Source organism: Pedobacter nutrimenti, assembly GCF_003208655.1.
In the GTDB taxonomy this organism is placed as follows: Bacteria; Bacteroidota; Bacteroidia; order Sphingobacteriales; family Sphingobacteriaceae; genus Pedobacter; species Pedobacter nutrimenti.
Genome location: NZ_QKLU01000001.1, coordinates 862,861 through 920,531, shown reverse-complemented (window position 1 = coordinate 920,531; position 57,671 = coordinate 862,861). Strand labels below are relative to the sequence as shown.

The following is a 57,671-nucleotide window of genomic DNA, read 5'->3' as shown; positions in this document are numbered from 1 at the left end:
GGATCAGCACAGCGCTGAACTGTACAAGTGCCTACCGTTATTGTAAAGCGTATCAAATTCCCTTTTTTTTGTTCTATCTGCATAAATCACTAATGGCAGTGAATGCTCTTAAGGAATTTAAACATCGAATAGAACAAGATCAAGTCTGTGAATACGAATGCATATCCGGATCGGTAACCGTTTTGAGAAGGGACGAGACTTTTGGTTTTGCCTATTTCGGTTATGACCCGGATTTTAAAGTATTCTGTAAAGAAGTAAAAGAAGCAATCGCGCAGGAAAAGGTCGCCAGGGGTTTACAAAGCAAAGCTGACCGAAAGGATGTGATTCATTTTTCTGTTTTAACAGGAATTGAATTTACTGCCTTGCAACATGCTCAAAAACAATCGGCCGACAGCATCCCTAAAATTGTATTTGGCAAAGTGAAAGCGCAAAATGGACAGGTGCTTATGCCTCTTTCTATCCATGTTCATCATGCTTTGTGCGATGGTGTTCACGTTTCGAAATTGATCAGCTCTTTTCAGCAGCACCTGGAATTGTTTTAAGCGGGGCGGGGGCAGAGGGTTCCATTTCTATAATGCACCTTTCATTTTTTATAATTTCAATGGATTCGGCGATCTCAAATTCATTTTTCATTCTTTTCTCTTCCATGCGCAGGTATTTTTTCAATTCCTTTTTATGGAAAGCCTGAAAAAACCTCCTGATCTCTTCGTCAGATTTAAGAATAAGCCCGGGAACCTGAACCGTACTGCGGTGTTCGTCCATGGCAACCATGGTGAAATAACTGGTATTGGTATGTTTGACCTCTTTGGTTTTTACATTTTCAGAGATCACCCTGATCCCGACAACCAGTGAAGTATTACTGACGTAATTTACAGAAGCCATCAGTGAAATCAGCTCCCCAACTTCTACCGGGGCAAGAAAATCAATGGCATCGACAGAAGCTGTAACACAATAGGCCCCGGCATGTTTTGCTGCACATACATAGGCGACTTTGTCCATTAAGCCCATAATGATGCCTCCATGGATCTTACCGCCAAAATTGGCATAAGAAGGGATCATCAGCTCTGTGAGGGTGGTTTGAGATTCAGCAACGGTTTTATAGTTTTCCATGTTTAAAAGTAGTCATGAGAAATTATAAAATAAATGTTTTATACAAGAAATTTACCTTTTGCTACCCGAGGTTAATTTTACTTTTTCCGAATTTGGTATATTACATAAGGGGGTTGGTCTAAAAAAATTGGCCTTTTGGGCCTAATCCTGGATATTTAGCGGTTATGAAGGAAACGTCGAATGATCAGAGTTTGTTCCTGAGATTTTTAATGAGCCCAAAGACACGATTGGTCCGGCACCTAAGCCTTATTTTGGTTCTTACACTTTTAAGCCTGCTTTCAGGTGGGGAGCCTGAGCAAAAATATTACGGAAATATCACCATCTATGTCACTGCAGCACTGTTTCTTTGGTTCATCACACCTTTTTATCTGAACATGTACCTGCTGGTTCCCCGCTTGCTGTTCAAAGGAAAACTTTTGGCCTATATGTTTACAGTAATCCTGCTGATACTGGGCAGTTTTTTACTGTTGATTACCGGAGATGAATTTTTACAGAAATACAGGATCAATCCCGTTCAGATTGAAAGGAATATGGTCCAGGCCTTTTTAGGCTTTTTATTGGTTTTTGCTATCGTGATGGCCGCCTCTACTGCAGTTAAACTATTTCAGCGCTGGGTTAAGGACAGCCAGACCCTGGCAGAGGTCAAACAACAGGCCCTCAGGGCAGAGCTTTCCCAGCTTAAAGGGCAGGTCAATCCGCATTTTCTGTTCAATACCCTAAACAATGCCCATGTGCTCACACAAACCAATCCGGATAAGGCTTCTGCAGTACTGATCAGTTTGAGCCGGATGCTCCGCTACCAGTTGTATGACGGGGACAGGGAGCTTGTTCCCTTGCGCAACGACCTTAATTTTTTGGAAGACTTTCTGGAACTGGAAAAGATACGCAGGGAAGGGTTTGATTATGAAATTAACCTTTCCGGTTCCCTGATGGGCATCATGATTCCCCATTTTCTGTTTATTCCATTTGTAGAAAATGCAGTTAAGCATAGTTACGATATTCACCAGCCTTCCTTCGTAAAATTATGGTTGAGCGTAAACAATTCCTTTTTATGCTTTAGCTGCAGCAATTCAGTGCCAGAGCATCCCCTTAAACAGGAACGTAGTAACGGAGGGATCGGTTTAGCCAATATCCGTCGCAGACTGGAACTTTTGTATGCAGAAGATTTTATTCTTGAACTGGATGCCGGTCATTTAAATTACCTGGTGAACATGAAAATTCCTTTACCATCCTAATGATGAACATCAAGAATTCAGATTTGATAAAAGAAAATAACCCAAATAAGATGAAATGTATCGTAGTCGATGATGAACCCTTAGCCAGGGAAGGCATGCACAGGCTTATTGCAAAGGAAAAAGGATTGGAACTGCTGAGCAGTTTTAACAATGCGCTGGACGCGATATCCTATCTGCATCAAACCGAAGTTGATCTGGTTTTTCTGGACATCCGTATGCCAGGTACCAGCGGTCTTGAATTTGCAGGAAGTATATCCGGAAAAACCCTGGTTATTTTTACAACTGCTTACGAACAATATGCGATAAAAAGCTATGATTTGGATGCAGTGGATTACCTTTTAAAGCCCATACAGCAGGAACGTTTTGAAAAAGCAGTACAGAAAGCGGCCCTGATGCATGAGCTGCTTCAGTCTAAGGAAGCCCCCTCTGAATTGGGGGATTCTACGGAAGATTATTTATTTATAAAAGCGGAACGCAGATTTTATAAAGTATATTATAATGACATCTGCTATGTGGAGGGTTTAAAAGATTATGTAATCCTGCACATTGGGGAGGAAAAGCTCATCACAGCGGTCAATCTGAAAGGCATGCACAGCCGCTTGCCGGAAAGGCTTTTTATGAGGGTGGGGAAGTCTTATCTGGTCAATACATCAAGAATTACCTCTTTCGATTTACACACCCTGTACCTGGGCACCAAAGAAGTTCCTTTAGGAGAGGCTTACAGAAAAGCCTTCTTCAGTAATTTCGCGAAAAAAGAAATTTAAAGGAAAAGTAGGGGGAAAACATGGCTTTTGTAGAATTTTTGAAGGCTTTGGTATAATCTTTTCAAAAAGCATATACCCGTCCTATAGTTTTGAGGGTATATTCTTATCTATCGATCAGGTACCCTATGATGAAGCGAGTTTTTTTAGTAATAAATCTTATTTTTTGGATTAGCATAAGCAGTAGAGCACAGCAGAAAGACTACAACAAATCCGGACCATCTATTCCGGGAATAGATTTCGGAACTAAACTAGGTGCTGTAGGAACAAAAATAAACCACAATGATTTTTATGGGACAATCCGTTACAGCTATCAGGCGGGTGTATACCTCAGTTTTGAAGCACTGCCTCTGTTTAGTTTTCAGACAGAGTTTTTATACAACCGTGTCCGGGTAGATAATTTAAATGATTACCCAGGGCTGGATGCAGGTCTGAAAGGCATGGGCTACTGGTCTATTCCGTTTCTGTTGCAGTTAAAACCGGTTAATTTTATCCGTATTGGACTTGGCCCGCAATGGAACTTCCAGAGCAATAGGGATAAATATAAATTGCAGAACGGACAGGATGCTTTTAAAAATTATGTTTCCCTTGCCTTGGATGCGCAATTAAAACTAAGCTCAAAAACCAGAATATATTTCAGGTATAATAAAGGCCTTCAGAGCTTTGAAAACCTGACCACACGTGATGCACCCAGAATGAACAGGCTTGAATTTGGTTTAATGCAATCTCTGATTCTTAATTGACAGAAGAAGGTATTACCGCTCTTTACATTAATAAACTCTATCTTTCTTAAGGGCAGCAGAACATTCTGCTGCCCTTTGTTTTAATCAGGCTAATCTGCTATAGACATGGACACATAAAAGGTGGTGCCCGAAGCTGTGCTTTCAAACCAGATCTTGCCGCCCTGAAGTTCTATATACTCTTTACAGAGCATAAGGCCAAGGCCCGTTCCTTTTTCATTGAAGGTGCCATAGGCTGACTCGGTTTTAAGACCAAAAATATTTGCTTGTTTTTCGGGCGCTATGCCTACGCCGTTGTCTTTAATGAACAAGATACATTGCCCGTCATTGACCGTGGTTCCAAGGGTAATCTCCCCGCCGGGCCTGGTAAATTTAACGGCGTTGTTGAGCAGGTTTCTCACCACCAGGTCAAGGATGTTGGGGTCAGTGGCAACAGCAGTTTTATCCTGTATTGCCGGGTAAATGGAAATGCTTTTTTTTGATGCAATCTGGTTAAACATTTGCAGGGTAGGGGCCAATTGTTTTTTCAGGTTAAGGACCTGAAGCTGCAAGGGGCCGCTTTGAAATTGACTTCTTGCCCATTGTAATAAATTTTGAAGCAGAAACTGGGCGTCGGACATGGAAAGTGCCAATTGCTGCTCAATAGTCGCTTTTTCTTCTGCACTTAGTTCAACTTGCTGCAGCAGGTCCAGGTATTGCTTTACAGAGGCAAGTGGCGTGGTGAGGTCATGTGAAATTACAGAGAAAAGCTTGTCTTTTTCTTTGTTTAATATTTCAAGCTTATGGGCTTTTTCATCTGCCAGAGACTTTTGGAGCAAATAATTTTTTCTTAACTGGACCGTACAGATGTAGATCAGTGTAATCACCATCAGATAGGTGAAAAGCTGGTCAGTAAACAGCTCTTCCCGGTTTTTATACTGTTGTAAAATGAGTTGGGGATGATAATATTCTAAGCCGGTAATCAGGATCACCACCAAAAGATTAATAAAAAACCAAAACAGCCATTGTTTTCTTGGGATCACCAATAAAACCAGAAATAAGGAAACCACAAAAAGAAGCAGCATGCTGCCTGTAATTCCAGAATTGAAAAAATAAGCGAGCGCACAAGCAATATTAATTTCTATGGCAGATAGAATTACAGCAAGGGTTAACCTTTTTTTTAAGCGGCTTAAAAAAAACATGCCCAGTTGCAATACACAGATGGTTCCGGAAATAAAGCCGGCGCTATGCAGTGTTGTTAAAAAAAAATTAAAAAGGGTTTCTAAAGACAGGGCCACAATGGCTACAAAAGAAATTGTGTGGAAAATCCTGCTTTCAAAAGAAAACTCTTCAGGTTTGCCTGTAATGTACTGCCAGTACCGCTGACTTTTTGAGCGCATAAACGTTGACATTTTTTATCTGATTTAAATGCTCAAAAAGATCCAGAAAAAAAGGAAGTCCGGTTAAACTGAGTCCTGATATTCAGGGTTTGGAAAAGAAGCTCAGAGAAATGAATAGGGCCGGGTGCAGTTGTAAAATAGAATTGCATATTTGGATTTCTGGGGACCCAAATTTAAGAATTTAATGTAATGTTACTCTATCAATACGGTATATTATGTGATTCCCATAAAAATGTTTCAAAACGCTATAGAATGATTTTACTATTTGAGCGCCAGATAGCCTAAAAGCAACCATAAAAGCCCTTTTAAAAGAAAAAACAAAAAGCCCCAAAGGCCTATTTTTTTTAGCCATTTCAGAAAGGTACTGTTTCGTGCAGACGATGGATCCTTTTTCATTTTTTAGATTTTAATCAGATTGAAATTTGATTATTTAACTCAATTGGAACGTCTTTTGGAATAAAGAAGTGTTTTAATGTTCGTGGATTGGTATAAATATCTGAATCTATTTCGAAAATTTCATAGATACTTTTGCTGCTGAGGACTTCTGCAGGGCTCCCGTCATACCATTTTCTTCCCTTTTTAAGCATCAGGATCCGGTCTGCATATTGAGCGGCCAGATTGATGTCATGTAAAATGCCAAGCACCATAAAGCCCCTTTTGGCGAGTTGTCTTGCTATAGCCAATGTTTGCTGCTGATATTGGACATCAAGGGCCGCTACAGGCTCGTCCAGCAAAAGCAAGGCACCGGGAATGTCCCAGATCTGGGCAAGTGTCCTTGCCAGCTGGACCCGCTGTTGTTCGCCGCCAGATAAACTCAGGTAAGAACGTGTTCTCAGGCTGGTGATACCACACAATTGCAGTACTTCATCTATGATATTCAGGTCCGTTTGGCCCGGGTTGTTTTTATAATGGGGATATCTGCCCATCATCACAATTTCTTCAGCAGAAAAGGCCATCGTTACTATATTCTGTTGGTTTAATACCGCTCTTTTGAGCGCCAGCTCCTGTGGGGGATAATCAGAAATTTCTTTTTGATATAGTTTAATGTGGCCGCAGGAGCTTTTCTTTTCTCCGCTAAGCATGCGCAACAAGGTCGATTTTCCTGCGCCATTTGCGCCCAAAACCAATAATAATTCTCCAGGACGCATACTGAAAGAGATGTCCTTAACCAAGGTATTTTGACCTATCTTATAACTTATTCCTTCTGCTGTTAACATTTTATAATACAAGTTTTTTTTTGTCCTTAACCAGAATATACAGAAACAGCGGCGTACCCAATAATGCGGTAATGACACCGATTGGAAGTTCTACCGGGGCAAGCAGGGTTCTGCACAGCATATCTGCCAGGGTGAGCATCAATGCACCACACAGCGCCGAGGCCGGGAGTACCTGTTTGTTATCTACCCCAATGAGCAGCCTGACGGTATGCGGTACCAGTAAACCAACAAAACTGATGATTCCGGAAACGGCCACAGACGCACCTACTGCCATGGTGGAGAGGATCACTATATTTCTTTTTACCTTATTGATTTTAAGGCCGAGCTGACTGGCCTGTAATTCGCCCAGGGCAAAAGTGTTTAAAGCTTTGCCCATCGGGGGGAGTAAAAGCAAGGGGATCATCACAAAAGGGCTAATGGCCAGGACGGTTTCCCAGGTTGCACCTGCAAGACTGCCCAGCATCCAGAAAGTAATGTTTCTCAGCTGATGGTCATCGGCTGCGAAAGTAACCAACCCGGTCAGAGCACCCGCAAGTGCATTAATGGCAATACCGGCAAGCAGCATGGTTGCCACATTGGATTTGCCCTCATTTCTGGAAAGCTGGTAAACGATTAATGAGGCAATGCCTGCGCCTGCAAAAGCCCCGAAAACGAGTAAATAATAACCCAGTAGATTACTTAAAGCTGCAAACAGGGAAAGTTCCAGGACAATGATCAATACGGCCATTAAAGAAGCGCCCGCTGAAATACCGATCAGGCTGGGCTCTGCAAGCGGGTTCCTGAAAATACCCTGTATGGCTGCACCTGAAATGCCGAGTGCGGCCCCAACAAGTAAACCCAGCAATACCCTTGGAATTCTGACAATATTCAACACGCCTTCATATTGCGCAGAAACAGGCCACTGTGAAAAAAGGCCAAATTTCTTACCCAGAATGACCAAAACTTCTTTTAGCGGGATCCCTACAGCTCCAACACAGAGGGACAGCACTGCAGATGAAATTAGTAAGCCGCTGAGCATCAGGTATAAAAATACTCTTTGTTTTACCATTTGCTGTTGAGCTGTGTGATGGCCAAAGGAAGTCTGGTTGAAAAGCCAATGAGTAATTCACCATCCATTTCTACAATTCTTTTATTTTTCCCCGCATTGGTTAATCCTACCCCGGGCATTTTTAAAATACTGTTTATACCGCCAAGGCTTTTGTAGCCAAAGTCGAACATTAAAATAAGGTCGGGATTGGCACTCACCAGTGATTCAGTGGTATAGGCTTTGAATTTGGAAAAACCCTGCGCAGCATTTTTACCGCCGGCAAGTCTGATGATCGCGTCCATGCTGGTCTGGGCGCCAGCAACCATCATAGCACCAGTACCCCTGGCATATATGAAGAGTACTTTCGGATTTTTGGGGTTCTTTTTAACTTGTTCCAGGGCTTTATTTAAATTTTGCTCTGTTAATTTAGCCAGTTCTTCCCCTTTGTTTTTAGCCTCCAGTGCTGCGGCTACTTCCCTGATAAATTTTAAAGCACCTTTTGCAGAATACTCCTGTGAAATAACCAGCAGTTTAATGCCCGAAGACTTTAACTGGAATTCAAGTGCTTTACTGATCATACCCTCAGGGGCCAGCACAAGGTCAGGAGCAAAGGAAAGAATCCCTTCTGCGGAAATTTCCCGGTTTTTGCTCACCCGGGGAATCTTACCAACATAAGCCGGGTAGGTACTAGTGACATCCACGGCTACAATGTTAGCACCATATCCAAGTGCATCTACGGTTTCGGTCAGGGCTGCACTTAAAGTTACGATCCGCTTTGGAGTTACAGCAAAAAGCCCGTTATAAAGGAAAATCAATAGAAAAGTAAGTGTCGTTTTTATCATTGATGAGCTGAATTAGGAGATGAATGATTTACAAAGGAAGGCTTAATTAAAATGATTCCAAATAATTTTTTAAACATTTCCCTTATCGGTATTCGGATAGGAAAAGGGACTTTTCAGTCTGAAGGACTTTTTGTGATAAAATTCAGTTGTTTGATATATAGGCTGTTAATGGGTGCTTTTTTTTCTTTGATCTGTTTTTGATTTTGTAATCGTCCCACTAAATAATCCCGAATTCGTTAAAACAATCCCGAAATGGTTAAAAAAAATCCTTTTCGCGTTGCTTGATTATTAACAAATGTAAGCATATTTGTGCTCTTATTTAGACTGATTAAAAATAACTGTATTAATGCTTAACTCTACTTCTCAAAAAATCTGTTTCATTCTGCTGCTCGGTTTATCGGCTGCATCTGCTTTGGCGGCTGAGCTCAAAGGGGGCTTGAGCGGGGTAGTGACAGATGAAGAAGGAAAGCCGCTGTCAGGAATTGCACTTACCCTGGATCCGGATCATAAAAGAGCCCTGACCGATGCAAAAGGTTTATTTAACCTGAAACAACTTTATGCAGGCGTGTATACATTAACCGTTACAGCCATTGGCTTTGAGCGCCTGGAGCAAAGTATAGAAATAGAAGCAGGCAAACAGGCCCGGATCAGTATCCGTTTAAAAAGAAGCAATAAAGCATTGGAGGAGGTGAATGTAAAAGGGATGCACCACAATCCGGATAATTTGATCGACATGACCAAAACGGCTATGCCAAGTTATGTGATTACCCGGGCCGAAATAGACATGATGGGCAGCCGGAGACTGGACGAGGTGCTCAAAGAACAAACTGGTCTGGCCATAGTAAACGATATTGGCTCGGGGAACAGGGCAGTAGGCTTGCAAATGCAGGGATTTGACAGTGGCTATACCATGATTATGATTGACGGACAGCCCATGGTTGGCCGCAACAACGGGAACTTTGATCTTTCAAGAATTACGGTCTCCAATATCGAAAAAATAGAAATCATAAAAGGGGCTTCTTCCTGTTTGTTTGGGAGTGATGCCCTTGCCGGGGTGATTAATATTGTAACCCGTAAAAATATTACCCGTCCTCAGGGAATGGCGGCGTTGCGCTATGGCAGTTTTAAAATGCTCGACGCTACCCTTGAAGGAGAAAGCCCCTTTGCGGGAAAAAAAGGATCTGTCTATGTTTCAGGAAATTATTACCGTACCGATGGATTTAACGCCAATCCTTACCTGGAAGAAGGTAAAACGGCTCCGCCCTTTGACAGTTACGCTTTTCAGGGTAGGGGCCGTTACATTCTCAATGGAAAAAGTACGCTCAACTTTAATGGCAGGTTTGTAACCAGGCATTCTGTCAACGATATTTCCTATGGTGTTAAACCAAGCAGAGATGTTCTGGATGAAAAGGACCTCAATACCTCTTTGTCTGTTCACCATCAGTTTAACAATGGGATAAAGCTCAAAGGCCAGTACTATCTGACCCGTTATCAGACCAGTCAGCAGATCACAGAAAAGAACAGCGGGGAAATCCTGCCGGGCAATCAATTTAAGCAATACCTCCACAGGGCAGAATTACAAGCCGCCGGACGTGCTAATGAACAAATAGAACTAACAGCAGGTACAGGGGCCGCCTATGAATTATTGGACAATACCGCCTACAGAGGAAGAAAAGACATGAGTAATTACTTTGCTTACGGTCAGGCAGATTGGCAGCTCGCAGCTCAACTATCTCTTAATGCTGGAGCGAGATACGATTACCACAATAAATATGGTTCAAGATTAAACCCGAGCGTCGGACTTCGATACCAGCCGCTAAAAAATTTAACTTTTCGTGCCGCAGTTGCAGCCGGATTTAAAACGCCAAATTTCCAGCAGTTGTACCTGGTCTTTACGAACATCCAGACTGGTTATACGGTACTTGGAGCAGAAGAGTTCTGGAGGGAAATTCAGGTACTTAAAGATGCAGGGCAAATCACAAGCGTTTTTCCAATTGCCAAGCGCATCGGGAACCTGAAGCCCGAGCGCTCTGTATCTTATAGTACAGGGTTTGTCTATAGCCCTGTCGCTAGGGTAAGCCTGGATGTAAATGTATTTTACAATGATCTGCAGAATTTCATCAATTACGAACAGGTTGCTGTCAAAACAAACGGACAACAGGTGTTTTCTTATATGAATATCGCCAAAGCCTATACGGCCGGAACAGAAATCGGCCTGAGCTGGAAAACTACAAAATCCCTGCAGCTGTCGGCGGGTTATCAATTGCTTTATGCGGTGGACAAGGGGGTAGTAGATTCTATTAAAGCCGGTACAGGTTTGTATGCGCAAGTTTATGATACAGACCTCAACAAACCCAGACGTGCAACCCGTAAAGATTATATCGGGATGAACAACCGGTCCAGGCATATGGCTAATGTTAAACTGAGCTACAGTCATGAAGCCTCTGGTTTTTCCGGCTCTTTCAGGGTGAATTACAGGGGGAGGTACGGGTTTATGGAAGCCAACCAGGCCAATAATTTCCTGGACCCCTATGACACTTTTGTACGTGGTTTTTTTCTGTTCAATGTCGCAGTACAAAAGACCTTTTACAACAAGCACCTCCAGTTACAGTTCACCGCAGATAACCTGCTCGACTACAGGGATCAGCTCATGCCCGCGCAGCAGGGAAGAGCGGTTATTGCAGGAATCAGTTGGCGATTTTTTAAAGACTAATGCAGACAATGGCCCCTTAGGCCCCCATTAAATAATATTTAAACAAATAAAGACAACATTATGCTCAGCACAAACCTAAAAGAAGAAACAAAAACGGCTCACCTTGACCTTGAAAAACAAGTTGTTCAAAAACTCAAAGCCATTAGGACTAATGCAGATTATGCCGATTTCCTGAAATATTTTTATACCTATTTCAGTCAGGTGGAACAAGCGATAAAACCCTATATCACTACTTCCGTTTTACCCGATTATCCCGACCGCCGGAATTCGGTTTATCTGAAAAATGATATTGAAGCCCTTGGCGGAACGGTTACGGATGTTCCTCGCGTAAATGTACCATTGATTGAAAATCACATTCAGGCCCTTGGCGCATTATACGTTATGGAAGGTTCTATTATGGGTGGAAGTATCATTATCAAAATGCTCGAAAAAGGCGGAATTACTGAAGGGATTTCTTTTTTCTCCGGTTACGGTAATCAAACAGGTTATAAATGGGGAGTTTTTACCGAAGCGATGAACCATCAGGTGGTTGGACCCGAGCAGGAGGCCATTGCCATAAAAACCGCAAATGAGACCTTCTCAAAATTTGCAGAAGTTTTCGATGAAGTAAATGCACTTAAATCATGAGAATTTTAAAAACGACAGGGCTATTTCTTTGGCTGTGCCTGTTGCTTGCCTCCTGCACAAAAAAAGACATCAAACCTGAACTGGAAGATGGTAAAAGTACAGTTCAAAAGGACATTCCGGGAGATGTGGGAAACACAGTTGGCAGTGGCAAACCCTTTGAACCCTTTTATTTCAGTTTCAAAACCGGAGCAAAGGTGCAAAGCAGCCGAAAGGTGAGTACAGACTGGGACATCGCCTTTGCAAAGGAATATAATTCTTATGTGTCCATCAACAATGGCGCTAGCCCCGAGAGCTTTGGTTTTGGTGCAGCAGGAAAAGGGGCAATGATCGTCGTTAACCAGGCCTACGACCAGATCAGGGAAGCCCCTTCTGATGAAGAATTTAATAAAAATGGCATTACTGCTGCGGGATGGGATTCCGGGAGTGGCAACGGCTGGTATTTTTATGAGTTAAAGACCCACATTGCTGTACCAGTCAAAAACAGAAGTTATGTGCTTCGCACAGCAGACGGAAAGTATGCTAAACTCCAAATGATCAGCATGTATAAAGGAGCACCGGCTGTGGTGAGTGACCTGAACTGGCCGGCACCTTACTTTACTTTCCGTTACTATGTACAACAGGATGGTTCAAGAAACCTGTCCACAAAAGACCAATGACCAATTGACCTCTAAAACTACAAATGATGAATACCTTAAGTTGTTTTAAAAGAAATACTTATTTGTTGCTAACAGGCCTGTGCCTGCTGCTGACAACAGCTTGTTCAAAAAATGACAATGCCGGTCCGGAAAAAACAGAAGGGGAAAAACCTGCACAGGGCTCAGTTCCTTTCTATAAACTGCAGCGGGTGGAGAATTTTTCGGTAGAAACAGACGATAAAAATCCGACCCAGGCAAAAACCGCTGCTTATTATAGTCTGGAGAACAAAGCCGAAGTAATGGCTTTGTATGCCAAAACAGCAAGATGGGACGTGGCTTTCAATGGCCTTTACAATAGTTTTCTATCTGGAAATAATGGCCAGGATGCAAGCAATCTTGGTTATGGCGCGAGTGGGGCTGGTGGGATTATGATTGTGGAAAAGCCTTTTGAACAAGTGACCTCCATTCCTTCGGATGCCGAATTTAAAACAAAGGGTACCCTGGTCGGAACTGATAATCTTGGTGATTTTGGTGAAGGGACGGGTTGGTACCTCTATGATTTTGCAGGAACCAAAAGAGGGGATGGCAGCTATAACAAACAGCATGTGGCCTATGCCCTGCCAGAAATCAGGACCATCATCCTTCGAACAGCGGCAGGAAATTATGCGAAAATAAAAATGATTAGTTGTTATAAAGATGCTTTTACCGCTGACCGGTGGTTCAGGGAAACCCCACATATGTTTTTCACTTTCGAGTATGTGCTCGCACCCAAAGGCAGTACGAAATTTGAAATTAAATAAGACGAATACTTTAAAAATATGAGCCCTAAATTTTTACATACGCTATCTGTACTGCTGCTGCTGGCCGGGATCAGCTCCTGCAAAAAAACTGTTGAGCCGCCTGCGCAACCAAACAGTAAAATTATTGAATATAAAGTACCCGTAGCTGATGGAGAAATCAGCGGAGTTATTGATGAAGGAGATAAAACCATTACGGTCTATGTTCCTTTTTACTACCAGTTGGATGTTATTGATCCGAAAATTAAACTGGCAGACGGTGCCAGTCTGAAGGAAAAAATAGTGCCGGTTGATGTACTGGACGAAAAAACCATTTATACCGTAACCGGAGCTGATAAAAGCACATCTACTTATAGACTGATCATTAAACTCCAGCAGCTCGGACCATTGGTTATTGAAGAAATTTCAACAGCGACCACCACCACCAAATGGGGGATCGGTTTTTACAATGTCCGTTTGCGGGGAAATTTTAACACCAATGACGCCACTAAGGTAAAGGCATTTCTGGTCGGTTCGGACAATAAGGAGTATGCCCTGGTGAACAGTCCTAATGGCGCTCCGGGTATTCAAACCACCATGGGGGCTACCGATAAAATTTACGCTTTGTTTTATCTCCAGGTCCCTCAAACCATTGAACCGGGAATTTATAAGTTGAAAGTTAAAATACAGTCGCTTACTGCCGTTGCAAAATACCCTATTGAAGTGTTTTATGATACCCCTCAAATCAACTATGTAGGGGCAGAGGCCCGGGCCGGTGAAAGCTTTAATGTCATTACCACAGGCCCTGTATTTTACAATTTCAAAGAATTTAGTATTACGGTAAACGGGCAAAAAGTAAGCCTGCCTATTGAGTCTTATACCCGGACCAAAGCAACCATCAGGATACCAGACAATGTGCCTGCGGGTGTGTATAACCCGACAGCAACATTTGAAGGCTGGGCGCCAATTTTCCAGTACTGGACACTAACTGTAAAAGCAAAATAATCATCATCTATCGCAAAAAACAATCCGGGAGGTTCTCCCAATATATGATCCCTATTAATTATTTATTTAAAAACTGATGTACTGAATATCCAAGAAAATTCAGTCATCCAAAAACTAAAAACATGAAAAGAAACATTCTAAAAATAACGTTAGGCGTAGCAATGATCGCCGTTTTAGCAACAGCTTGTAAAAAAGAAAATGGAACACCTGACTCTGCAGGTGTAAACCTGAGCGGTGCTAAAGCTGTTATTCCTGTAAACGGAACCCAGGCTGGTACTTTTACCAATACCTCTGCTTCTCCAACAGCCTGGACAGCAGTAGGCTATGACCTGCATAATAACGTAACAGCTACCCCTGGTGTACAGGTGCAATTTGACAGCAACTTTAATGGCAACATTACCAAGTTGTCTGGCTATTACCTGGGTTATTATGATTCTCCTTCAGTAACTGATGTAACAGGCATCAGCTTGTCTGACCTTTCTTCAGTTTCACTGACCACCATCAGTACTTTGGGCAGTAATTCTGCAACCGTTGTGGGATGGTATGACTACAACAGAACAACACGTGCCATTACCCCGGTGGCAAAACGTTATGCGATTGTGGCCGATGCAAGCACCATCGCAGATGCTGCAAGACTATATGTGGTTCAATTGGATGGTGTAACTGCAACCGGTACAACAGGCCCATTTACTTCAACAGTAAATTTCCATACCAAACGCCTGAAATAAAAATTGGGGCGATCTCTTCAAATTCCGCCCCAATTTTAGTACCGTGCTTTGTGTAAAATCCATATAAAAGGATGACCAGCCCGGATTGTTTTTAAAAAAAATACAGCTCTAAAAGAACTGCAGCCGTTGTTGTCCGGCTTTAAAGGGCACAAGTTAATAAAAAAAAATAAAATCAGTATTTCATATAAAATAGATGACAGTCCTCTCCTTGATTAACCGGTTTAAAACTGGTTTTGCAAAATTTACCCTGCTTATCCTAACGGTGATTGTGCTGGGCGGTTGTAAAAAGGAATACCAGCAGCTTCCTTATGCCGATATCGTTAGTTTTTCTATCACGGACGCCCAGGGCGGAACCTTAAAGGGGGCTTTGGAAAATAATGAGATTATCGTGTACTGGCCACCGGAACAGGCCGTTCCCGAATACATCAGCCCCCAAATCAAAATTGCTGAAGGCGCAAGCATCAGTCCGGCATCCGGAAGTAAAGTGGCATTTAAAGCAGGTACCAGCTATACAGTCACTGCGCAAAATGGAAAAACCAGTCTGTATAAAATCCGACCGGTTATCAATTCCATTATTCCTTATATCAAGTCCATTGATGGTTTTCAAACCCTTAATCAAAAAACCTTTTTGCTTAATGGGGGGAACCTTATTGTTACCGGTGATTATTTTAATACAGAAAAGGACAAAACAAAATTGTTTTTAGTGAGCAAGGACGACAAAGAAGTCGAAGTCAAAGGCCTTTCTGTTACGCCACTTGAAGTGAGAGTTTTGGGGATCGTCACCTCAACAGGTACCTATAAAGCCATTAAACTGCAAAGTGGTGACCGTACATTGCTCAGCAATAAGGATTTTGTCTTGATTGATGATCCTAAACCCTTTATTCCTATAGATGTTTTTAAAGTTCCTCAAACCTTAAAGCGGGGTGACAGGATCACCATTAGCGGGGGAAAGAACCTTACGGCAGTGAATAATGTGGAACTGGTGACGGCAACGGGAAATAAAGTATATGCCTTAAAAATTGTACAATCTACGGCTGATCGTCTGGTACTTGAAATTCCAGCCGATTTTCCTACCGGTCAGTATGGCGAGGTCAGGTGTAGCTTTCCGGCCGGTGAATATATGGAAGCGGGCAGGAGGCGAATTTATCTGGAAGATTATGATGCTTATATCACAGTAACGGCAAATTAGGAAATAAGCCTATGAAGTTCAAATGGAGCATCTGGATAAGCTTTCTGCTTACAGGCCTATTGGCCTGCAGGAAAAATAATGCCCGGCCAGATGCTCCTTCGGGAAACAGGACGCAGCTCACACTGGACTCTATTTATCTTTATGCCCAGCAAACCTATTTATGGAATGAGGCCCTGCCATCGTTTGCCAGCTTTAATCCTCGAAAGTATGAAGCAAATGCTGCAGAGCGTTCTGCCCTGGACAGGGAAATTTTTGACCTTTCCCAGTTGAAAGTAAACCCGTTGACTGGCTTTGCCTATGAACTGCCACTTTTTGCCGGAGTAGCGAAATATTCCTATCTGACTGATCAAAGCGGCAGGACGAGTCAGTCTGTTGCTGCTTTGAGCGAACCGGAAAACAACCTCGGAATTGGGCTTGCTGTTTCCGGTTCATTGATTTTTATTTCCTATGTAAACCCGGGCTCTGCGGCTTTCAAATCAGGTCTGGAAAGGGGAGACCAGGTTCTGGAAATTGATGGAATGGCTGCAACAGCAGGTCTTGCAGAAAAAATGACCAGCGCGGCTTCTGCGGTATTAACCTGTAAAAAGCCCGATCAGTCTGTCCGGAAAGTTGACCTGGCCAAAAGCGTTTATGAAAACCATGGCGTGTTTAGCGTAAAACTGTTGCAGGGCAGCAGAAATAAGGTCGCCTATCTGGCTTTGGGACAATTTAACCGCTTGTCGGTATCTAAAACAGAACTGGACCAGGCCTTTGCACTTTTCTCTTCTGTACAGCCGGCGCAGCTTATTCTGGATTTGCGGTACAATGGAGGCGGTTTTGTGGAAAGTGCAGAATATCTGGCCAATTTACTGGCTGGCTCCTCTTTGAATGGTCAAGTGATTTATTCGGAACATTTCAATGACCTGCTGCAACGCGGTCAAACCGGAATATTAAAAAACCAGGCCTATCTGAATGATCAGGGCCAGGCTGTATACCTGAATGGAAAAAGGGCAACAATGGCCGACGTTAATTTTTCTGTAGCCGCAAATACGCATACCTTTAAAAAACAAGGTGCCCTGGAAAGTCTCAAAGAGATTTATTTTATTGTGGGACCCAATACCGCTTCTGCAAGTGAACTACTCATCAACAGTCTTAAACCTTATTTCCAGGTTAAATTAACTGGAAGCCGTACCTATGGAAAACCGGTCGGTTTTTTTGGGATCAATATTGATAAATACATCCTGTACCTGTCAAACTTCGAGATCAGAAATGCATTGGGACAAGGTGGCTATTACAGTGGGTTTGTACCGGATGCCGTAGTTGCCGACGATGTAAGCAAAAACTTTGGAGATCCGGCAGAAGCTTGTCTGGCTATGGTCCTGAGACAAATCAACGGAGCGGTGGCTGCAGGCAACAGTTCCGTTCCATTATCAGCCGCTGCACCCCGCTTGCTGGGCACAGATGCAGCGGCTAAAGGAATGCTTAAAAATCATTTAAACCTAAAAAATTGAAAAATATGTGTAAAACCAGAGTCTTAAGTACAAGAGGAGCAACCGTTCTGAGCAGTTGTGCCAGTTGCGGGGTTTACTATCTGTGGCATCAAAATTTATTGCTCAATTTTACAGAACAGGCTTTTAAGTCCTTCAGGGAGGTTGTCAATAGTTTACCCTTTTATAAAAATAGTTTGCCTTTCCCCGACGGAGAAGAGCGAATTGTACTGCATACTCCAAACGATGACATTTGTTTTGCCTTTGACTATGATGAATTTGAAGAGTTCAAAAAGGCCATTGATGAAGCCATTTTTATGACAGAGGTTTATGAATTGATGAACAAACAGGATAACCATTAAAAGACCAATGAAAATTAAATCGAAAATAGAAGGTTCCGATGACTGGTTGTTTATAGAGGAAATACCCGAAGTATATAATCCCCGGGCACCTTTATCCGAAAAGAATGTCCATATCAAAAGTGCGCCGGTGGAAAAACTGGTCAATTATCAGCTCAGCTCAGGAGGTTTGTTTCTGGTTCATTCGACCATGCAGTTTAATGAAGCGGTTAAAGTACTTTCGGAGGTGGAGGGAGAAGCCATAACCTCTCAGTTTATTTTTTACGGGTCTTCTCCTGCCACGGCAAAAACAACCAGCAGCCGCAGAACCGGCAGCAGGCACAACATCCGTTATATTCCCTCTATTAAAGGAAAATATCCAATGGCTCCCGATACCGAATACAAATACTTTTTACTGGTCCTTTCCAAATCTTATTATTTTCACCTGATCGATCAGCACTCTTTGCTGCATACCGATTTTGTAAGAGAAATCCTGAAAGGCAAATACACCTCTTTTGCGGCCAGTGATCTTTCGGTTACCTCAGAAATGAAAAGGGTGATCAATGACATCTGCGACTGCCGCAGAAGCGGTGAACTTAAAAGACTGCATACAGAGTCGAAAATTCTGGAATTGCTCATGCTCCAGCTCGAACAAATGCAGTCGGGGGTGGAGGTTGAAAAATACCTGATCAAACAGGATGACCTGAAAAAGATAGAGCAGGCCAGGGATATTCTGGATGCGACTTATCAGTATCCACCAACCATTATTGAGCTTTCCAAGCAAATTGCACTGAATGAGTTTAAGCTTAAACGGGGTTTTAAAGAATATTATGGAACAACGATTTATGGTTATGTAACTCGGCTGAGAATGGAAGAAGCCAGAAGGCTGATTCTGGAAGAGCGTAAAAGCATTGGGCAGGTGGCCGCGGCTGTAGGGTTTAACCATCAAAGTCATTTGACAGAAGCTTTTAAGCGTTATTTTGGCATTTTGCCAAGTGAGGTCACACTTTAAGCAAAAATTAAAGCTATAAAAATTAAATTTTTTATAGCTTTGAATTATTATGAGGTACTAATTCAATCTTCAGGCAAAATGCTGAATGCCCTTTATCAGATCTGATCAAGCGCATATTCTATTTAACTTATTGAAATAAATTGCTGCACTGTAAAGTGCGGAGATTGAATGGTTATGTCATTAAAACTTACAACAACCCTCGTGTTTGTCTTATTGGTGGTGGTACTGGACACCGCTGGCTTTGGACTTATTTTTCCTGTACTTCCCCAACTGCTTAAAAACCTGGTCCATGCCGACACCAGTACCGCGGCCCGGTATGGTGGCTGGCTTTCCTTTGCCTATGCTGCCATGCAATTTGTATTTGCCCCCTTGCTGGGAAACCTGAGCGACCGTTACGGACGCAGACCCGTGCTGTTGGTCTCCTTGCTGGGCTTTAGTGTGGATTGTCTGTTTCTGGCTTTTTCAGGACACATCCTTTGGATTTTTATAGGAAGAATTCTTGCAGGGATCAGTGGCGCCAGTTATTCCGTTGCAGCGGCAACTGTTGCTGACATCAGTACAGAGGAAAACCGGACCCGCAATTTTGGGCTCATCAATGCCGCATTTGGTTTGGGCTTTATTGTCGGACCAGCCATAGGTGGTGTCCTGGCACAATTTGGTACTTCCTTTCCATTTGTCGTTGCCGCAATACTGAGCTTCCTTAATTTTTCTCTGGGCCTGCTGTTTTTTAAGGAATCTTTAAAAACCCAGCACAGAAGGCGCTTTAGCTGGCAGCAAGCAAATCCGCTGGCTGCAATGAAATCGATCAACAAAGTCGTTTTGTTGCGGATGCTGTTGTTGTCCATTGTGTTTGTTACGCTGGCAAACCACAGTATGGAAACTGTCTGGGCATATTTTACCATAGAAAAGTTTCATTGGAACCAGCAAATGATCGGATATTCCCTGGCCTTTATCGGAGGGCTATCGGTATTGGTGCAGGCCTGGCTGCTGGGCCTGTTGAGCAAAAGAGTAAAAGACCATCAGCTGGCCATTATCGGCTTGTGTTTAACCATTAGCGGGTTTATCCTCTTGGCTTTTGCGCAAAGCCAGTGGCTGCTCTTTGTGGCCCTGTTTATTTTTATTTTAGGGAGCCTGCAAGGCACGGCCCTGCAAAGTATCGCCGCGGCTTCAGTTCCGGAAAATGAACAAGGCGCTCTTCAGGGAATTCTGGGTGCTATTATGGGGTTAACAACTATGGTAGGGCCATTGACTTTTAGCTTTGTGTTTTCCTATACTACGGCTCAAAAAACAGGATTTTATTTTCCCGGGGCTGCATTTGTGCTTGCAGCAATCCTTACGGTAGGAAGTTTGCTACTGTTGTTTTTCAGCTTTGGAAAGAGAAAAAAACAGATTTAATTATTTACCTTCCGATTAAAATTACAAGGCTTTGGCGAAATATATATGCTGATCTTTATGAAAGGGCTCTCTTTGCGAAGTACATTCGTTATTTTACTCATTTGGACAATGGCCGCAATGAGTATGGCTACGCAAGCCTATCTGAGCGGCAGGTTTTCCGGTGAGGAAATCAGCTGGCTCAGTTTATTTTGCAGACAATTGCCAGGATGGTATCTCTTCGCTTTGCTTAGCCCATTTGTTTTATATATTTATCAGTTTTATCCACTGCATACTGCTGAATGGAGAACAAATTTTCTGTGGCAGCTGCTTATTGCTTTTGTGATCCTGTGTTTTTTTTCCAATTTAAGGTTGTGGGCCATGTCTTATGCGATTGGACAAAACGCATTTACACTTTCTTTTGCCGCTTACCTGAATGCTTATGCTGCGCAACTGTTGTGGGATACAGTAGTTTATTCGCTGATTGTATTGAGTGTTTTTGCATTGCAGACTGCTTTATCCAGTAAAAAAAGCAGTCTGCAGGCAGCAGAAGCTGAAATGAAAAATGTCAGACTGGAAAACATGCTGAAACAAGCGCGGCTGGAAACCTTAAAACTTCAGTTAAGCCCCCATTTTTTGTTTAACACCCTGAACACCATCAGTTCTATGGTTCGGATGAATGATCCACAGGCAGCCATAAAAGTAAATAGTAAACTAGGTGTCTTTTTGCGGAACACACTATATGCAGATGATGAACCCTTTGTATCCCTGGAGAAGGAACTTGAACAGGCCGACTTTTATACGGAGATAGAAAGTATAAGGTTCGGTGACAGGTTACACATCTGCAAAGAAATAGAAGAGGCGTCGCTTGCTGCCCAGGTACCTCGTTTTATCCTGCAACCCCTGCTGGAAAATGCAATTAAGCATGGCGTGGCAAAAAGCAGTACAGCGGGCTATATTTTAATACGGGCACAAGTCAAGGAAAAAATATTGTATTTAATGATCTATAATGATGGCAGGAATCTTCCTGAAGGTGGGCCTGCCGGGGGGATAGGTCTGAAAAATCTGCAATCCAGGTTGTTTTATATTTACGGAACGCGGTACACTTTTAAAATTAGTAATGCTACCGCTAAAGGTGTTCAAGTTGAAATAGAGATTCCCCTTTAAAAATGATAAGAATTATAATTGCCGATGATGAACCTGCTGCGCTGGCCTCCCTTGAAATACTGCTTGGCCGCGAAAAAGAGTTGACAATAGTTGCCCGGTGTAAAAATGGGCTGGAGGCCACCGAAGCAATTTTGCTCCACAAACCGGATCTGGTCTTTCTGGATGTGCAAATGCCAGATAGAAATGGCTTTGAAGTACTGGATGCCGTAAAGGAACACCATTTATGTGCTTATGTATTTGTAACGGCATATGATCAGTATGCCATTAAAGCATTTGATCAGTCGGCAGTGGATTATCTCTTAAAACCATACGACGACGAACGCTTTTTCAAAAGTCTTGAAAAAGCAAGACAATTGCTTGCAGGCCGGCAGTCTGCTCTGTTTGCAGAGCGCTTGATTTCTTTGATTGGGCATTCTAAAACTCAAGAACCTTATACCAGACGGCTCGTTAGTAAAATCAATGGTAATGTAAGTCTTATTGCAACTCAAGAGATTAAATACATTGAGTCCTGCGGAAACTTTGTTCAGCTACATAGCCTTGACAGTCGCGTTATGCCGGGTAACTATAGCCTTAAAAAACTGCTTTTGCTACTGGATCCAGATCAATTTATACAAATTCATAAATCCATTATTGTCAATATTGACAGCATTGCCCTAATAGAACCACATTTTCATGGAGATTATATGATTACCCTAAAAGACCGGCAGGGAACAAAACTTAAGCTCAGCAGGAATTTTAAATCCCTGGTTCATCAAGTTCTGAATATCTAAAGCGGTTTAGCATTATATAGTCCATTTTATCCTTCTTAAAAAGCCTTTTAGCATTTTTAGCTTTTAAGGGTGAATTCACTGCGCTTTCTTTGGCCAACAGATCAAAAGAAATGAGGAAAGCTTTAATTTTTAGCCTTTGCTTTATTACAGGAGTTCAACTCCTTAAAGCAAAAGACACAGACCCACAGATTGGGGAAGTACCCAGAATTGGGAAAACCTTTTGGACCTTTAAAACGGGGGCCAAACTATATGCCTCACCGGTTCTTTTTGGAGCAAGGATTTATGTCGGAGCTGAAGATGGACATCTATATGCGCTTAATAAAAATACAGGTCGGGAAATTTGGAGGTTTAAAGCCGGGGCTTCAGTAAGTATGCAGCCTGCCATTTGCGGCCAGATGCTTTACGCCAGCAGTAAAGATGGACGCATTTACGCATTAAACTGTAAAACCGGAAAACTGAAATGGATTTTTAAAACTGGCAAACAAAAGCAGGTGGGGGCCTTTGGCTTGTGGGGAATGAAACCATTAGACCAATATATGGAAGATCCCTATGATTTTCTGATTTCAGCTCCGGTCATTAAAAGAGACGGAAACAAAGAAGTCCTTTACGTTGGAAGTGGTGACGGATATGTCTATGCAATTGACGCCGGTTGCGGAGAATTGAAATGGAAATTTAAAACGAACGGAATTATCCGCTCAACACCGGCAGTAGATGAACACAAAGTGTACATTGGCAGCTGGGATAGTTATATTTATGCCCTTGACCGTAAAAATGGGACCCTCATCTGGAAATACAAAACGGGTGAAGACCCGGGGACACACCTTATGGAAGGTTTTCAGGCAGAAGCTGTGATCGGGAAGGGAAAACTCTATCTTGGAAGCAGGGACGGTTTTTTTTATGCTTTAAATACAGATAAGGGAACATTGGACTGGAAATATGATGCAAAAGGATCCTGGATTATATCCAGAGCTGCCGTTGCAGACAGTACTGTATACCTGACAACTTCTGATTCTTATTTGTTTGTGGCCCTGAATGCCAAAACGGGAAAAGAAAATTACAGGATAAAAACAAGCGGATATAATTTCTCTTCTGTGGTTCTAAATGGAAATTATGCTTTTTTTGGGGACTATAGTGGTCAGCTATATCAAACTGACCTTCGCAAGGGGAAAATCTTTGCCTGTTTTGAAACCCAAAGCCGTCGCATGGCCAAGCATGAAGTCTTTTCTCCGCAAGCAAGACTAAGCTTTCGTCATTCTGCCAAAGGCAGGGATCTGGCCCTTTATCAGACAACCCTGGAGGTGATGAAGGAGTTTGATCGCGTGGGGCCTATTGTCTCTGCCCCTTTAGTACGCAAAGAGGTGCTTTACTTTTGTAGTACCGAAGGGCTCTTGTATGCCCTGGCCAGAAGAAAATATTAATGCTTTAATGAGGCACTGAAGAATTAATAACAAAATAAAAATTAACAGATGCAACCAAAGAAATAATCACCTAATTTAGGTGGCAGTTAAACAAATGACCGCCGGAGATTTTTCTTATGGAACGTACAAAAAAATCTTTACAAAGCCATTTTGGACTGAAGCTCAGCTTATTCGGTGAGGAAAAGACATTTGTTCCAATGGGTATTCCAGATTTTAAAAGCCGCAGTGAAAATCCTTATTTTATTTTTGAGTATAAACTGGAAGGGGAGGTACTCGAATCCCTGACTTTTGAGGTGCTGGACCAGGAAGGCCAGCTGATTTACAGCATGCCATGTAAGCCCGAATACAGTAAACCAGGAGCTTACCTCATTTACTGGGATGGTTTTGACAATCAGGATTGTTATGACAGCAGCAGGTTTAATAGTAAAGTGCTAAAAGCAGTGCTAAGGGCAATTTATATGGATAAAAGCCAAACCGTAGAAACTTTGTTCAGAACCGAATATAAAGAAGTGCGCTGGCTTGACGTTAAAATTGACAGAAAAGCAAAAAAAATAGAAGCCCTGCTGCGGACCAATTTGAAAGACGGCGGGACCGAAGGTTTGCCCGAAGGTCAGCGTGTGCCGGAAAATATTGTGGAAATACATGGAAAGGGACCTCTGGACCAGGCAACAAAAAATTTCGGAGAACTTTTGGACGCTGCTTTGGAAGGATTGGCATACCATTGGGGCCGCAATGCGCATCATCCGGAAGCGAAAAATATCGTTTTGGACAATGGAGAGGCCTATCAGTTTTTTCTGAAACCCGATAACCAGGGCGCAAAAACCGTAAAATCACCGGTGATTACTTACAGAACAAACCTGAGTCCCGGAAGGTCCAGAAACTGGGAAATGTCCAGGATTTTATATTATAATGCCGGTTACCTGAAATTTCCCCGTCAGTGGTATTATGAAAATGACGATAAAGCCATGCTCGATTTTAAACACACTGCGGCCCATGAGATTGGACATGAAATCCTGCTGGCCTATGGAGGGCATGTCTATTCCAAAAGCCATAAAGGAAGTTCTACCATTGTTACCCAGTCTCCCCTGGGAAATTTTCTGTATCCCGGAAAAGGCGAAATCGACCTGATGATCTATTATGTCGAAAATCCGCAATATCCTTATCCTTCGGATTATATAAAAAGAAGTGTTGCGGCCGAAAAAGATGTTCTGGGACTGGTTTGGCTAAGTAAATTGCGAATCGAAGCGGTCGATGCTATGGAGACGCAAACGCCTTTTGTTTAGGTAGTTGATTTCTACCAGGGGTAGCTAAGCTTAAGGTGAATTTTGAAAAGAACTAAAGCCTGCCCGGCGAAATGCCAAACTGCTTGCGGAAGGCCGTACTGAAGTGCTGTACAGAAGAATAACCCAAATGAGCCGAAACCTCTTTGATGCTTGAGCCGCTACCCAGCATTGTTCTGGCCTGTTCCAGCCTTACGGTAGTCAGGTAACCAAAAACGGTCTGGTCAAATAACTCCTTAAATCCATTTTTAAGCTTAAACGTATTGGTACCGGCAGCGGCTGCGAGTTCTGTTAAAGAAGGCGGATTGGACATGTGTTGCAACAGGTATTCCCTGGCATAAAGAATACAATCCCGATCTCTGGAAGTCGTTAAGCAGCTTTTTATTGTACTTTTCTGCTGCTGTTGCTCAATGGCGGCCGCCTGGAGGCTCAACAGTTCTATACTTTTGGCCTGCAGAAAAAGAAATTTAAGTTTGCCGCTAAATTTGCAATTCATTATATCCTTTAAACACTGGTGCATTTGCAGACTGATGGGCATGTAGTCTTCGGTGGCGTTTGCACTTTTCTTTAAAACGATTTGCTCGCCAAACTTTTCGAGGGTTTTTCCTGTATTTTGAACCAGTTCCAGAAAATAACTGCTTTTAAAATGAAGTTCAAAAAACAGGTAAGCTTCATTTTTGCTGTAATTGGCTGTCCCGTCAAATTCGGGCACGTACATCATGTTGTGCTGGTTGGGATTAAAAAAATAAGATTTTTTGTTGATGTGGTTTTCTACAATGCCTTTTCCGCTTAAGGAAAAATGAAGTTCCACCATATCGGGCATGTCTACTGTACGCATCCGGAGTTGCTGCTGTTTTAAACGCATATCCCCATAAACGATAAAGACATCCTGAAAAGCCATTTGTACCAGTTCCAGCTCTGCAAAGGACATACTGAAGCGATCTCGTCGTTCGATCACGAGCGGAAAATCCAAAACCTGATCATGTAACTGTAGCGGTTCATTTAGGTGGTACCAATTCCCCGTAGGACTGCTAACCATTAAGCCCATAAAAAATCCTTTTGCTGTAAATCATAATACTTTTGTTGTAAAACCATTTTCCTGCGGAATGGGCACCTTTGTCAAAGTTAATTATTTAGAATTGTTTTAAATAATAAAAAAGCGATTTAATAGACCTATGCATCAAAAAAAGAAAGCTAAAACCGGAATTTTCCGTTTACTGGAAATTGCCGGAAAACGTAAACGGTTGCTCAGTTTATCTGCCCTGCTGGCCATCGGCCATGCCCTGATGACCCTGGTGCCCTATGTACTGGTTTGTGATATCCTCAAAGCTTTAACTGCACCGGTTCTGGATAAAGTTTTACTACAGCAAGATATCTTTAAGGCAGTTATAGCAGTAGTTTTATCTTATTTGCTGCTGTATGCTTCAGGGATGGCCTCACATGTGGCCGCTTTTAACATCCTTTACGAACTGCGAAGGCAAATGGCCGAAAAAATCGGGCGACTGTCGCTGGGTTTTATCAATAAAACCAACTCCGGGGCTTTAAAAAAAATCATGTCCGACGATGTGGAGCGTATCGAGAACTTTATTGCCCACAGCATCCCTGACTTTATAAAAGGAATGATATTGCCCCTGATTACCCTGGTCTACCTTTTTTGTATCGACTGGAAGCTGGCCCTGGCCAGTTGTATCCCCCTGGTGTTGCTGGCGGTTTTTATTCCCCTGATGTTTAACAGAAAAAGGATGGACCTGCTGACAAATTACCACCGTTCTCTGGAAGACATGAATTCGGGAATTGTTGAATTTGTAAGGGCCATGCCGGTGATTAAAATTTTTGGGCATACGGCCGAAAAATTTGACCAATATAGCGGGGCGGTTTACCGCTTCAGGGACATGGTAATCGCCTGGGTACGGAATTCTGCACCCGCTTATGGAATATTTATCAGTTTCATCAGCAATGCAACGCTGCCTGTACTTGCGGCCGGTTTGTACCTGTATTTTTCAGGAAGTAGCACGCTGGCCACATTTTCCCTCTTTTTGATTCTGGGGGTAGGGTATATTCGTCCGCTGTTTGCCCTGAGCAACCTGGGATCGCAGATTTCTGTCATCAACCACGGTGTAAAAAGGCTGGATGAAATTCTTTTTGGCAGGGAACAGGAAAGTTCCGGAACAGAAATGCCCGAGGGCAATTTTGAAGTCAGCTTTGAAGACGTTTATTTTGGTTACCAGCAGGAAACTTATACCCTGATCGATGTTAGTTTTAAAATGCCTGCCGGAAGTATTACGGCCCTTGTTGGGCCATCCGGATCCGGAAAATCGACCATCGCGCAATTGCTCAGCCGTTTCTGGGACCCGCAGCAGGGCAGGGTCTGTATAGGCGGAAAAGACATCAGGGACATTGCCCCAGAAGTTTTGATGAAGCACATCGCCTTTGTTTTTCAGGAGAGTTTTATGTTTCGGGAAAGCCTGTATGAAAACATCCGAATGGGGATGGACAAAAGCAAGGAACAAGTGCTTGCTGCAGCAAAGGCTGCCCAATGCCATGATTTCATTATGCAGCTGGAGCAGGGCTACCAGACCCGCTGGGGCAGTGACGGGCTACACCTGAGCGGGGGAGAACAGCAGCGCATCCAGCTGGCCAGGGCCATTCTCAAAGATGCCCCCATTCTGATTCTGGATGAGGCGACGGCCTTCAGTGATCCGGAAAATGAACACCTGATCCATAAAGCTTTCCATGAACTGATCCGGGATAAAACCGTACTCATCATTGCCCACCGGCTCAGTACCATTGTGGCCAGTGACCAGATCATTGTCATGGACAAAGGAATGGTGCAGCAGACCGGACAGCACCAGGCGCTGCTGGAACAAAGCGCGCTCTATGCCCGGATGTGGCAGGCCCATACCCGGGCAAAAGAATTTGCCATTTAATGCTTATAAAACAAAAGCCTCGTATCATGTTAAAAAATTTGCGATATATATTTAAACTGGCCCCGGGGGCCGTTAAAAAAAGTATTTTACTCGAACTGCTCCATGGTCTGTTCATTGCCTTGCCTACAGGTTTTCTGCTCCTGGTGCTGCAGGAACTGTTTAGCGTGCAGCCCAACCGGGCAAAGCTCTGGACCTTTGTCTGGATCCTGTGCGGTATGCTGGTTTTGCAGTTATGGGTATCGGTTAAAACGATTGTAGCCAGTAATCAGATGACCTATACCTTGTCGACCAGCCTGAGGATCCGTTTAGGAAACCATTTACAAAAACTTAGTATGGGGACCTTTAAACAAAGGGACCCTGGGGACCTGGCTTCAGTGGTGCTGCAGGATGTGGCTAATTTTGAAATGATTTTTGGACATACCATTGGCAATATGGCCGCTTCAGTATTTTCAACCCTGATCCTTTCCGTTTTCCTGTTTCTGACCGACTGGCGGCTGGCCCTGATTTTACTGACGGCAATTCCATTAAGCTGGCTCATGATCCGGATTTCCAATCTGCTGATCCGAAAAGAAGGAAAAAAGCACATTCAGGCCAGAAATGAATCAGGTACGCGTTTTCTTGAATATGTACAGGGCATACGGCACATCAAGTCTTTTGGCCTTACGGGTGCCCGTTACTCCAGCCTGGATAAAGCCCTAAACGATTTCCGGCGTGCAAGCATCCGTACAGAAGCGGTTCCGGGCCCTTTTGTACTCACTGCAGCAGTGGTGTTTGAACTGGTTTTTCTGTTTATGTTGTACATTGCACTGTCTTATTTTAGCGGTTCGGGTCTTTCTGTTGCTGCCCTGATCACTTTTCTTATTTTAGGTTACCGGTTGTATGAACCTTTAAAAATTGTACTGGTCGATTATGTAATTCTGCGTTACATGAACATCAGTATGGAGCGGGTTATTGAAGTACTGGAAACAGTAGTTCAGCCATCCGGAAAAAAACTGGAGCCTATAGCTTATGATGTGACTTTTGAACAGGTAAGTTTTGCTTACAGACCCGGTAAAACCATTCTTGATGACCTCAGTTTCCAGGTTCCCGAAAAGAGCATGTTGGCCCTGGTCGGGCCATCCGGTTCGGGTAAAACCACCATTACGGCTTTAATTGCCCGCTTTTGGGATGTGCAGCAGGGGACGGTTAAAATCGGTGGCGTAGATGTAAGGGATATGGCGCCCGACCGGGTATACAGCCTGATTAGTGAAGTTTTTCAGGAGGTCTATCTTTTTGACGACAGCATTTACAACAACATCCGCTTTGGTAAAATGGAGGCCAGCGAAGAAGAAGTGATCGCAGCAGCCGACAAAGCCGAAGTTTTGGCCTTTGCCTGGGAAATGCCCCAGGGGATCCATAGCCGGGCAGGAGAAGGTGGAAACAAGCTTTCCGGTGGACAAAAACAGCGCATTAGTATCGCGCGGGCACTTTTAAAAAATGCCCCGATTGTACTGCTCGATGAAGCAACAGCCTCTCTTGATCCTGAAAATGAAATTTACATACAAAAGGCCATCCAGGAACTGGTGAAAGATAAAACGGTTATAGTGGTGGCCCATAAGCTGGCCACGATTAAAAATGCCGCTCAGATCCTGGTCCTGGACAAAGGAAAAGCAGCAGAAAAAGGAACACATAGCCAGCTGCTGGCACAGCAAGGTCTTTACCACCGTTTATGGGAATTACAGCAATCAGCTGGAGGTTGGAAAATCTCTGCACCCAAAAGTATGGCCTGAAAGACAAAGCGGACAGAAAATTCAGAATATATTCAGAATGCTGTTGTAAATTGCCGGCATGAAACTGCTGATCATTGAAGATGAACAGGACCTGGCAGAGAGCATTTCCGAATACCTTTCGGACGAAAATTACCGCTGCGAACAGGCCACAAATTATGCTTCTGCCATGCAGAAGGTCCTGGATCATCAATATGATTGTATCCTGCTTGACCTGATGTTGCCTGGTGGAGATGGATTTGCGATCCTGGAGGAATTGAAAAAACAGGGCAAACAAGACGGAATCATTATCATTTCGGCACGCAACGCCCTGGACGATAAAATCCGGGGACTGAAACTTGGGGCAGATGATTACCTGGTGAAGCCTTTCCATTTGCCCGAACTGGCCGCAAGGATCTATTCCCTGCTCCGCAGGCGTAACTTTTCAAGCAACAATGTGATTGAGCAGCATGAACTGCACATCGACCTGCTGGCAAAACAGGTACTGGTCCATGACCGTCAGGTGGTTTTAACCAAAAAAGAATTTGACCTGCTGCTTTATTTTATTGCGAACAAAAACAGGGTGATTTCAAAAAGTGCCCTGGCAGAACACCTTTCAGGAGATGTGGCAGATATGATGGATAATTTTGATTTTATTTATGCGCATGTGAAAAACCTGAAGCGGAAACTGACTGAAGCAGGTTGTGCGAATTACCTGACCACCATTTACGGATCTGGTTACAAATGGGAAGTATGAATAAATTGCTGGACAAGCCTTTAAGGCTCTTTACCCTTTATGCATTTCTGGTGCTGGCCTGCAGCGTTCCGGCCTATTTTGCCATTATTGATTACATCTGGCTCAATGAAATCAACGAGCACAACCATATTGTCAGTGAATCTACCAAAAAGAACCTGCAGGCACTGAAACTTAACGATCAGGAACTAAAGCAAAGCATTCTATTGTGGAACCGTTTAAAGCCCGAAACCCAGCTCCGGGAAGTCTCGGCCTTGAAAGCAGACAGCCTGTACAACCTTTACCGGAAAAACCAGTACATTCCGGCAAAAGGTTATGACCGTTTCCAGGGCAGGGTAAGTTATTTTGAACTTAACGGAAAAAAATACAGCCTTACTGTTGAAACCAATGTAGAGGAAACCCATGAAACGATTCTGGCCATTACAGCAGTAACCGTATTCTTTTTTATCGTTTTGCTGACTGGTTTTATTTTACTCAACAAACGCATTTCGTCCAGGCTCTGGAAACCATTTTACCATAGCCTGGGGCAAATCAAATCTTTTGACCTCAACAGCCAGGTCCGGCCGGTCTTTGAAAAAACAGATATTGCAGAGTTCATGGAAATGAACCAGAGTCTGAATAAACTCATAGAAGGGAACATTATGGCTTACCGGCAGCAAAGGGAGTTTACAGAAAATGCCTCTCATGAATTGCAAACCCCTATGGCCATTGTGCAGTCCAAACTCGATTTGCTGTTGCAGGACCCCTCGGTCAGCAGCAGACAATCCAGACTGATTGACCAGATCCAGGCGGCGCTTTCCAGGGTGAGCCGGATCAATAAAAACCTCTTGCTGCTGGCACGGATGGAAAACCAACAGTTCAGGGAAAAGGAAAGGACCAATCTGACTGCGCTGTTGGAAGAAGTCCTGGAGCTTTCCGAGGACTTTGCCTATGAACGTGGTCTGAAGCTGAAAACCCGGATCGAGGAAAATATTACCAAAGCTTGTAACAAAATGCTTTTTGAAATTATGGTCAGCAATTTACTGATGAACGCGGTTTTACACAGTGAACATCAGGGAAGCATAGAAGTATTGCTGGACCAACAGCAGCTGCGTATTTCTAACCAGGGCAGTGTAGCCTTACTGGAAGATAAATTATTTAAACGCTTCAGCACCGCTTCTTCCCAAAACCCGGGAACAGGGCTTGGCCTGGCCATTGTGCGTGAAATCTGTATGAACCACAACTGGCAGGTTGCCTATGATTTCCAGCAAGGCAGGCATACATTCTCGGTGCTGTTCGCTGAAAACGGAATTCAGAATTAATTCTAAATCTCCCTTCACCTTTGCTAAAGTTCAAGGTATTGAAGCCCCGAACAATGATTTAGTAAAGACATATGAAGATGCATAAATTAAATTACCTGATCCTGGTCCTTTTGCTGGCACCGGTTTTTTCCCTGGCCCAAAACCCAAAAGTGACCTTTTCCGGCGTACTGAAAGACGCAAAAACAAAAAGTACCATACCTTATGCAAAAGTGGTATTGAAAAAACCGGCCGACAGCAGCCTGGTTTTAAGCTCCATGACCGATGATGAAGGGCGTTTTGTTCTCCGGGAACTCCAGTCTGGTCATTACCTTTTGGAAATCAGTTACATTGGATACAAGACCCATCAGCAAAAAGTCAGTACAGGCACGCTGAATGCTTTTTTGGACCTGGGCCATATCGAACTGGCCGAAGATGCCCGCTTGTTAAAAGAAGTCAACATTGTTTCCGGCCCTGTCGAAGGGGTATCAGGTAAAATGGACAAAAAAACGTTTAACCTTTCGGGCAACATCAGCCAGGCTGGAGGTTCGGTACTGCAGGCCCTGCAAAACCTGCCCGGACTAACTGTTCAGGATGGAAAGGTACAACTCCGTGGAAGCGATAAAGTAGCCCTGCTCATTGATGGAAAACAAAATGCGATCACTGGTTTTGGGAGCCAGACGGCTTTGGACAATATTCCAGCCTCGGCCATAGAAAGAATAGAAATTATCAATAACCCCTCTGCAAAATTTGATGCCAACGGAAATTCGGGGATCATTAATATTATCTATAAAAAAGATAAACAGGAAGGGTTTAATGGAAAAATCGGATTGTTTACGGGCTTGGGGGCATTATGGACCAGAAAGGAAAATCTTCCCGACCTTAGCCCGCAATACCGGGCTACCCCAAAAATAAACCCTTCTTTATCTTTAAACTACCGGAAAAATAAGCTGAATACCTTTATGCAGGCCGACTGGTTGTATACCCAAACGCTCAACAGAAATGAATTTGCAGAGCGTTTATATGACGACGGGAGCCAGATTCGCCAGCAGGTCAAAAGGAACCGTACCACCGGTATCGGGACCCTGAAAACCGGGGCCGACTGGACAATGGATGAGCGCAATACCTTTAGCATTTCAGCTTTGCTGAGCAGTGAAAAAATAAAAGACCTGGGCGAGATTCCTTATTTTAATGCCGATCTGAGCCAAAGAAGCAGGCTGTGGACCTTTCTGGAAGACGAAATGAAATACACCGCGACGGGTTCCCTGGTTTATCAGCATAAATTTAAACAGCCTGGTCATCAGTTAAATGCCAGCTTTAATTATACCTTTCACCGGGAGGACGAAAAGTACTTTTTTGACAACTATACCCCAGGCTTAAAAGGAGAAGACCATTTTAAGCTGCTTTCCGATGAACAGGTGCTGGACTGGAACATAGACTACGTAAAGCCGCTGAAACAAGGCCGTTTGGAAAGCGGGATCAAATTCAGAAGAAGAACCATTCCAACCAATATGCAGTTTTTTCCGGGGGTCAATTCTTCTATAGATCCCTCAGCGGGCGGATGGGCCGACTATGCCGAAAGCATTCCCGCCCTGTATGGGAATTATGTCTTTGAAAACGACCGTTTTGAAGTAGAAGCAGGTTTAAGGCTGGAATATGTAAAAGTAGATTACAAAGTCAACCCGCAACACAATACCTATAAAAGTGATGGTTATGATTATGCCCGTCCTTTTCCAAACCTGCGACTGGCCTATAAGCTGGACGGGCAGCAAAAGATTTCCCTTTTTTACAACGGCAGGGTAGACCGTCCCAATGAAGTAGACATTAGAATTTTTCCAAAGTACGACGAGCCTGAGGTTTTAAAAGTTGGAAATCCGGGTCTGCGCCCGCAGTTTACCCATACCTTTGAACTGGGATATAAAAACAGTTTTAACCAGGGAAGCCTGTACCTGGCCGCCTACCACAAGGAAACCCGGGCAACCATCACCAGAATTGCCACCATAGTTCCAGGAAATACTTTGATTTACAATATTTTTCAAAATGCCGGGAACAGCCGCACAACAGGTGCAGAATTTGTACTGGACAAAGAACTGAATCCCTGGTTTTCCCTGCAGTTTAACGGCGCGGTCTACAGGAACATGCTGGATGCCTTTAGTATTGTCAACCAATATCCGGTACCAGTACCTTATCATGCCGAAAAACAGCAAAGCACTTCAGGAAACCTAAAACTGAATGCTTTGTTTAAACTGAAAGGGGAGACACGTATCCAGGTTACGCCGGTTTACCTGGCGCCGGACATCATTCCCCAGGGAAAAATAGGTTCGAGGTTTTCCGTGGATATGGGCATCAAAAAAATGATCCAGAAAGGGAAAGGGGAGCTGGTCTTGAATGCGACTGACCTGCTGGGTACCCTGAGGATTAAGAAAAGCATCAGCGGAAATGGTTTTGTGCTCAACAGCACCGATTATCTGGAAACACAGGTGTTCAGGATTGGCTACAGCTATAAATTTTAAACTACAGCGGTTTGCCCAGGGGCAAACCGCTGTAAATTTTTAATGGTTCACCAGTTTAAGGGAGGCTTCGTTGTAGCGGGCTCCGGTATCCGGGTAGCGGGCAAGTAGGGCGTCTATACTTTTGAGCTCTGCATCTGATAAACGAAGTTCCGCTGCCCCTGCATTTTCTTCCAGGTACTTTCTCTTTTTGGTACCCGGAATAGGGATCAGGTCATTGCCCTGGGCCAAAACCCAGGCCAGCGCCAGCTGTGCGGGTGTACAATGCTTATCGGCAGCCATCACAGCAAAATCTTTGGACAGAGATTGGTTGTTCTCCAGGTTCTTTCCGCTGTAACGGGGCAATGATTTTCTGAAGTCACTCTCTGCCAGCTGGCTCACATCCAGTGCATTGGTGACCAGTCCCCTGGCTAGCGGAGAATAAGGGACCAGGGAAATACCAAGTTCCCTGATGGTGCCGAGAATTTCTGTTTCCACCTCCCTGGTCAACAGGGAATACTCACTTTGCAAGGCCGAAATGGGGTGAACCGCATGAGCTTTACGCAAAGAAGCAGCAGAGGCTTCACTGAGCCCAAGGTAACGGACTTTGCCTTCTTTAACCAGTTCGGCCATCGCACCTACGGTCTCTTCAACAGGTACAGTTGGATCTATCCGGTGGGCATAATAAAGGTCTATGGTATCTATTTTTAACCTTTTTAAACTGTTTTCGACTGCAATTTTAATCCAGGCCGGTGAACCGTCAAAATAGGTATTGGCCGAATTGCTTGGGCCAGCCTGGTCTGTTTTAAAGCGGAAACCAAATTTAGTGGCAATAAAAACCTTGTCCCGGTTGGGGACCAGAACTTTAGAGATCAACTCTTCATTGAGCCCGTTTCCATACATATCTGCTGTATCCCAGAAATTAATACCCAGGTCCAGTGCTTTATGCAAGGTGGCAATACTCTCTGTATCATCGGTAGGACCATAGGCAAAACTCATACCCATACAGCCTAAACCGATAGACGATAATTTTTCTGTTGTTGTTCCTAAATTTCTATAATTCATGATGTTCTTTTTTTGTCAGATCAAAATTATAGTCCGCCAGCGGGATCTTTTTATAGTATTCAAACGAATAATTATAATAATCAAACAAGCGCTGCCCTGGCATCCCCGGGGGTAATGCCGGTATGCTTTTTAAAGAAATTATTGAAATAAGCCGGATATTCAAAACCAAGGCTGTAAGCCACCTGGGCAATATTCCAGTCGGTATGGCTCAGCAGGGCCTGTGCTTCCCGGGTAATCCTTTCGGAAATCAGGGTGGTGGTGGTTTTACCGGTGACTTCCTTCACAGAGCGGTTCAGGTGGTTGGCATGGACGGAAAGCCGTTTGGCATAATCATTTGCCGTTTTCAGCTGCAGGGCATTGTCCGGTGAATCTACCGGAAATTGTCTTTCCAGCAGTTCAATAAATAAAGAAGTTATCCTGGAAGAAGCATTGGCATGTTTCTGGAAATTCTCTGCAGGCTGCATTTTCATGGCCTCATGGATAATCAGGTGCAGGTAATTGCGCAGCAAGTCGTATTTGTGGCTGTATGCAGATTCCATTTCCTGCATCATTTTTTTAAAGAGGGCAGCAAGCTCCTGCTCTTGCAGCTGGTCAATAAAAAAGACCGGGTTACCACCAATTTTAAACAAAGGGGAGTCCTGTAAAGTTGTTGTCCGTTCTGTAGACTGCAAAAAGGCTTCGGTAAAAATACAGAACCAGCCTTCCTGTTTCTCTGATGTTACTTCCCAGGAATAAGGAATGACCGGATTGGAAAAAAGCAGTGCCGGACGGTCAATATCAATCCATTTATCTGCGTAATGTAGTTTTCCTGTGCCAATAATCAGGGAAACCTTATAAAAGTCCCTGCGGCTGTAAGGCGTTTTGGGATAACAATAATTGCGTGTAAAAACGTTGATGTGCCCTGCGCCTGCATTGTTCAGGGAAAGTCCGGATGCATTGGCCTGGGGGACCCGCTGATAAAAAGCGGCAACAGATTCGGTATGACTCATTTTATAAAGTTATAAAATTCAAATAGTTATTTTGAAGATAAAGATCCGCTTATTTCTTTTGTGGCAGTACCCTGATAATGGTGCTGAACAGATTTGCACGGTAAGCATTGCCGATCATCAGTTGTTGTTCCCCGATCCTGACGTCCTGGTGGTCTGCGCTGCTGATGTGACTTACATTGACCACATAAGATTTACTGATCCGGACAAAAAGATCTGCCGGGAGCTGCTCGTGCAGGGCTTTGAGGTTCATGTTAACGATCAACCGCTGCGTTTTCAGGTAAACCAGTGAATAATCCTTCAGGCCCTCAATGTACAGGCAGTCTGCGAAAATCAGTTTATGAAATCTTTTTTCATGTTTTACAAAAATATGGTCAGTGGGCGTACCCAGCATTTGTTGAAGCTGTGTTTTTTGCATGCTCAACAGCTCTGCATTTTTTTTTGCGCGGAGTACAGCCTGACCGAAACGGTCCGGGTGAATGGGCTTTAATAGATAATCTATGGCATGGACCGTATAACTTTCGGTCGCATATTCGGAGTAAGCAGTGGTAAAAATGATCATCACGTCTGGCCCTAGTATCCTGGCAAAATCCAAACCATTGTAACCAGGCATTTGTATGTCCAGAAAAACAAGCTCAATGGCATTGATTTCCAGAAATTCCTGAACCAATGCCGGACTTCCAAAGCAACCGCAGAGGTTCAGGCTGACATCCTGTCCGATCAGGAATTTTAATTTTTCCCTGGCCAGAGGTTCATCATCTATTACAATACAGTTCATAATTGTAAAATTAATTGTACTTCATATTCGGCATCATTTTGATGTAGAGAAAGTTGATGCCTGTGCGGATAAAGCAATTTCAATCTCCTTTGGATATTTTTCAGCCCTGTGCCGCCTTCCAGTACATAAGTCAAGGGCCGAAAAGTATTTTTGCAGCTAAAATAGAGTTTTCCTTCTTCTTCATAGAGGTTTAGGCTGATGGTGGGCGCTCCAGCATAATTGTTGTGCTTGACCGCGTTTTCTATAAAGGGAAGAAAAAGCAAGGCATGGACTTTTGTATTTTCTCTAAAAGCCCCGATCTGCATATTAATTTCCAAAGCATCCCGGCGGATACATTCCAGGTAAAGGAAGTCACGGATAAAATCAATTTCTTTTCCCAGGTTCACCAGGCCATCATTGCTGGCATAGAGCTGGTACCGGAGCAGATCAGAAAATTTATGGACCAGTGTTGAAGCCTTATGCTGATCGGTATAAATCAATACATCCAGGTTGTTTAAGGTATTGAACAAAAAATGAGGGGAAAGTTGTTTTTTAAGGCTGTCGAGTTCCGCTTGCAGGGAAAGGTTACGCAAAATGGCATTGTAATGCGTAATCATGACCCAGTGCTGTAAAAGTTTAATGGCGGTGGAAGCAAATAATAGAATAGCAAGGAACACAAAAAAGGTGAGGACATCCGAAAAATTATAGGCTGAAAAGGCCTTTTCCTTTAAAAGAAAAGGTGAAAGTACAGGCTCGGAAAGGCGCAGTAAGATATAGCAGGCCAGCATGGAGCAAAAGGCCGCTATTCCATAGCTAAAGTACCTGGCCCTGAGCAGTAGTCTGGGGATGAGCACGTACATGTTCAGGTAAGGGATAATCAGCATGTAAATCAGGGCAATGACCTGGATAAAGGGTTGCCATTCGGCCTTGAACTCTGGGGTATGTATAATGGAGGCCAAGATCAGCAAAGGCAATAAATGACGGAGCCACCGGAAACCGGGGCTGCAAAGCGCCCGTAGTAAAAGATTTTCTTCCTGTATTTTTTCGGCCTGCAGGGGTATACTGCTCATCGTTTTTTCTTTTTAAGGTGAAGAGATTAAAACGGTTTAAAAATAAGGCATTGTCTTAATGTTCAGTCAAAATACTATACAAAAGGCTCTATTTGACCTATAAGAAGTCTGAATACAACTACAAAAGATTCATCAGGGGTTAAAAACCGCAGATGGCAGCTTAGTGCTTTCCAAAAGCATACTGGTGCTGCAGGCGATGACGTTGCTCTAAAATTTTCCGGGAACTGATTTGAATGGGATTTCTTTGCAGCATAAACACACCAATGAACAATAATAAATGAGACAGAAAAGCATTTTTAAAATTTTAATTCCTGTACTGGTTCTTTTTTCCTGCAAAAAAGACAAAACAACAGTGCCACCGGCGGAAAACAAACTGAACATGGAAAAGGTCGAAAAACGTATGGACTTTATCCTGAATGAACTGAAGGTACCCGGTATGGCTGTGGCCCTAACCGATCAGGACAAAATCATCTGGCACCGGGAAGGTGGCTTTGCCAGGTTGCAGGAAAAAGTCAAAGTGAATGAAAACACCATTTTTAAGCTGGCTTCTATCGCCAAACCCATGATAGCCCTAAGTGCCATGCGGCTGGTGGAGGAAGGCAGGCTGGACCTGGACAAAAACATCAACGACTACCTGCCCTTTGAAATTGTAAATCCGCATTGCGCCACCTACAAAATCACCATGCGGCATTTGCTCAGCCATACCTCTGGGATTACCGATCGTATTTATGGAAATACATTTGATTTCATGATTTCAGGTGCAGACCACCCCCTGGACCTGGCGGGTTTTGTTTCTTCCTTTATTCATAAAAATGGTAAATACTACAATACAGGTACATTTTCAGATGCAGAGCCTGGGACAGCGTACATTTATACCAATACTGGGGCCTCTTTAGCTGCTTACGTTATAGAATGTATTGCAAAGACCAGTTTTGATCAGTTTTCCTCAAAACTGCTTTTTAATGCCCTGGGAAAGGAAAACCTATACTGGCACCTTCGTGATTTTCCTGCCGGGCGCCTGGCTTACGGACATTATCTCGATTATACGCAGACCGGTATTTTTAGTATTGCCGATTATGCCAGTGGTGGTTTGCATGGGACAGCCACAGATCTGGCCAGATTTTCCCAGCTTTTGCTGAACAATGGACGTATGGCCGGGACACAGGTAATTTCAGGAAAATCGTTGGATGAAATGAAAAAAATACCATTTCCATTGGCCAATGCCCGTCATGGTCTTTTCCTGGAATCCATACCACTTTCTTCCGGAGCACATTTGTATGGTTATAACGGCAATATGATTGGTTATGGTTCTTATATGTATGTTGTTCCAGAGAAAAAAAGAGGGGTCGTTATTTTATTTAACTACCAATCTGCTGAGGATAATCTGCAATCTGAAAAGATACGTGCCGAACTGAACAAACTGTTGGGCGATTTGCTGGACATTTAATTTTACACACACACCAATGTTTCCACCAGACAGACAGCAGGGTACTTTTGCCAGCCCTGCTGCGCTGTCTTATTTCCTGCCTCAGCTGTTCCTCTGTTTGGAAAACAGCAGTAAGGTCTTGTCTTCCACCACAATTTCGGCTTTCTTCTTTAAGCCCAGTTTCCCGAGCAGCCCTATAGAATCCAGGTTATCCGGATTTACCGTGGCCAGAATGGTGGTGTTGGACGGGTCTTTTTCAAGTTCATCCAGGACCCTTTTGGAAGCTTCGTAAGCATAGCCCTTTTTGGCATAGGCGGGCAGAAAGGCAAAGCCGATGTCCCTGTGCTCCAGATAATCTCTTTGGATAAAGGTCACTGCCCCAATAGCCGTATTACTATCGGAAAGCTTCACCACCCAGTACTGTGAAGCCGGGTTGTCCAGTATTTTTTGAATATAAGCTTCTGCTTGCTGCTGGTTGTTGATGTTTCGGTTCCCGATAAAACGGAGCCAGCCCGGGGAATTCAGTAATTCATAAATAAATGGGGCATCAGCAAGGCTTAAATCTTCAATGCGGAGTCTTTCAGTATAGAGGGGGTTTTGCATAACAGTTCAATAGGATGGTTAAAGAAACGAAACTAAATCTTAAATTTGAAACATTATGTATGTAAATCCAGCCCAGCTCCGGACCGTAAATGTGATCCGTTATGTGACGCCTTTGCGGGAAGGAGGATCGATGCCGGCCATTGCCGAGGCAGATGACGAATTTTTATATGTGCTTAAATTCAGGGGAGCAGGTCAGGGCCCAAGGGCACTGATTGCAGAGCTGATTGGTGGCGAGCTGGCCCGTGCCCTGGGTTTTAGGGTACCCGAACTGGTTTTTGCAGAACTCGATGAGGCCTTTGGCCGCACAGAACCCGATGAAGAAATTCAGGACCTCCTTAAAGCAAGCACAGGGTTGAATCTGGCCCTTCATTACCTTTCAGGGGCGGTTACTTTTGACCCTAATGTCAACCAGGCAGACCCGGTTCTGGCTTCTGAAATTGTCTGGCTGGATGCCCTGCTGATGAATATGGACCGGACAGCGCGCAACACCAATATGCTCATGTGGCATAAAGAACTGTGGCTTATTGACCATGGCGCTTCCCTTTATTTTCACCATTCCTGGCAAAACTGGGAAGACCAGGCCAAAAAACCGTTTGTTTTGATTAAGGATCACGTTTTATTACCGCAAGCTTCAGAAATGGAAGCTGTACAGGAAAGGTTTAAAAACATCCTGAAGCCCGATCTGATCCATGCCATTGTGAACCTGATTCCAGAAAACTGGCTTTGTGGTGATTCTCCTTTTGAAACCACAGCAGCACACCGGCAGGCCTATGCAGAATTTTTAATTTCAAGGCTCGCCTATTCAGCTATTTTTGTAAAAGAAGCACAGGATGCAAGAGAAAAACTTATATGAGTATGCTGTGCTTCGCATTGTACCAAGGGTAGAACGCGAAGAATTCCTGAACGTTGGGGTTATTTTATTTTGTGCCAAACAGCGTTTTCTGGAAAGCAGGGTCCACCTGGACCAGGCCCGTTTGCAGGCCTTATGCCCAGGGCTGGATCAACAGGAACTCCGGGAGCATCTGGATGCCCTGCAGCGCATTTGTAAAGGCGGGAAAGACAGCGGTCCGATTGGTTTACTGGATATGCCTTCGCGTTTTAGATGGCTCACGGCCACACGCAGCACCATTGTGCAGGCCTCTAAAGTTCATCCCGGATTCAGCAGTGATCCCCTGAAAACCCTGGAAAAATTACATCAGACACTGGTTCTTTAACATCGGGCATGGAATATTTTGAAAAGCTGCTTCATTTGTTGAAAATGGAGGAAGCCGAAGACTTTAAAGCCTATCAGCAGCAGACAGCGCATCATTCTGCAGCCCAGCGGCGACAGGAAGGCCTTTGCTGGTACCCGGTGGCCATAAGAGGGAGTGAAATGGGCAGGGGAGATTACCTGAGCGTGGAGCTGGAAAGAACCACCCATCAGGACTTGTCGCACCAATTCCGCTTTGGAGCCTCCGCCGCTTTGTTTTCCAATCATCATCCCGGACAGGACCGGCTGGAAGGACTGGTCAGTTTCCAGGTGGGCAACCGGATGAAAATCACATTAAAAACAGATGAACTGCCAGACTGGGCCAGTGACGGAAAACTGGGTGTAGACCTGTTGTTTGACAACAACAGCTATGCCGAGATGAAGAACGCGCTGAAAACAGCCGGAGCGCTCACCGAAAAAAGTGTTTCCTGGCCCCTGGTCCAGACACTTTGCGGGCTAAGGGCACCTGTTTTTGATCTTCCTAAAACACCAGTAAAAACCTCGGGCTTAAATGCTGTTCAGCAAAGCGCTGTAGAAAAAATCCTGGGGGCCAGGGAGCTGGCCATTGTACACGGGCCACCCGGGACTGGAAAAACAACGACCCTGGTACAGGCCATTAAAGCTTTGTATGCGCAGGAAGCTAAACCCATACTGGTGGTTGCCCCAAGCAATACAGCTGTTGACCTGCTGAGTGAAAAACTGGCGGAACAGGAGATGAATGTGGTCCGTATTGGGAATCCGGTACGGGTTTCCCAGCACCTGCTTTCTTTGACCCTGGACGGACGGATTGCGGAACACAAAAACATGAAGGAAGTCCGGAACCTTAAAAAGCAGGCGAATGAGTTCCGTAACATGGCCCATAAATACAAAAGAAATTTTGGAAAGGCAGAAAAGGAGCAAAGAAAGGCGCTTTTTGATGAAGCCCATAAAATCCTGAAAGAAGCAGAACGTACAGAACAATATGTAACCCAGCAGGTCCTCTCTGGAGCGCAGGTGATTACTGCGACATTGGTTGGGGCCAACCATTATACCGTTAAGGGACTTGAGTTTCATACCGTGGTGATCGATGAAGCCGGACAGGCCCTGGAACCGGCCTGCTGGATTCCTATACTTAAAGCCAGGAAACTGGTATTGGCAGGAGACCACTGCCAGCTGCCCCCAACCTTAAAATCCGATTCCGCTGCAAAAGAAGGGCTGAACCTGACTTTGCTGGAAAAATGTGCCGGATTATATCCCCAGGCGGTGGTGCTTCTGGAGGAGCAGTACCGGATGAACCAGGCCATTATGGGCTATTCCTCGGCTGTTTTTTATCAGAACCGCTTAAAAGCAAACCAGGCAGTGGCCGGGCACCTGCTGTTTAAAGACGATGCCCCTTTGCTATTTATCGATACTGCAGGTTGTTCTTTTGAAGAACAAGCCGCCGGAACAAGCCTGGTCAATCCGGAAGAAGCATTCTTTTTGCTGGGAAACCTGAGCAGTTTCAGTAAGGTTTTTCCATTGCATTTCCCCGCAGAAGAATTTCCTTCAGTGGCCATCATTTCTCCTTATAAAGAACAGGTCGCTTTTTTGAAAGAAAAGCTCAAAGAACACTCCGACCTTATGGCCTTTTCGCAGCAGATCAGTATCAATACCATAGACAGTTTCCAGGGCCAGGAAAAAGACCTGGTGTACATCAGTTTAACCCGGAGTAACCCCCAGGGGAGTATCGGTTTTCTCTCGGACATCAGGCGAATGAATGTGGCCATGACCAGGGCAAAGAAAAAGCTGGTGGTAATTGGAGACAGTGCGACTTTATCGCGGTCGGAATTTTATGCCGGTTTTATGGACTATGCGGAAAAGCAGGGGGCTTATTTCAGTGCTTGGGAATTTATGGATAATTTGTAAATTGGAAGAATGAAAACAGTCGCCATGATCCTGGTTGCCTTAGTGGCAATTGAACATTGTTACATCCTTTGGCTGGAAATGTTTGCCTGGACCACCAGGGGGAAAAAAGTTTTTAAAAAAGCGATGCCCGAAGAACTGTTTGAAAAAACAAAAGGCTTGGCTGCCAACCAGGGGCTTTATAATGGTTTCCTGGCTGCCGGGCTTTTTTGGTCCCTGTTGATTTGTGAGGCCACCTGGTCCAAAAATATAGCGGTGTTTTTTCTTTCCTGCGTCATTGTCGCAGGCATCTATGGGGGCCTTACCGCCTCAAAATCAATTTTTAAAGTGCAGGCCCTGCCGGCCATTCTGGCTTTGATTGCGGTACTTTTTGCTTTTTAAGGGTAAGCGCTGTTTCTTTTTCTGTTTCCCATTGTCCTGCAAAGATTTTTCTGGCAGGCACAATTTACTTTGCCGCCTGCATTTCTTGAAGGAGAACTTATAACGAGTTTAGGTATAGCAGGAGTTTAACTGCGGGTTAAGCCGGAGCTCACCCGGACTTTAGCCGCACCTTGTCCGGGTAAGCTCCGGGTGATGTCCGGGTAATGTCCGGGTAAAGTCCCTGTAATCTCTAAAGATGACCTAGAGGCTAACCCGTGTTCTGTCCGGCTGTTTTTACAAAAAGAAGTCAAGTTGGCCGGGTGTTTATGTCGCGATGGTTAAATGGGCTTGAAGCAAAAAAGGCCCCGCTTAGAAGCGGGGCCTTTTATATCCTGAAACAGGATAGTTTATTTTTTCAATTGTTTTCTTGTCGATTCTGTCAGCTCTCTATTCGCTAATGCATGGCATTCTGCAATGGCATCACTGAACATCATTTGCTGAGGAGGGGTTTTTTGTGTAGAAGCAGAAGGGCCTCTTAAAGCACCGACCAATCCAAGTTCCCTGGCTACATAAACATAACGGATGGCGTCGATCACCACACCTGCAGAGTTTGGCGAATCCTGAACAGATAACTGAGCATCAAAAATAACCGGTGCACCCATAAAGCCTTCCAGTTCCAGACGGAAATTGGCGACTTTGTTGTCTCCGTAATAAGAAATGTATTCAGAAGGACCAGCATGAAGGAAACTGTCTGCTGTGGAAATTCCCCTGATGTCGTTCTGCGCGCGGATGACGTTTTCTTTAGAGATCTTTTTAGATTTCAAGCGGTTTTTGTCTTCCATGTTCAGGAAGTCTGTATTTCCGCCTACGTTTCTCTGGATGTGCGCTTTAACGTGGTGGCCACGCTCAAAAGCAAGTTCCTGAAGCATTTGTGAAACGATACTGGCACCAAACTGGCTGCGCATGTCATCTCCAATGATCGGAATACCGGCATTAATAAATTTTTGTTCCCAAACCGGGTCCGAGGCAATAAATACCGGGATACAGTTCACCAGGGATATGCCCAGTTCCACACAGATTTCTGCATAGAATTCTGTAGCCAACTGAGAGCCTACAGGCAGGTAGTTGATCAGTACTTCTACTTTATGGTCACGCAAATGGCCAATAATTTCATTTCTTAAAGTAGCCACCAGTGCCTGATCATAAGCAGCAGGGTTGGCCAGCAGATCAGATGTTTTTAATTCGTCTTTGATGACAAACCTGTTGGCTTCTGGATATTCGGCCATTAGTGGGGAAACACCATCAATTACAGGCGACCTGTAAATCGGAGCTTCTGTTTTAATGTCATTATTTAATATAATGGTACAGTTCGGTTTTGCAAAAATTGCCTCTTTAAGAGTAGAACCGATTTTTCTTTCATCAACTTCGAAGCCGCAGACAAATTCTATATTTCCAGCTGTGTAACCACCAATGTTGTCTGTCATCAATCCTGATTTCTTGTCACTATGTGTGGTGTAATATTCTACCCCCTGTACCAGGGAGCTGGCGCAATTACCTACGCCTAAAATTGCAACTTTGATCTTATTTTCCGGGCTATGCATTATATAGAGTTATTGTTATAGTTTAATTAAGTAATGTAAAAAAATAAAGTGTGCAAAAATATTGAATCTCATTTATATTTCTAACAATGAACTTGCAAAACAACGTTATAAAAATGATAATAAGTAAAACTTTGACATTTTAATAACGAATGGTTCATTAAAGGCAAATTAATTTCAGCCCCACGGGAGGTTAAATTTGACTTTTTTAGTATAAACGTATTAAAGTCAAAAATATGAAACTAATTTTTTTATTGCAAATTGCCTGCCACGTTCTTCAAAAATGTTACCAAAATAGGTCTGAAAAGACTTTTTGATGCGATTCAGCTGCGCTTGTTGGTTTCGCTGTCTGCCAGGCCCTCCAGGTAAAAATGCTTTTTTAATACCCAAAGGGCTTTGCAAATTTCATCTGCTCTTTTCGCTACAGCATGCGTTTCGTTTTTGTGTAACATTTTAATTACAATAAGTCAACATGGCTTAGTACTATGCCAAAATGAGATAGGATTTTTTCAAAAAGGCAGGCTCCGTTTTACTGCGCGGTCAGCTCCACCAGGCTGCTGCTCATGGGCAGGGGTTTGCCTGTGGTCATGCCCAGACCGATCTTCATTAAATAATCACCGCTAAGAATTTTTCCATGTTCTGTAAGCGCCGATTTTACACCTGGCATCAGGTTGATTTCTGTGATCAGGTAACGTTTGGAGGCATCCAGGCCTTCGAGTTTTACTTTTCCAAAAATCTCTCTGGAGCGTGGGTTTAAGTTGTAGTAAAACAGCAGGGCTTTGTCTTTTGTCTTGCTGGCATACAGCAGGGCCGCCCGGTTGCTTTGATATGGGGAAATGAGTCTGTACTGGTCTCCCTGCCAGATCAGGGGGCTTAGTCTTTTGTAATTGGCCACGGCATTGTGGCTGAACTGTAATTCCTCGGGTTTAAAATCGCTGACCTTAATGTCATAGCCCAGTTTACCCATCATGGCCACATCTGTGCGGAACTTAATGGACTGGGTTTTGCTCCAGGAGGTCACATGGGCAGCAATGGAAAGTGCCGGGAAAAACTGGGAATACCCCCACTGGATGTAAATCCTGTCCAAACCGTCGGTATTGTCGCTGGGCCAGAATTCCGTGAAATAACGCAGGGCGCCATAATCTGTTCTGCCACCACCACCAGAACAAAGCATAATAGGCAAATGCGGGTACTGTTTGCGGATCCGCTCCATGACTTTGTAAAAACTCCGGGTATAGTCTATATAAAGCTGGGACTGTTTGTCTTTCAGGTAGGGCGACCAGGTATTGCTCATGGTCCGGTTGCAATCCCATTTGATAAAGGCAATTCCCGGATTTTTACGCATCATATCGTCCACCAGTTGGTACACAAAGTCCTGTACTTTGGGGTTGCAAAGGTCTAAAACCAGTTGGTTGCGCTGGTAATCTTCCTCGCGGTTGGGCAGTTTCAGGATCCAGTCGGGATGCTGCTGGTACAATTCACTTTTTGGGTTGACCATTTCCGGTTCCAGCCAGATTCCAAACTTTATGCCTTTGTCTGTGGCGTTTTTAACCAGGTAGCCCAGTCCGGATGGCAGTTTACTTTTGTCTTCCTGCCAGTCGCCCAAACCTGCTTTGTCGTTGTTGCGCGGGTATTTGTTTCCAAACCAGCCATCGTCAAGCAAAAACAGGTCTACCCCAAGTTTAGCTGCCCCGTCAAATAAGGCCACCAGGCTTTCCTGGTCAAAGCGGGTTCCGGTGGCTTCCCAATTGTTCAGCAGGGTCAGGCGCGGCTGGTGCCCGTCCATCAGACCGTAATTTCTGGCCCAGTCGTGCATGTTTCGGCTAATCTGACCTTTACCGGCTGCCGAATAACTAAAAATAAAAGCCGGTGTGCTGAAATTTTCACCAGGGGGCAGCTGGTATTCAGATGCATAAGGATTGATTCCGGAAATGGCCCTGAGGGAGTTTCTTTCATCTATTTCAAAGAGAAACTGATAATTTCCGCTCCAGGCCAGTGTTCCTCCGATCACTTCGCCCTGATTTTCCTCTGCCGGACGGTTTAAGGCCAGGAAAAAAAATGGAGAACGGTATTTGTTGGTCCTGGTGCCCAGTTTGCTGTCTATAATTTTAATACCGGGGCCAAGGCGGTTTTCGGTCTGGGCTACTTCTTTAGCCCAATCTCCGGTATACTCGGTTAGCCAATATTGCTCTGCATCAAAATGCAGCATAGAGGAGGCGTAGTTTTTTAAAGTTACGGTCCCTTTTTCATGATGTTTAATTTCAGTCCATTGTTTAATGACATCCTGGTTGGCATAGGATTCAAAAAACAAGGTCACTTCCAGCGGGTACTGTGGGTCTTTTAGTTGTATGGTGGTTAAGGTGACGTTTTCGTCTTTTTTCTGACTTTGCAACTCACTGAACTGCAGGTCCAGCGAAGGGTTCCCATCGGCATGGCCCAGGCGTATAGCAGGCTCAAATTGATCGGCCATACCGCCGGAAATAAAGGCATCATGGGTTTTTGCGTTTAGTGAGGCCAGCTCTTCCTCGTGCAATAGCCTGGCGCCAAAATAAACCTGCTCCAGTTTTTTACGGGAATTGACTTTAAACACCAGGCTGCTGCTTTTGGTGCTGATGACAATGGGTTTATTGTTTTGCGCATCAGCAGACAGGTTAAAAATCAGGAACAGGCAGAGGATAAAAAAGACATTTTTCATAAAATCACATCGCGCTGGTTAAACGCCAGGTGAAGCTATAGAAATGCGCGTTAAAAACAAAAAAAGCACCGAAATGGCCACTTTAGGAGGATCAAAAATGTTACCTTGATAATTGAGGCTTTTTTGCTATTTTAACCAGTTTTTTCCTTCGGTAAACCGGGTAATGAGCATGGTGGCCACATTATCGCCCGTAGCATTTAATAAGGTTGCCATGGGATCAACCAGGGTACCTATAATCATAGCCGGGGGCAGGGCCTCGGGAGGAAAGCCATAAGCGGAAATGAAAAGCAGCTCACCAACATAGCCTCCATTGGGAATGCCACCTTCTACAATGCTCACCAGAACGGTCATGCCCAGGGCCAGCAAAATCACATCGGCGCTGTTGAAGCTTTTACCAAACATGGCAAATACAACGGCCATTTTTACAATAGAAGATACACTTGAACCATCTTTATGCAGGGTCGCTCCCAGGGGAATGCTTACATTGGTAATGTAATCGGGGATCCCCATTCTTTTACAGGCTTCCAGGTTTGCCGGAATGGTGGCGATGCTGCTACAGGTACCTACTGAGGTGGCGGAAGGGATGAAGTTGGCCGGCCAGAAGCGCCGGAGCCCTTTCATTCCGCCGGCAATAAAGGCGTAAAGACTAAAGAAAAAAACAAAATAGAAAGCACAGACCCCATAGTACAGGCCCAGTGAGCGCGCATAGGTGCCAAATAATTGCGGGCCAAAAACGCCCACCTGGTAGGCAAAATAGGCGCCTAAACCAATAGGCCCCAGTTTCATGATCAGGATAAATACCTGTTTAAAAACTTCATTTCCTGCATGCAGAAAACGGGTAAAGGCGGCTGCTTTTTCTCCCGCCCGAAGGGTGGCAAAGCCAATGATCACGGAAAAAATAATCATGGCCAGCATGCTTTTTCTGGACAGCAGTTCATAGAATTCGCCCGTGGTGAGCAAGCGGGTGACTTCTTCCCCAAAGGGCTTTTTTTCAATATGCTCGGTGAGCGGAATCACTTTGATCTGCTCGTGGATGGGAAAAATATGGATAGCAAGAATGGTCAGCAGGGCAGAAATCAGTACAGTGGCCAGAAAAACCAGGGACATCACACCCATCATGCGGCTTAGTTTATTGGAGGGATTTAAATTGGCCAGCGAAGAACTGATGGCAAAAAACACCAGAGGCACCACTGCGGTAAACAAAAAATTCAGAAAAATATCACCAATAGGTTTTAAAACCTCTACTTTTTTTCCAAAGATCAAACCTAAAATACTTCCTGCGGTTATACCTATCAGTAAATAGATGATGCCTTTGTAATTTTTAAAAAAATTATTCATTTTATTTTTTGTTCCTAAGGTGAAAGATATTGCTAATTTTAAATTAAAAAAAATGTCCCTGAAATAAAGCGTTTTCAGGGTTGCAGAAAAACAGCTATCAATGGACTGGATTTTAATCGGAGAAGTCTTATACGGGTTAATCACCGGCGCAGTTTGTCTGCGTATTATTTATGATACCAGTACCACCAGTAAAACCCTGGCTTATTTACTGATGACCATTTTTCTGCCCATTGCCGGAATGATCATTTATTTCTGCGTGGGGACCAATTACCGGAAGCGGAAGCTGTACAGTAAAAAAATTACCGAAGATGAACTGCTGCTCAAAGAGATCAGAAAAAGGATATACCGTAAGTCTGAGGGGGTGTTGGCGCAGGATATTGCTGAAGTGGACAAATACAAGAAGCTGGTCAGGTTGTTGCTCAACAGCAGTTTAAGCCAGCTCAGTGAAGGCAACCAGGTCACCTTGCTACTCAACGGGGAACAGAAATTTCCGGAGGTACTAGAGGCATTGAAGCAGGCCAGGCACCACATTCATATTGAATATTATATTTTTGAAGATGAGCAGATCGGCAACCAGATCAAGGACATTTTGATTCAAAAAGCGAAAGAAGGGGTGCAGGTCCGTTTGATTTATGACGATTTTGGCAGCCGTTCCATCCGCAAGCACCTGGTGCCAGAGCTGCTGGAGGCGGGGGTCATGTGTTATCCTTTTTACAGGATTTTGTTTATTGCCCTGGCCAACCGGATTAATTACCGCAACCACCGCAAAATTATTATTATAGATGGCACTACGGCTTTTACGGGTGGGATTAATGTGAGCGACCGCTACATCAACAGTCCGGAAAATACAAAACAGCTGTTCTGGCGGGATACGCATATGAAAATTGTTGGAGAAGGGGTGTATTACCTGCAATACCTTTTTGTGTGCGACTGGAATTTCTGTGCAGACGAGGTACTGATCCCCGAGCGCGATTTTTTTGCCCCGCCACCTGCTTTTGAAGGCAAAGGTGCCGTGGTCCAGATTGCAGCCAGCGGGCCGGATTCCGATAACCCGACCATATTGTTTTCCCTGTTGGAGGCCATCAGTACGGCCGAAGAGGAAATCCTGATCACCACTCCTTATTTTATTCCGGGGGAAAGTTTGCTGGATGCGCTCACGGTATCGGCCCTGAGTGGGGTTAAAGTAAAACTACTGGTCCCAGAAACTTCCGATTCCTGGACGGTGGATTTTGCAGCGCGTTCCTATTATGGTGACCTTCTTGCCGCCGGGATAGAAATTTACAGATACACCAAGGGTTTTATCCATGCCAAGACCCTGGTGTCCGACGGGCAACTTTCCATTATCGGGACCGCCAATATGGACCACAGAAGTTTTGAGCTGAATTTTGAAGTGAACAGTATTGTCTATGATGCCGGTTTTGGGGCAAAATTAAGGGAGGTGTTTTATCAGGACCTGCAAGATGCGGTTCAGATTGATGGGCAGGAATGGGCCCAGCGTTCTTTTTACAAAGAGTTTCCCGAAAAGGTGGCGCGCCTGATGTCTCCTTTGCTTTAAACAAAAATTCCGCTGCAACCCGGGCTTGTAAAATGAAAGTAATTTAGCGGTTTAAAGGAAAACTTTTGGGGGACGCCGGATGTTAAATAAAGGTTTAATCTAATTAAAAAACCATGGAGAACAACAGTCAACTGGAACAACATGCAATCAATACGGTGAGGCTACTGGCCGTAGACGGGGTACAAAAAGCAAATTCAGGGCATCCGGGTATGCCTATGGGCGCAGCGCCGATGGCTCATGTGCTGTACACCAAATTCATGAATTACAATCCAAAAAATTCACACTGGCCCAACCGCGATCGCTTTATTCTTTCTGCAGGCCATGGCTGCATGCTCCAGTACAGTTTACTGCATTTAACTGGTTATGACATTAGCCTGGACGATTTGAAAAATTTCCGGCAGCTCAACAGTAAAACACCGGGCCACCCGGAGTACGGCCTTACCGATGGTATTGATGTAACCACGGGGCCTTTGGGCCAGGGTTTTGCCAATGGGGTTGGTTTTGCCATTGCTCAAAAGCATCTGGCGGCCCGCTTTAACAAACCCGGTTATGAGCTTTTTAATTATAAAATATATGCCATTTGCAGTGACGGGGACATGATGGAAGGGGTGACCTCGGAGGCGGCTTCCCTGGCCGGGCACCTGGAACTGGGCAACCTGATTTACCTGTATGATGACAACCACATTTCCATTGAGGGCAGCACAGATATTGCCTTTACCGAAGACGTGGGTAAACGTTTTGAAGCCTATAACTGGCATGTGCAGGTGGTGGAAGATGGCAACGACATCAATGCCATAGAACTGGCGGTCCGCAATGCAAAGGCAGAAACTCAAAGGCCTTCGTTAATTAAAATAAGAACTCAAATTGCTTATGGAAGCCCCAATAAGGTGAATACGGCTGGTGCCCATGGGTCCCCGCTGGGGCCAGATGAAGTGAAGCTGGTGAAAGAAGCTTTTGGTTTTGATCCGGCAAAATTCTTTGAGGTTCCGAAAGAAGTTGCTGCTTTTTACCGTGCTGCCGGCGAAAAGGGAACTGCGGCCGAAAAACAATGGGACCAACTTTTTGAAGACTATAAAAAGAAATTTCCGGAGCTGGGTAAAGCCTATGAAGAAGCCTTGAAGGACCAGTTGCCTTCGGGCTGGTTGAAAAAACTGCCTGTTTTTAGCGGACCAGACAAACTAGCCACCCGGCAGGCTTCCGGTAAAGTATTGAATGCCATCGCTGCAGACCTTCCCGGGCTCATTGGCGGGGCAGCAGACCTGGCGCCTTCCACAGAAACCAATTTAAAGGACTACGATTCTTTTACTTCCGAGCAAAGGGCCGGGCGGAATTTCCATTTCGGGATAAGGGAACATGCCATGGGTTCTATTTTAAATGGTATGGCCTTAACCAAAGGCATCATTCCTTTTGGGGCCACTTTTCTTATTTTTTCTGAATACATGCGGCCGCCCATCCGTTTGGCGGCCATTATGAAAATCAGGCCGATCCTGGTGTATACCCATGATAGTATTGGATTGGGGGAAGACGGGACAACGCACCAGCCGGTAGAACAGCTCATTTCCCTGCGGTCTATACCAAACATCACCCTAATCCGGCCGGCAGACGCCAATGAAACTGCCCAGGCCTGGAAAGTGGCTATAGAACATACCGACGGACCTGTGGTGCTGGTGCTCACCAGACAAGGTTTACCGGTGCTGGACCAGCAGAAATATGCAAAAGCAGAAGGGCTGGAAAAGGGCGCATACATTTTATCGGAGGCTAAAGACGCGAAACTGATTTTGGTTGGAACAGGATCGGAAGTCAGTTTGCTGTTGGAGGCGCAGGAGAAATTAAAATCAGAAGGTATCGCGGCAAATGTGGTGAGCATGCCTTCCTGGGAACTGTTTGACAAACAAAGTAAAGCCTACAGGGAAAGCGTATTTCCAAAGGGCCTGAAAAAAAGGCTGGCCGTGGAGGCGGGATCGCCATTGGGCTGGGATAAATACATCGGAGATGAAGGTGAAACCATTGCCATGACCACTTTCGGGGAATCTGCCCCGGCTGCAGAGCTGTACAAGGTGTTTGGTTTCACTGTAGAACATGTGGTAGAAAAAGCCAAAGCAATGTTAAAAAACTAAAAACATAAATATGAAAATTGGAATAGCCGCAGATCATGGTGGTTTTGAACTGAAAGAAAAGTTAAAGGTTTATTTAAAGCCCTTAGGGTATGAAATAGAAGATTTTGGGGCCTTTGAACTGGATGCTGCAGATGATTATCCCGATTTTATTGTGCCTTTGGCCAGGGCATTGGCCGAAGGCGCTGTTGAGCGTGGTCTTGCCGTTTGTGGGAGTGGTGTAGGGGCTTCTGTTGTGGCCAACAAAATTTCCGGCGTGAGGGCTGCTTTAATCACCGAGCATTTTTCGGCGCACCAGGGGGTAGAGGACGATGACCTGAACATGCTGTGTCTGGGTGGCCGAATTACAGGTTATGTTGCGGCGCAGGAGCTGGCCCAGACCTTTCTGGAAGCCAGTTTTTCGGGGGCAGAAAGACATGTGAGAAGACTGAATAAAGTTCGTATATTGGAGAAAGACAATTTAAAAGCATGAAGAATACAGACATCAGGATACTCTTTTTTGATATCGGGGGCATCTTATTGAGCAATGGTTGGGGCCATGAATCCAGAAAACTGGCTGCCGAAAAATTCGGGCTGGATTACAATGAGGTCAATGCCCTGCACAATTTTATTTTTAACGTGTACGAAATTGGAAAAATAAGCCTGGACGATTATCTGGATACGGTGATCTTTAATCAGCCCCGGGAGTTTTTAAGGGAGGATTTTAAACAATTTATTTATGCCCAGTCTGTTGAACTTCCTGAAATGCTGGAATGGCTCAAACACTGGAAAAAAGATTGTGGTTTCCGGATCATTTCGGTAAACAATGAAGGTAAGGAACTGAACGATTACCGGGTGGAAAAGTTTAAACTGCACCAGTGTTTTGATGCTTTTATCTCTTCCTGCGAAGTAAAAATGAGAAAACCTGATCCGGGTATTTTTCAGCTGGCCATGGGTATTGCGCAGGCAGTCCCCGAGCAGTGCGTTTATTTTGATGACCGTATTATGTTTGTACAGGTGGCACAGAAGCTGGGCATCCGCTCTTTTCAGCACACCAGTTTTGCCTCGACCAAAAAGATATTGGAGGGATTGAAAAAAAACAACCTGCAGTTTTTGTAGGGTTTGGTATTGATAAACAGCAACTTGCTGCAGATTTGTTAAAGGGATAATGGACAGTGCTTAAGCTCAAATGAATAAGTTCTAATCCAAATCTTTTGTGCAAATTTGCGTTTTAAATGCTTAATGGCAAATGCACGATAAACAGATTTTTCAAACTGATACCAAAAAACGGTGGATCACTTTTCAGTGGGTCACCAGAATTATTATAATTGTATTCCTGCTTGCGGTTGGAAGTGTGGCCTACACGCTGCTTTCCGGGGGCAGTCCGGCACTTCCGATTATCAATACCAATACTGCACTGAGTAAAAAACAGCTGGACAGGATCAAAAAATCAACCCGCTACAGTGATTTTAAGGTACAAAAAGAAACTTTACTCAAAATACAGAAAAACCAGCGCCTGCAACGGCTTAAGCACCCGCACAATAAAGCAAGGATCAATGCCGGCTTTTATGTAAACTGGGACCCGCAATCACTCGTAGACCTTCAGGAAAATGTGAAAAGGCTCGACATGGTGCTTACTGAATCCTTTTTCCTGGTCCGTGGTGCAGATACCTTAAGGGATATGGTGGATAAACAGGCCATTGCCACCATTAATAAAAATAAAAAAGTTGGCCTGGCCATGATCTCCAATTACAATAAGGATCATTTTGACGGTGAAGCGGTACACCAGCTGCTAAAAAATAAAGACCTGCAGAACAGGTTTATTAAAAACCTGATTGTAAAATTAAAACAATACAACTTTCAGGGGGTCAATGTCGATTTTGAAGAACTCAAAGAGAAAACCAATGAATCGCTGATTGCCTTTCAGAAAAATTTGTATACCCAGTTGCATGCCCAGAATTTACTGGTCACCATGGACATTTCACCGGATAATGAAGATTATGTACCGGAGATCCTGGAAAAATACAATGACTATATTTTCCTGATGGCCTATGATCAGCACAGTGAGATGAGCAATGCGGGCGATATTTCCCATCAGATCTGGGTAGAGAAACAGCTGGATAATATTTGCAGTAAAATTTCCGGAGATAAGGTGATCCTGATTCTGGCTTGTTATGGCTATGACTGGCCGGACCAGAGTGTGGGTAAAAATGTAACTTATCAGCAGGCCATCGCCAATGCGAACCGTTACAATGCAAAGATTAAATTTGACCCCGTTTCTGCCAATCTGAGTTACAGTTATGTAGATGAAGGCCAGTTGAAACACCAGGTGTTTTTTACCGATGCGGCAACCAATTTTAACCTGATCCGCAAAGCGGATGACTGGGGCATTGCCGGGGTGGCCATTTGGAGGATGGGCGCAGAAGACCCAAGGCTCTGGGAGTTTATCACCAAAAACCTGAGCATTGATTCGTTGAAAAGAACAGGGATCAGTTTAAGGCGCCTGACACATATTGGTTTAAATGACCGTGTCGATTATGCCGGAGAAGGGGAGATTTTGGATTTGGTGTCCACACCAAAAGAAGGAAAAATTGACATCAAACTCGACAGCACCAATTTTATGATCAGCACTCAGGATTATGTGGTGCTGCCGACCAAATACACGATCAGAAGATACGGGGCTGCAGAGAAAAAAATCGTACTGACCTTTGACGACGGACCTGATCCGGTTTATACCCCGCAGATTATAGACATTCTGAAAAAAAACAAAGTGCCGGGAAGCTTTTTTGTGGTGGGGATTATGGCCGAACAGAATATGGACCTGCTGCTCAGGGAGTTTAATGAAGGCTATGAAATAGGAAACCATACCTTTTTCCATCCTGATATGTCGCGTGTGGGGCCCCAGCGGGTAAAATTTGAACTGAATGCCACCCGCAAACTGATCGAATGTATTACGGGCCACAGTACCATTCTGTTCCGTCCGCCTTATAATGCCGATGCAGAACCGACCAAGTCTGCGGAAATTCTTCCTGTGGCGCAAAGCCGTGCTGAAAATTATATTAATGTTGGGGAATCGATAGACCCGCAGGACTGGCAACCGGGAATTACAGCAGACCAGATTTTTAATGCTGTAGTTCAGCAGAAAGATAAAGGTAATATTTTGCTCTTACACGATGCCGGTGGAAACCGGCAGGCTACAGTGGATGCCCTGCCCAGGATTATAAAATATTTTAAGGAAAATGGCTATGAGTTTACCACCATTGCCAACCTGATTGGTAAAAAGAAAGAAGACCTGATGCCTGCTTTGAAGTCTGATGCAGACAGTGGGTTTAGTGGTTCGGGCGATTATATCTTTTTAACCGTTTTGTCCTATGGGAACCTGGCCCTGAACTTTATTTTCGTAGTGGCCATTATTTTGGCCATTTTAAGGAGTTTGGTGATTGCCGTATTGGCTGTGCGTCAAAAAATGGCCTCTAAAAAGGAAAGGAAACTACTGGTTGAAAATCCATCTGAACTGGTGAGCGTCATTATTCCGGCCTATAACGAGGAAATTACTGCTGAGCAGACTTTAAACAGTCTTTTAAAGACGACTTATCCGAATGTGGAGTTTATTTTTGTTGACGACGGTTCAAAAGATAATACCTACCAGCTGATCTTGGAAAAATTCAAAGACCACCCTAAAGTGAAGGTCTTTACCAAAGCGAATGGGGGAAAAGCCTCTGCATTGAATTTTGGAATTGCCCAGGCCAGCGCCGATTATGTGATCTGTATAGATGCCGATACGCAGCTGAAAGCCAATGCAATTACAGAAATGATGCGCTATTTCTATATAGATGAAATTGCAGCAGTTGCCGGAACAGTGAAAGTGGGCAATGCAAACAACATTATTACCAAATGGCAGTCCATTGAATACATTACTTCACAAAACATGGACAGGCGTGCATTTGACCTGCTCAATACCATTACAGTTGTACCGGGGGCTATCGGGGCTTTCCGTAAAGGGGTCATCAAGGAGGTGGGTGGCTTTACCACCGATACTCTTGCGGAAGACTGTGATCTGACTATGCGGATTCTAAGGGCAGGTTATGTGGTTAAAAATTGCAGTGAGGCCGTTGCCTATACCGAGGCACCTGAAACGGTGAACATGTTGCTGAAACAACGGTTAAGGTGGAGTTTTGGAGTGATGCAGAGCTTCTGGAAAAACAGGGACACCATGCTGAAAAGGAAATATGGTTATTTTGGAATGGTGGGGATGCCGAATATCCTGATTTATCAGGTTATTTTGCCTTTGTTTTCTCCGCTTGCAGATTTCTTTATGTTGCTTTCCCTGATTGGTGGGTTATTTTCTCTGGCTTCAGTGAATTCGCTTTCCTGGGCTGGGATACAAAGCATTATGAGCCTGGACAATGGTTTTGGTCAGGTATTGCTGTTTTATTGCATTTTTATTGTGGTAGATATGCTGTTTGCCTGGTTTGCTTTCCGTATGGAAAGGGAAAAATACAAAAACCTGTTGTACATTATCCCTCAGCGCTTTTACTGGAGGCAGTTGATGTATATTGTGCTGTTCAGGTCTTTAAGAAAAGCATTAAGAGGAGAGCTTGAGGGCTGGGGCGTATTGAAACGGACAGGTAATGTGAAGGAAGAGGGCGGATAGGAAATTTTCCTGTCCGGGGCTAAAAAAAATATAAGTTTTGTATCTGTCCGAAGATCAGTGTTTTATCAGCTTAAAATCGTGAATGGAGACAGTTCTAATGAAAATTAAACAGGGTACTTAACATTAACTTAACATACCAAAGCGATATTTGCATATGTTTATATATGTTCTAGCGGCAACATTTTACCTGTTTGCCCTCATTGCTGCTTTTAAAATGGAAAGTCCTCTGAAGGGGATTTTGTTTATGCTGGTTGTTGTAGGGGTAACAGGACTTTTATATTTGTTTATTTTATTTCCAGGTATTTCCGGGCTTTCTGTAACCTTAATGCTTGCAGCCTTTATC

General features: G+C 44.1%; 49 protein-coding genes (1 of these 49 running past the window's edge). 34 read left to right on the top strand and 15 right to left on the bottom strand.

The annotated features are described in order from the left end of the window. Positions 1-542: the 3' portion of a chloramphenicol acetyltransferase gene (locus B0O44_RS03935; RefSeq protein WP_110827366.1), read on the top strand. Its footprint begins 94 nt before the window's first position; the window shows 542 of its 636 coding nt (coding positions 95-636); the start codon falls outside the window, past its left edge; it ends in the stop codon at positions 540-542. Here B0O44_RS03935 and B0O44_RS03930 read toward each other — a convergent pair. Beyond that, positions 508-1,110: an acyl-CoA thioesterase gene (locus tag B0O44_RS03930; RefSeq protein WP_110827365.1), complete on the bottom strand. Its 603-nt coding sequence runs from the start codon at positions 1,108-1,110 to the stop codon at positions 508-510. The two genes, B0O44_RS03935 and B0O44_RS03930, sit on opposite strands and share 35 nt — an antisense overlap. Positions 1,111-1,274: 164 nt before the next feature. Here B0O44_RS03930 and B0O44_RS03925 point away from each other — a divergent pair, with 164 nt between their 5' ends. From B0O44_RS03925 to B0O44_RS03915, 3 genes are all read left to right on the top strand, one after another. After that, complete coding sequence (locus tag B0O44_RS03925; RefSeq protein WP_110827364.1) at positions 1,275-2,345, top strand: sensor histidine kinase; 1,071 nt, start codon at positions 1,275-1,277, stop codon at positions 2,343-2,345. A gap of 50 nt (positions 2,346-2,395) precedes the next feature. Beyond that, the gene (locus tag B0O44_RS03920) at positions 2,396-3,109 is read left to right on the top strand and encodes a LytR/AlgR family response regulator transcription factor (RefSeq protein WP_110827559.1); all 714 of its coding nucleotides are present in this window, start codon (positions 2,396-2,398) and stop codon (positions 3,107-3,109) included. Between the two features lie 125 nt (positions 3,110-3,234). Continuing rightward, the gene (locus tag B0O44_RS03915) at positions 3,235-3,849 is read left to right on the top strand and encodes a hypothetical protein (RefSeq protein ID WP_146229766.1); all 615 of its coding nucleotides are present in this window, start codon (positions 3,235-3,237) and stop codon (positions 3,847-3,849) included. An 89-nt stretch (positions 3,850-3,938) separates the two neighbouring features. Here B0O44_RS03915 and B0O44_RS03910 read toward each other — a convergent pair whose 3' ends face one another. The 4 genes from B0O44_RS03910 to B0O44_RS03890 all read right to left on the bottom strand — a co-directional run bounded on the left by B0O44_RS03910 (position 3,939) and on the right by B0O44_RS03890 (position 8,311). Next, complete coding sequence (locus B0O44_RS03910; protein ID WP_110827362.1) at positions 3,939-5,237, bottom strand: sensor histidine kinase; 1,299 nt, start codon at positions 5,235-5,237, stop codon at positions 3,939-3,941. A 398-nt stretch (positions 5,238-5,635) separates the two neighbouring features. Beyond that, positions 5,636-6,520, bottom strand: a complete 885-nt coding sequence (locus tag B0O44_RS03900) for a heme ABC transporter ATP-binding protein (protein WP_449415919.1) — start codon at positions 6,518-6,520, stop codon at positions 5,636-5,638. Continuing rightward, positions 6,444-7,490 carry a FecCD family ABC transporter permease gene (locus tag B0O44_RS03895; RefSeq protein ID WP_110827359.1) on the bottom strand — a complete coding sequence of 349 codons (1,047 nt, stop codon included), beginning with the start codon at positions 7,488-7,490 and terminating at the stop codon, positions 6,444-6,446. The genes B0O44_RS03900 and B0O44_RS03895 overlap by 77 nt, the downstream gene beginning before the upstream one ends. Continuing rightward, a complete protein-coding gene (locus B0O44_RS03890; protein WP_110827358.1) occupies positions 7,484-8,311 on the bottom strand; it encodes a heme/hemin ABC transporter substrate-binding protein in 828 nt (275 codons plus the stop codon). Before B0O44_RS03890 ends, B0O44_RS03895 begins: the two co-directional genes overlap by 7 nt. 346 nt (positions 8,312-8,657) lie before the next feature. Here B0O44_RS03890 and B0O44_RS03885 point away from each other — a divergent pair, with 346 nt between their 5' ends. From B0O44_RS03885 to B0O44_RS03815, 15 genes are all read left to right on the top strand, one after another. Then, positions 8,658-11,024 carry a TonB-dependent receptor gene (locus B0O44_RS03885; RefSeq protein WP_110827357.1) on the top strand — a complete coding sequence of 789 codons (2,367 nt, stop codon included), beginning with the start codon at positions 8,658-8,660 and terminating at the stop codon, positions 11,022-11,024. 60 nt (positions 11,025-11,084) lie between these two features. Then, positions 11,085-11,651 carry a biliverdin-producing heme oxygenase gene (locus B0O44_RS03880; protein WP_110827356.1) on the top strand — a complete coding sequence of 189 codons (567 nt, stop codon included), beginning with the start codon at positions 11,085-11,087 and terminating at the stop codon, positions 11,649-11,651. After that, positions 11,648-12,307, top strand: a complete 660-nt coding sequence (locus tag B0O44_RS03875; protein ID WP_110827355.1) for an HmuY family protein — start codon at positions 11,648-11,650, stop codon at positions 12,305-12,307. Before B0O44_RS03880 ends, B0O44_RS03875 begins: the two co-directional genes overlap by 4 nt. Positions 12,308-12,330: 23 nt before the next feature. Then, complete coding sequence (locus B0O44_RS03870) at positions 12,331-13,086, top strand: HmuY family protein (RefSeq protein WP_146229765.1); 756 nt, start codon at positions 12,331-12,333, stop codon at positions 13,084-13,086. An 18-nt stretch (positions 13,087-13,104) separates the two neighbouring features. Then, complete coding sequence (locus B0O44_RS03865) at positions 13,105-14,067, top strand: hypothetical protein (protein WP_110827353.1); 963 nt, start codon at positions 13,105-13,107, stop codon at positions 14,065-14,067. 122 nt (positions 14,068-14,189) lie between these two features. After that, entirely contained in the window at positions 14,190-14,795 is a 606-nt protein-coding gene (locus tag B0O44_RS03860; RefSeq protein WP_146229764.1) for a hypothetical protein, read from the top strand. Positions 14,796-14,988: 193 nt separating this feature from the next. Continuing rightward, positions 14,989-15,984: a hypothetical protein gene (locus tag B0O44_RS03855; RefSeq protein WP_110827351.1), complete on the top strand. Its 996-nt coding sequence runs from the start codon at positions 14,989-14,991 to the stop codon at positions 15,982-15,984. An 11-nt stretch (positions 15,985-15,995) separates the two neighbouring features. Further along, complete coding sequence (locus B0O44_RS03850; protein WP_110827350.1) at positions 15,996-17,474, top strand: S41 family peptidase; 1,479 nt, start codon at positions 15,996-15,998, stop codon at positions 17,472-17,474. 5 nt (positions 17,475-17,479) lie between these two features. Further along, positions 17,480-17,812: a DUF6686 family protein gene (locus B0O44_RS03845; RefSeq protein WP_110827349.1), complete on the top strand. Its 333-nt coding sequence runs from the start codon at positions 17,480-17,482 to the stop codon at positions 17,810-17,812. 7 nt (positions 17,813-17,819) lie between these two features. Next, complete coding sequence (locus B0O44_RS03840; RefSeq protein ID WP_110827348.1) at positions 17,820-18,800, top strand: helix-turn-helix transcriptional regulator; 981 nt, start codon at positions 17,820-17,822, stop codon at positions 18,798-18,800. 174 nt (positions 18,801-18,974) lie between these two features. Further along, positions 18,975-20,195: a TCR/Tet family MFS transporter gene (locus B0O44_RS03835; protein WP_110827557.1), complete on the top strand. Its 1,221-nt coding sequence runs from the start codon at positions 18,975-18,977 to the stop codon at positions 20,193-20,195. Between the two features lie 57 nt (positions 20,196-20,252). Then, positions 20,253-21,338: a sensor histidine kinase gene (locus B0O44_RS03830; RefSeq protein ID WP_170123259.1), complete on the top strand. Its 1,086-nt coding sequence runs from the start codon at positions 20,253-20,255 to the stop codon at positions 21,336-21,338. Between the two features lie 2 nt (positions 21,339-21,340). Continuing rightward, positions 21,341-22,108, top strand: a complete 768-nt coding sequence (locus B0O44_RS03825; protein WP_110827346.1) for a LytR/AlgR family response regulator transcription factor — start codon at positions 21,341-21,343, stop codon at positions 22,106-22,108. A 110-nt stretch (positions 22,109-22,218) separates the two neighbouring features. Next, positions 22,219-23,526: an outer membrane protein assembly factor BamB family protein gene (locus B0O44_RS03820; RefSeq protein WP_110827345.1), complete on the top strand. Its 1,308-nt coding sequence runs from the start codon at positions 22,219-22,221 to the stop codon at positions 23,524-23,526. Between the two features lie 116 nt (positions 23,527-23,642). Then, positions 23,643-24,809 carry a hypothetical protein gene (locus B0O44_RS03815; protein WP_110827344.1) on the top strand — a complete coding sequence of 389 codons (1,167 nt, stop codon included), beginning with the start codon at positions 23,643-23,645 and terminating at the stop codon, positions 24,807-24,809. 52 nt (positions 24,810-24,861) lie between these two features. On the opposite strand, the gene B0O44_RS03810 is transcribed toward B0O44_RS03815, so the two are convergent. Further along, positions 24,862-25,854: a helix-turn-helix transcriptional regulator gene (locus B0O44_RS03810; RefSeq protein WP_110827343.1), complete on the bottom strand. Its 993-nt coding sequence runs from the start codon at positions 25,852-25,854 to the stop codon at positions 24,862-24,864. A 127-nt stretch (positions 25,855-25,981) separates the two neighbouring features. Between B0O44_RS03810 and B0O44_RS03805 the strand changes: the two genes are divergently transcribed. The 5 genes from B0O44_RS03805 to B0O44_RS03785 all read left to right on the top strand — a co-directional run bounded on the left by B0O44_RS03805 (position 25,982) and on the right by B0O44_RS03785 (position 34,022). After that, complete coding sequence (locus B0O44_RS03805; RefSeq protein WP_211321305.1) at positions 25,982-27,733, top strand: ABC transporter ATP-binding protein; 1,752 nt, start codon at positions 25,982-25,984, stop codon at positions 27,731-27,733. A gap of 26 nt (positions 27,734-27,759) precedes the next feature. Next, complete coding sequence (locus B0O44_RS03800) at positions 27,760-29,502, top strand: ABC transporter ATP-binding protein (protein WP_110827553.1); 1,743 nt, start codon at positions 27,760-27,762, stop codon at positions 29,500-29,502. Between the two features lie 58 nt (positions 29,503-29,560). After that, the gene (locus tag B0O44_RS03795) at positions 29,561-30,235 is read left to right on the top strand and encodes a response regulator transcription factor (protein WP_110827342.1); all 675 of its coding nucleotides are present in this window, start codon (positions 29,561-29,563) and stop codon (positions 30,233-30,235) included. Continuing rightward, positions 30,232-31,533, top strand: a complete 1,302-nt coding sequence (locus B0O44_RS03790; protein WP_110827341.1) for a sensor histidine kinase — start codon at positions 30,232-30,234, stop codon at positions 31,531-31,533. The genes B0O44_RS03795 and B0O44_RS03790 overlap by 4 nt, the downstream gene beginning before the upstream one ends. Positions 31,534-31,610: 77 nt before the next feature. After that, positions 31,611-34,022, top strand: coding sequence for a TonB-dependent receptor domain-containing protein (locus B0O44_RS03785; RefSeq protein ID WP_211321304.1), 2,412 nt, complete (start codon positions 31,611-31,613; stop codon positions 34,020-34,022). Positions 34,023-34,061: 39 nt separating this feature from the next. Here the strand turns inward: B0O44_RS03785 and B0O44_RS03780 are convergent, their stop codons facing one another. The 4 genes from B0O44_RS03780 to B0O44_RS03765 all read right to left on the bottom strand — a co-directional run bounded on the left by B0O44_RS03780 (position 34,062) and on the right by B0O44_RS03765 (position 37,876). Continuing rightward, positions 34,062-35,063, bottom strand: a complete 1,002-nt coding sequence (locus tag B0O44_RS03780; protein ID WP_110827339.1) for an aldo/keto reductase — start codon at positions 35,061-35,063, stop codon at positions 34,062-34,064. A gap of 80 nt (positions 35,064-35,143) precedes the next feature. Further along, on the bottom strand, positions 35,144-36,052 hold the full coding sequence (locus B0O44_RS03775) for a helix-turn-helix domain-containing protein (protein ID WP_110827338.1): 909 nt from the start codon (positions 36,050-36,052) through the stop codon (positions 35,144-35,146). A 49-nt stretch (positions 36,053-36,101) separates the two neighbouring features. After that, a complete protein-coding gene (locus tag B0O44_RS03770; RefSeq protein ID WP_110827337.1) occupies positions 36,102-36,827 on the bottom strand; it encodes a LytR/AlgR family response regulator transcription factor in 726 nt (241 codons plus the stop codon). Then, positions 36,824-37,876, bottom strand: coding sequence for a sensor histidine kinase (locus tag B0O44_RS03765; RefSeq protein WP_110827336.1), 1,053 nt, complete (start codon positions 37,874-37,876; stop codon positions 36,824-36,826). Before B0O44_RS03765 ends, B0O44_RS03770 begins: the two co-directional genes overlap by 4 nt. A 277-nt stretch (positions 37,877-38,153) precedes the next feature. Here B0O44_RS03765 and B0O44_RS03760 point away from each other — a divergent pair, with 277 nt between their 5' ends. Then, the gene (locus B0O44_RS03760; RefSeq protein WP_110827335.1) at positions 38,154-39,323 is read left to right on the top strand and encodes a serine hydrolase domain-containing protein; all 1,170 of its coding nucleotides are present in this window, start codon (positions 38,154-38,156) and stop codon (positions 39,321-39,323) included. 81 nt (positions 39,324-39,404) lie between these two features. On the opposite strand, the gene B0O44_RS03755 is transcribed toward B0O44_RS03760, so the two are convergent. After that, positions 39,405-39,905: a GNAT family N-acetyltransferase gene (locus B0O44_RS03755; RefSeq protein WP_110827334.1), complete on the bottom strand. Its 501-nt coding sequence runs from the start codon at positions 39,903-39,905 to the stop codon at positions 39,405-39,407. 55 nt (positions 39,906-39,960) lie between these two features. On the opposite strand from B0O44_RS03755, the gene B0O44_RS03750 reads away from it, so the two are divergent. The 4 genes from B0O44_RS03750 to B0O44_RS03735 are packed head-to-tail and all read left to right on the top strand — an operon-like array spanning position 39,961 to position 43,416. After that, complete coding sequence (locus tag B0O44_RS03750; protein WP_110827333.1) at positions 39,961-40,758, top strand: HipA family kinase; 798 nt, start codon at positions 39,961-39,963, stop codon at positions 40,756-40,758. Next, complete coding sequence (locus tag B0O44_RS03745) at positions 40,736-41,119, top strand: DUF3037 domain-containing protein (protein ID WP_110827332.1); 384 nt, start codon at positions 40,736-40,738, stop codon at positions 41,117-41,119. The genes B0O44_RS03750 and B0O44_RS03745 overlap by 23 nt, the downstream gene beginning before the upstream one ends. Positions 41,120-41,127: 8 nt before the next feature. Next, positions 41,128-43,038 (top strand): AAA domain-containing protein, encoded by a 1,911-nt coding sequence (locus tag B0O44_RS03740; protein WP_110827331.1) that lies wholly within the window; start codon positions 41,128-41,130, stop codon positions 43,036-43,038. A 9-nt stretch (positions 43,039-43,047) separates the two neighbouring features. After that, positions 43,048-43,416 (top strand): DUF1304 domain-containing protein, encoded by a 369-nt coding sequence (locus B0O44_RS03735; protein ID WP_110827330.1) that lies wholly within the window; start codon positions 43,048-43,050, stop codon positions 43,414-43,416. 386 nt (positions 43,417-43,802) lie between these two features. Here B0O44_RS03735 and B0O44_RS03730 read toward each other — a convergent pair whose 3' ends face one another. From B0O44_RS03730 to B0O44_RS03720, 4 genes are all read right to left on the bottom strand, one after another. After that, on the bottom strand, positions 43,803-44,996 hold the full coding sequence (locus B0O44_RS03730) for an inositol-3-phosphate synthase (RefSeq protein ID WP_110827329.1): 1,194 nt from the start codon (positions 44,994-44,996) through the stop codon (positions 43,803-43,805). A gap of 320 nt (positions 44,997-45,316) precedes the next feature. Next, complete coding sequence (locus tag B0O44_RS25275) at positions 45,317-45,445, bottom strand: hypothetical protein (RefSeq protein ID WP_262512042.1); 129 nt, start codon at positions 45,443-45,445, stop codon at positions 45,317-45,319. Between the two features lie 77 nt (positions 45,446-45,522). Then, positions 45,523-47,688, bottom strand: a complete 2,166-nt coding sequence (locus B0O44_RS03725) for an alpha-galactosidase (RefSeq protein ID WP_110827328.1) — start codon at positions 47,686-47,688, stop codon at positions 45,523-45,525. 126 nt (positions 47,689-47,814) lie between these two features. Next, positions 47,815-49,026: a dicarboxylate/amino acid:cation symporter gene (locus tag B0O44_RS03720; protein ID WP_110827550.1), complete on the bottom strand. Its 1,212-nt coding sequence runs from the start codon at positions 49,024-49,026 to the stop codon at positions 47,815-47,817. 100 nt (positions 49,027-49,126) lie between these two features. Between B0O44_RS03720 and cls the strand changes: the two genes are divergently transcribed. The 5 genes from cls (at position 49,127) to B0O44_RS03695 (ending at position 57,328) form a co-directional block, all read left to right on the top strand. Further along, a complete protein-coding gene (cls, locus tag B0O44_RS03715) occupies positions 49,127-50,581 on the top strand; it encodes a cardiolipin synthase (RefSeq protein ID WP_110827327.1) in 1,455 nt (484 codons plus the stop codon). Between the two features lie 113 nt (positions 50,582-50,694). Further along, positions 50,695-52,698 (top strand): transketolase, encoded by a 2,004-nt coding sequence (tkt, locus tag B0O44_RS03710; RefSeq protein ID WP_110827326.1) that lies wholly within the window; start codon positions 50,695-50,697, stop codon positions 52,696-52,698. Between the two features lie 10 nt (positions 52,699-52,708). Continuing rightward, positions 52,709-53,167 carry an RpiB/LacA/LacB family sugar-phosphate isomerase gene (locus B0O44_RS03705; protein WP_110827325.1) on the top strand — a complete coding sequence of 153 codons (459 nt, stop codon included), beginning with the start codon at positions 52,709-52,711 and terminating at the stop codon, positions 53,165-53,167. Then, positions 53,164-53,793 (top strand): HAD family hydrolase, encoded by a 630-nt coding sequence (locus B0O44_RS03700; protein WP_110827324.1) that lies wholly within the window; start codon positions 53,164-53,166, stop codon positions 53,791-53,793. The genes B0O44_RS03705 and B0O44_RS03700 overlap by 4 nt, the downstream gene beginning before the upstream one ends. Positions 53,794-53,923: 130 nt before the next feature. After that, positions 53,924-57,328 (top strand): glycosyltransferase, encoded by a 3,405-nt coding sequence (locus tag B0O44_RS03695; protein ID WP_110827323.1) that lies wholly within the window; start codon positions 53,924-53,926, stop codon positions 57,326-57,328. The last annotated feature ends 343 nt before the right edge of the window (positions 57,329-57,671 follow it).

Excerpts from the sequence above, each read along its gene's own strand:
- B0O44_RS03930 (WP_110827365.1), bottom strand. The coding sequence starts at position 1,110 with ATGGAAAACTATAAAACCGTTGCTGAATCTCAAACCACCCTCACAGAG.
- B0O44_RS03845 (WP_110827349.1), top strand. The coding sequence starts at position 17,480 with ATGTGTAAAACCAGAGTCTTAAGTACAAGAGGAGCAACCGTTCTGAGC.
- B0O44_RS25275 (WP_262512042.1), bottom strand. The coding sequence starts at position 45,445 with ATGTTACACAAAAACGAAACGCATGCTGTAGCGAAAAGAGCAGATGAA.
- tkt (WP_110827326.1), top strand. The coding sequence starts at position 50,695 with ATGGAGAACAACAGTCAACTGGAACAACATGCAATCAATACGGTGAGG.
- B0O44_RS03865 (WP_110827353.1), top strand. The coding sequence starts at position 13,105 with ATGAGCCCTAAATTTTTACATACGCTATCTGTACTGCTGCTGCTGGCC.
- B0O44_RS03830 (WP_170123259.1), top strand. The coding sequence starts at position 20,253 with ATGAAAGGGCTCTCTTTGCGAAGTACATTCGTTATTTTACTCATTTGG.
- B0O44_RS03740 (WP_110827331.1), top strand. The coding sequence starts at position 41,128 with ATGGAATATTTTGAAAAGCTGCTTCATTTGTTGAAAATGGAGGAAGCC.
- B0O44_RS03825 (WP_110827346.1), top strand. The coding sequence starts at position 21,341 with ATGATAAGAATTATAATTGCCGATGATGAACCTGCTGCGCTGGCCTCC.
- B0O44_RS03850 (WP_110827350.1), top strand. The coding sequence starts at position 15,996 with ATGAAGTTCAAATGGAGCATCTGGATAAGCTTTCTGCTTACAGGCCTA.
- B0O44_RS03735 (WP_110827330.1), top strand. The coding sequence starts at position 43,048 with ATGAAAACAGTCGCCATGATCCTGGTTGCCTTAGTGGCAATTGAACAT.
- B0O44_RS03785 (WP_211321304.1), top strand. The coding sequence starts at position 31,611 with ATGCATAAATTAAATTACCTGATCCTGGTCCTTTTGCTGGCACCGGTT.
- B0O44_RS03820 (WP_110827345.1), top strand. The coding sequence starts at position 22,219 with ATGAGGAAAGCTTTAATTTTTAGCCTTTGCTTTATTACAGGAGTTCAA.
- B0O44_RS03770 (WP_110827337.1), bottom strand. The coding sequence starts at position 36,827 with ATGAACTGTATTGTAATAGATGATGAACCTCTGGCCAGGGAAAAATTA.
- B0O44_RS03795 (WP_110827342.1), top strand. The coding sequence starts at position 29,561 with ATGAAACTGCTGATCATTGAAGATGAACAGGACCTGGCAGAGAGCATT.
- B0O44_RS03815 (WP_110827344.1), top strand. The coding sequence starts at position 23,643 with ATGGAACGTACAAAAAAATCTTTACAAAGCCATTTTGGACTGAAGCTC.
- B0O44_RS03895 (WP_110827359.1), bottom strand. The coding sequence starts at position 7,490 with ATGGTAAAACAAAGAGTATTTTTATACCTGATGCTCAGCGGCTTACTA.
- B0O44_RS03915 (WP_146229766.1), top strand. The coding sequence starts at position 3,235 with ATGATGAAGCGAGTTTTTTTAGTAATAAATCTTATTTTTTGGATTAGC.
- B0O44_RS03780 (WP_110827339.1), bottom strand. The coding sequence starts at position 35,063 with ATGAATTATAGAAATTTAGGAACAACAACAGAAAAATTATCGTCTATC.
- B0O44_RS03755 (WP_110827334.1), bottom strand. The coding sequence starts at position 39,905 with ATGCAAAACCCCCTCTATACTGAAAGACTCCGCATTGAAGATTTAAGC.
- B0O44_RS03920 (WP_110827559.1), top strand. The coding sequence starts at position 2,396 with ATGAAATGTATCGTAGTCGATGATGAACCCTTAGCCAGGGAAGGCATG.
- B0O44_RS03725 (WP_110827328.1), bottom strand. The coding sequence starts at position 47,688 with ATGAAAAATGTCTTTTTTATCCTCTGCCTGTTCCTGATTTTTAACCTG.
- B0O44_RS03860 (WP_146229764.1), top strand. The coding sequence starts at position 14,190 with ATGAAAAGAAACATTCTAAAAATAACGTTAGGCGTAGCAATGATCGCC.
- B0O44_RS03730 (WP_110827329.1), bottom strand. The coding sequence starts at position 44,996 with ATGCATAGCCCGGAAAATAAGATCAAAGTTGCAATTTTAGGCGTAGGT.
- B0O44_RS03835 (WP_110827557.1), top strand. The coding sequence starts at position 18,975 with ATGTCATTAAAACTTACAACAACCCTCGTGTTTGTCTTATTGGTGGTG.
- B0O44_RS03870 (WP_146229765.1), top strand. The coding sequence starts at position 12,331 with ATGATGAATACCTTAAGTTGTTTTAAAAGAAATACTTATTTGTTGCTA.
- B0O44_RS03695 (WP_110827323.1), top strand. The coding sequence starts at position 53,924 with ATGCACGATAAACAGATTTTTCAAACTGATACCAAAAAACGGTGGATC.
- B0O44_RS03880 (WP_110827356.1), top strand. The coding sequence starts at position 11,085 with ATGCTCAGCACAAACCTAAAAGAAGAAACAAAAACGGCTCACCTTGAC.
- B0O44_RS03800 (WP_110827553.1), top strand. The coding sequence starts at position 27,760 with ATGTTAAAAAATTTGCGATATATATTTAAACTGGCCCCGGGGGCCGTT.
- B0O44_RS03810 (WP_110827343.1), bottom strand. The coding sequence starts at position 25,854 with ATGGGCTTAATGGTTAGCAGTCCTACGGGGAATTGGTACCACCTAAAT.
- B0O44_RS03750 (WP_110827333.1), top strand. The coding sequence starts at position 39,961 with ATGTATGTAAATCCAGCCCAGCTCCGGACCGTAAATGTGATCCGTTAT.
- B0O44_RS03705 (WP_110827325.1), top strand. The coding sequence starts at position 52,709 with ATGAAAATTGGAATAGCCGCAGATCATGGTGGTTTTGAACTGAAAGAA.
- B0O44_RS03925 (WP_110827364.1), top strand. The coding sequence starts at position 1,275 with ATGAAGGAAACGTCGAATGATCAGAGTTTGTTCCTGAGATTTTTAATG.
- B0O44_RS03720 (WP_110827550.1), bottom strand. The coding sequence starts at position 49,026 with ATGAATAATTTTTTTAAAAATTACAAAGGCATCATCTATTTACTGATA.
- B0O44_RS03700 (WP_110827324.1), top strand. The coding sequence starts at position 53,164 with ATGAAGAATACAGACATCAGGATACTCTTTTTTGATATCGGGGGCATC.
- B0O44_RS03745 (WP_110827332.1), top strand. The coding sequence starts at position 40,736 with ATGCAAGAGAAAAACTTATATGAGTATGCTGTGCTTCGCATTGTACCA.
- B0O44_RS03790 (WP_110827341.1), top strand. The coding sequence starts at position 30,232 with ATGAATAAATTGCTGGACAAGCCTTTAAGGCTCTTTACCCTTTATGCA.
- B0O44_RS03885 (WP_110827357.1), top strand. The coding sequence starts at position 8,658 with ATGCTTAACTCTACTTCTCAAAAAATCTGTTTCATTCTGCTGCTCGGT.
- B0O44_RS03765 (WP_110827336.1), bottom strand. The coding sequence starts at position 37,876 with ATGAGCAGTATACCCCTGCAGGCCGAAAAAATACAGGAAGAAAATCTT.
- B0O44_RS03890 (WP_110827358.1), bottom strand. The coding sequence starts at position 8,311 with ATGATAAAAACGACACTTACTTTTCTATTGATTTTCCTTTATAACGGG.
- cls (WP_110827327.1), top strand. The coding sequence starts at position 49,127 with ATGGACTGGATTTTAATCGGAGAAGTCTTATACGGGTTAATCACCGGC.
- B0O44_RS03805 (WP_211321305.1), top strand. The coding sequence starts at position 25,982 with ATGCATCAAAAAAAGAAAGCTAAAACCGGAATTTTCCGTTTACTGGAA.
- B0O44_RS03855 (WP_110827351.1), top strand. The coding sequence starts at position 14,989 with ATGACAGTCCTCTCCTTGATTAACCGGTTTAAAACTGGTTTTGCAAAA.
- B0O44_RS03840 (WP_110827348.1), top strand. The coding sequence starts at position 17,820 with ATGAAAATTAAATCGAAAATAGAAGGTTCCGATGACTGGTTGTTTATA.
- B0O44_RS03760 (WP_110827335.1), top strand. The coding sequence starts at position 38,154 with ATGAGACAGAAAAGCATTTTTAAAATTTTAATTCCTGTACTGGTTCTT.
- B0O44_RS03875 (WP_110827355.1), top strand. The coding sequence starts at position 11,648 with ATGAGAATTTTAAAAACGACAGGGCTATTTCTTTGGCTGTGCCTGTTG.
- B0O44_RS03775 (WP_110827338.1), bottom strand. The coding sequence starts at position 36,052 with ATGAGTCATACCGAATCTGTTGCCGCTTTTTATCAGCGGGTCCCCCAG.
- B0O44_RS03910 (WP_110827362.1), bottom strand. The coding sequence starts at position 5,237 with ATGTCAACGTTTATGCGCTCAAAAAGTCAGCGGTACTGGCAGTACATT.